Genomic DNA, 57671 nt, shown 5'->3' with positions numbered 1-57671 from the left:
CCGACGTGCGCCAGACCGTCACCGAGCAGGAGCAGCTCCTCGAATCCCTGCAGACCACCGGCGAGCCGCTGCTCCGCGTTCTCGCCGTACTGACTCCCATGCCGGAATCGGCCGTGACCACGCAGGACGGGCAGCGATGAGCTTCGACTCGATAGTCAACCGCGGCGACTACCTCTCGGCGCACTACCTGGCCGAGGTGCTGCCCAAGGACCTGAAGAAGGCCGGCGGCCTGCTCGCCCGCTGGACCGATGACGAGAAGGCCGACCGCGTCACCCCGCGCCGAGGCCTGCGCGAACTACGCAAGGCCTACTTCGCCGACCGCCCGTTCTTCGCCGGATTCGACGCACGACTGCGCGAGGACGAACTCATCGGCCCCGACGACAGGGCCGAGTGGCGCAAGGAACTGGGCGAGCTGCACGGGGACGTGCTGCGCGCGCTCGGGTTCGCCGCGCGGCCGCACGAGCTGACCGTGCGGCGGGCGGGCCGGGAGCACGCCGTCCCGGTGGCGTACGCCGACCAGCACCTGGTCGCCGTCGAGTGCGGGTGGGCCACCGAGGTGGACGCCGCGCTCGACGACGACCGGGCGGGCCTGCTGGGGGCACCGGTCCGGCTGGACGGCAGCGAGCAGCTCACCTCCGGTACCAAGCTGGCGTCCTGGCTGTTCGCCGCCGACACCCCGCCCCGGTACGTGCTGGTCCTCGCCGGTGGTGTCGCGGTCCTCGCCGACCGGGCCACCTGGGGCGAGGGCCGCTACCTGGCCGTCAGCCTCGACGTGGCACTGGGCCGGAACAACCCGGCCGAGCTGGAGGTCGTCGCCGCGCTCTTCGGCGCCGACTCGCTGCTGCCTCCGGAGGAGGGCGGCTCCGAACCGCTGGCCGAGCTGCTCACGAACTCGCGCAACCACGCGGTCGGCGTCTCCACCGAGCTCCGCAATGGGCTGAAGGAATCCGTCGAGCTGATCGCCAACGAGGTGCTCAACCGGATCCGCCAGGCCGAGATGCGCCTTGAGGACGGCACCGTGCGCGCGGTGCGGCCCGAGGACGTCATGGAGCCGGGCGCGCTGGCCAAGGAACTGGGCAAGCAGTCGCTGCGCTACCTCTACCGGATCCTGTTCCTGCTGTACGCCGAGGCCCGCCCGGAGCTGGGCATCCTGCCGACCGACGACGAGGACTACGGCCGGGGCTACAGCCTGTCCCGGCTGGGCGACCTCGTGGTCCGCGACCTGACCGGCGAGGAGGCGCGGAACTCCTTCCACCTGTACGAGTCGCTCGACCTGCTGTTCCGCCTGGTCAACGGCGACAACCCGAGGTCCGGGGGCTCCGGGGGGCCGGAGAGCGTCGACGGTTCGCCGGGCTCCGCGGGCTCCGCGAGCTCCGCGGGCTCCGCGAGCTCCGCGAGCTCCGGGGGATCCGCGTTCCCCACGGGGGAGGGGCTGCGGTTCGAGCCGCTCCGCGCCGACCTGTTCGACCCGAAGAAGACCAAGCTGATCGGCCGTGCCGCACTGACCGTTCCCGGGTACGACGAGGAGGACCCGACCGCGCCGAAGATCGACACCCGGCTCAGGAACGAGACGCTGCACCGGGTGCTCCAGGCGCTCATGCTCACCAAGGGGCGGCGTAAGGAGCGGGGCGGCTTCATCTCCTACGCCCAGCTCGGCATCAACCAGCTCGGCGCGGTGTACGAGGGCCTGATGTCCTACACCGGCTTCATCTCCACCGAGGAGCTGTACGAGGTCGCCAAGAACGGCGACCCCCACGGTGGTACCTGGACGATCCCGGCCTCGAAGGTCGACGACTACCCCGAGGACGTCTTCGTCCGCCGGGTGGACGAAGACGGTCATAAGACCGAGGAGTACAAGAGGTACTTCAAGGGCTCGTTCGTCTACCGGCTCGCCGGGCGCGACCGGGAGACCAGCGCCTCCTACTACACGCCCGAGTCGCTGACCCAGGTCACCGTCGAACTCGCCCTGAAACACCGCCTCGACCAGGACGGCACGGTCACCCCGGCCCGCGAGATCCTGAGTTGGAAGATTTGCGAGCCCGCCCTGGGGTCGGGCGCCTTCCTCAACGAGGCCATCAACCAGGTGTCGGCCGAGTACCTGCGCCGCCGCCAGCGCGAACTCGGCGTTTCGGTCGACCCGGAGCGGTACGAGGAGGAGCTGCAGCGGGTCAAGGCCTACGTCGCGCTGCACAACTCCTACGGTGTCGACCTCAACGAGACCGCCATCGAGCTGGCCGAGGTCTCCCTCTGGCTCAACGTCATGCACCCGGGACTGCAGGCCCCCTGGTTCGGCCTGCACCTGCGCCACGGTAACTCCCTCATCGGCGCGGGCCGGCGGGTCTACGACGCCGCGCGATTGACCAAGGGGGAGTGGCTCAAGTCGGCCCCCGAGGACCTGCCGTTCTCGGCGGGGAAGCTGCCGCCGGGGAAGGTCCACCACTTCCTGCTGCCCGCCGAGGGCTGGGGCGCGGTCGCCGGGGCCAAGGAGGCCCGCGAGCTGGCACCGGCCGAGGCCAAGAAGCTGGCCGACTGGCGTAAGAAGATGCGTGCCAAGGTCTCCGACAAGAAGAAGCAGGGGCAGAAGCTCACTCAGCTCCAGCGCCTCCAGGCCCTGTCAGGCCGCGCCGAATACCTCTGGGACCTGGTCGTCCAGCGCCTGACCATCTCCGAGCGCGAGATCAGCCGCAAGATCGACGTCTGGGGCGCCGACTGGATCGACCAGCCCGCCCAGGCCGTCAGCAGGGAGAAGGTCTACGGCGACCTCGTCGCCCCCGGCACGCCCTACTGGCGGCTCAAGAAGGTGATGGACGCCTGGTGCGCGCTGTGGTTCTGGCCGCTCGACCGCGCCGGCATGCTGGACGGCTCCGACGACGTCTACACCAGGCTCGCCCCGCCTATCGTCCTGCCGGAGCCGGTGCGCCCCGCAGCAACGGACGGCCCTTCCGGCACGGTCCACGAGACGCTTCCGGCGTTCGAGGAGACGATCGGCTTCCGCGTCCGCAAGCAGGAGGCACTTTTCGCCACCGGCGACGAGCAGCTTGACCTGGTCAGCGTGGCTCACGAGCTTAAGGATGCCAGGGCCACCCGCCCGACGCCCGCGCCCAAGCGCCCGTCCCTCACCCCCCTCCGCCAGGTGATCCTCTTGGCCGACCTCGACGACTGGCTCGACTTCGCCGAGGCCCTGCTGGGCCGCGTGGACATCGACCACGGCGACACCGACGGCCGCAAGAGCCTCGCCACGACCTTCACGACGCTGGACGACATGGAGCCTCACGAGGACGACATCGTCTTTTGGATGCGCATGGAATCCCCCGCAAAAATCGCCGAACGCTTCCCTTGGATTCAGATCGTTGATGACATTGTGGAGCAGCAGAGTTTCTTCCATTGGGAGCTACAGTTCGCACAGATCTTCAACGCTGGCGGCTTCGACCTCCAAGCGGGCAATCCACCGTGGGTGCGGCCCACCTGGAACGAACACGGAGTGCTCGCTGAATATGAACCATGGTTCGAGCTTGAGGAGAAGGTTGTTATTGCAGAGAAGACCCGGCGGCGCGGGGAACTCCTAACGAACTCGACGATCAGACGATATGTGCTCAGCGAGTTGACAAACACTAACGCACAGGTTGCCTTGTTTGGGTCACCGCAGACGTACCCGTTGCTGGTCGGAACACAACCCGACCTGTATCGAGCGTTCATGTGCCAGGTTTGGGTGCATAGTGCGCCGACGGGAACAGCGGGTTTCCTGCATTCTGATACTCACTTCACTGGAGACAAGGAAGGGCCGCTACGCGCGGAGGCGTACCGCAGATTGCGTATTCATGGTGACTTCGTCAACTCAGGGCAACGCTTCTTTCCTCGGCCTGTCGGAGATACCACCCACTTCGGAGTTCACATCTATGGCAGCACCAAGAAAATCGGTTTTGACCATCTCTCTTGGCTGGTTTCTACGGATGCGCTGCTACTCTCAGGAGAGCACAATGGCTCGGGTGAGATTCCTGGAATCCGCTACCGCAATGCTGAATTTGATGGAAGGCCCCACAGGGCCCGGGTTATCAGGGTCAATCAGGAGCTGCTTTCCATTTGGAGGCAGCTGTTGGACGATGGGGACAAGCCTGTCGAACAGGCGCGCCTTCTCTTTCCGGTGAGCACGGCGGAAGCCTCGGCAATCGCCGCTCTAGCGGACTATCCGTTGCGGCTTAGTTCGCTAGAGCCGCAGATCTCAACGGGTTATCACGAGAGTGGTGCAAAAAAGGACGATCTGATTGATTATAACCGCCCTGACAAAATAACTGGAAAGGAGTATCAGCCCGACCGGTGGCGCCAAGTAATTCTTAAGGGGCCGCAATTGGGTGCGGCCACTCCTGTTTTTAAGCGTCATGACGCCAACAGTAACGATCCCTACGGGATTGACCTTGTAAGTCTTTCCTCTAACTTCGTTCCGGATACTGCATACGTACGGGCTGAAGGCCGCACTCTTGCGTATCTGGCAGCGCAGGACCGTTGGGTTGATCACATTGCTCTGATGCGTCTTCGTGGTGATTCAAAGGCGGTCGCACGCGCTCGTAGACAGGTCGCTGATATGAGCGGGTCTTCGGAGGAAAATGCGGACCCAAGTAAGGTTGAACAACTTCTCGTAGCGAGAGCGCGGCGCCGGTATACGGCCTTCAACCGTCTAGCATGGCGCCGTAGAATTGCCCCAAACACCGAACGTGCTCTGTATGCGGCTCTTATTCCTCCTGGCCCATCACATATCGGTGCAGTGCACAGTTTGGCGATGCCAAATGGCAGACTCACTGCTTTAGTCGCCGGATTCTGGGCTTCGCTTCCCCTGGACTACTTCCTCCGAGTCACTGGCCGAAGTGACCTTGGCGTCAATGTAGCCCGGGCCATGCCTGCTCCAGTCCCCGATCACCCCCTGGCTTCCGCCTTGCTCTTGCGAACGCTGCGCTTGAATTGCCTCACCAGCGCTCACGCCGATCTCTGGGCTAAGTCATATGAACCTACCTGGACGGTTTGTGAAAGGTGGGCCTGTGAATGGCCTGGCATGCAGTCGCTTCACGAGGTCACCCCTGAGTGGGATGCCGAGACGCCGTTGCGAACCGAACGTGCCCGGCGCTCGGCCTTGGTAGAAATTGATGCTCTTGTCGCGGTTTGGCTCGGCATAGACGTTGAAGCTCTGATCGCTGCCTATCGAGGCCGTTTCCCCGTGCTCCAAAAGTATGAGGCAGTGACATGGTTCGATGCTGACGGACACAAACTCGCCGGTCACGCCCGTACGATCGGCCAGCGTCAGACCAAGGAGACTTGGGCGCAGTTCGAGGTCTATCAAGAGGCACCGGAAAGCACTCCCGTCCCCGACGGCTACACCGCCCCCTTCTACAAGGCCGATCGCGAAGCCGAGTACCGCCAGGCCCACGCCGTCTTCTCCGAGCGCCTCCGCCGGGCGCAGGCCGTACCTGACCCCGAGGTCACCTCGTGATGTCCCGATCCATCCCGGTTCTCGCCTCGGAAGCAGAGGCCGTATCGGAAGACGAGTTACCCAACGCGGATGGTGGCGGGGCTGATGGCCGGCGGACGCCGCTCACCTTCGATGGAGGGGCGCCGGGCACGGCACGCGGTCTGTCCGCTGTGGTCCGCGTGTCCGGTGGGTCCCTTGCCATGTCGTCGTCGTGGACGGGATCCCGTCAGTCCTGTGCGTATGGGACGGGACGCATCCATGCGGTTGGGGAGAGGGGACGGGGGTGTCCGGACGGACGTGGAGACGGATCTCCCGTCCCTCGGAACTCCCCCCGCTCGGCTCTTCGCCCCGAAACCGGTCGCCCGATCACCCCGCGCACCGCACACCGGTCGTGCGGTGCTCCCGGTGAGCGCGAAAGTAAGATCACACCTCTCGGCGGAGTCGGATGTCCGGCCGTCGTGCTGTCCGATGTGGCTCAACGCGCTTGCCTGATCACTGCAGGTAAGGAAAACTGGGCAGTGCCACACCCCCGGTGGGTGTCGGAAGTGAGGCCGGGACTACCGATGGAATCGGGTGCCCGGCCTTCGCGCTTTCCTCCCTCAGTCGAGGTAGACCAGGCGGACGCGTTCGGCCAGGAGGCCGAAGCAGGGCGTCTGCCCGTCCAGCCACCAGGTCGTGGCCCCCGCGACGGCATCGGCGGCCCAGAGAAGTGGCTCTTCCGTCGGTCGCAGCCACGTGGCCTTGAGGTTCACCGAAAGCGTGCGGGCCTTGCGGATGCCCGTGACGAGCAAGAGATCGAGATGGTCCAGCTTGGGCGAGCGGCTCTCGACGGTCGCCGCGGTCACACCTGCTTGATCAAGTTCGTACAGCAGTCTTTCGAGGCAGAGGCGTCGTGCTCTTTCGTAGGGGAGTTCCCTGTCGAAAATGTGGACGGTGACGATGCTCTCCACCGGCATGCGGGCGATCGAACCGGCGATGACGAGTTGTCGTGCGACCGACTCCTCTCGCCAGTGCAGGCGAGGGCTTTTACCGAGGCGGAGAGACTCCAGGGTCAGGCGGATGTCGTCGTGGTCGGCGGAGTCCACCATGGTCGCCGCCATCGCGTAAACGCTGTAGTCGTCGGGGCGGCGGCGGAGGCTCTTATCGATACAGGCCGTGAGCACCACGTAAACACATCGTCACTAAAAGTTGGAGTGACGGGAGTTTCGCTTGCCCGAGCGGGTGGGCGGGCGAGGCCCGGCAGGGCCGGACAACTTCATGGGGAGACGGCGTGAAGCCGACGTTGGCCGCGGACGAGCTGCGGCGGAGCCTGACGCAGTACCTCACGACCACCTTCGCGCTCGCGGAGAAGCCGGTCCGCGACGCGCTGGAGCGGTTCCTCAACCATCCCGAGCAGGGCATCTTCCGCGGTCCCTACCTGCGGATTCGCACCCCGTTCCGCGCGGCCGAAGCGGGGTGGAAGGACCACCTGGAGTGGGTGCCGTCCGGAGACTGGACGCCCTACCGGCACCAGGCGCAGGCGTTCCGGCGGCTCAGCACGCTGAACAAGGCCGCCGAGCCGACGTTGATCACCACCGGGACAGGCTCGGGCAAGACCGAGTCGTTCCTGATCCCGGTGCTCGACCACTGCCGCAGGCAGAAGGCGAGCGGCAGGCGCGGCGTGAAGGCGGTGCTGCTCTACCCGATGAACGCGCTCGCCACCGACCAGGCGCACCGGCTCAACGACCACCTCCAGCGGGCCGGCCTGCACGACGTGACCGGTGCGCTCTACATCGGCGACACCCCCGAGACCGGCTATCCGAAGGTGATGACACGGCGGGCGGAGATCCGCAGGAACCCGCCGGACATCCTGATCACCAACTACAAGATGCTCGACCTGCTGCTGCAGCGGGCCGACGACCTGCCGCTCTGGCAGGATGCCGAGCTGGCGTACGTGGTGGTCGACGAGTTCCACACCTACGACGGCGCGCAGGGCACCGACGTCGCGATGCTGCTGCGGCGGCTCGCCTCGGCCACCGGCCACTCCCGGCCCGGCAGGCCGCTCGGTGACATCTGCCCGGTCGCCACCTCCGCCACCCTCGGCGAGGGCGGTGACGGCACGGTCATCAGGCAGGTCGCCGAGCAGGTCTTCGGCACCGCCTTCCCCGAGGACGCCGTTGTCGGGGAGGACCGGCTCACCGCCGAGGAGTTCGTCGGCGACATCGACGTCACGCTGCCGCTGCCCGACGTGCAGGAGCTGGCGGCCCTCCCCGACCCGCTCAGGAACCCGGCCGCCATGGAGCTGATCAGTGCGGCCGTCACCGGGAGGAGCGGTCTCAGCACACAGGAGCTGGGCGGGGTGCTGCGCCGGCACATCCTCACCCAGGCGGTGCTCGACCTGCTCAGCGACGGTCCGGCGACACCGGCCGAGATGCTCGACCTGCTGCCGCGCCGGGGCGCGTACAACTGGGGCGCGGCCATCCGCCAGTCGCCCGCCCAGGCCGCCACCGCGCTGGCGCGGTTCGTGGCGCTGCTGTCGTACGCCCGTGACCCGGAAAGCCCGGACGGCCCGGAGGAGCGGAAGCGGCCGTTCCTGCACATCGAGACCCACGTCTGGGTGCGTGCCGTCTCCCGGCTGCTCCGGCTGGTCGACCACACCCCGGCCTTCGCCTGGATCGGCGAGCCGGCTGTGCTGGACGCCGACTCGACGTTCGACATGATGGGCAGGACCCTGCTGCCCTCGATCTACTGCCGCCACTGCGGGCGGTCGGGCTGGGCCGCCTACTCGCCGGAGCGGGACCCGGCGGAGCTGGTCACCAGCCCGGAGAAGATCTACCGTGCCGCCGTCGGGCCGGAGAGGAAGCGCGTCCGTCCCCTCATCATGGCCACCCGGGGCGAGGCCGAGGGCCAGGTTCGGGACCTGGCGATCCTGGACGGCGAGCGGGTCCGTCCCGTCGACCCCGCGAAGGACCGGTACGGCGAGGGCGACGTCGTCTTCGTCCTCACCGACCTGAAGACCACGTCCGAGGCGGACAACGCCGCCGAGCAGGACCGCTGCCTGGCCTGCGCGACGGACCAGGGCATCCGCTTCCTCGGCGCCGGCCTGGCCTCGCTGGCCGCGGTGACCGTCACCCAGCTCTTCGCGGGCAACCAGCTGGAGGCCGGGCAGCGCAAGACGCTGCTCTTCAACGACTCGGTGCAGGACGCCGCCCACCGGGCGGGCTTCGTGGCCAACCGGTCGTACGCCTTCTCGCTGCGGCGCCTGCTGACCTCCCGGCTCGACCCCGGTACGCCGATCCTGCTCAACGACCTGGTCGCGGACCTGGCCGCGGCGGCCAGCGCGGAGGACGTCCTGTCCTCGGTGGTCCCGCCCGACCTGCACGACCGGCCGGAGATCGACGCGATCCTGGCGCGGGAGACCGACGGGTCCCCGCAGGCGTGGGATCTCATCGGCGAGCGGCTGGCGTTCGCCACCGTCATGGAACTCGGCCTGCGCTCCCGGCAGGGCCGCACGCTGGAGCTGACCCGTACGGCGGCGGCCGAGGTGGTGCTGGGCGATCCGCTGAAGATCGCGGGTCTGGCGCGTGACGTGCACACCGGCACGCCCGGGATGATCGAGCTCGCCTCCGAGGACCGCTACCTCGTCTATGTCCGGGGCCTGCTGGAACGGCTGCGCCAGCGCGGCGCGATCAAGCACCTGTGGCTGGACAGGTGGATCGCCAACGCCGGAAGCAGCAGGTTCGGCGCGATCTGGGGAAGGCGTCCGGAGGGGATGCCCGCGTTCCCCAGGGGGCTGTCCGCGCCGATGTTCCTGCTCGACCGCAAGAAGCGGAAGACGGACTTCGACCGGATCGACGCCGACCAGGGCTGGTACCAGGACTGGACGACCCGCTGTCTCGGCCTCGAACGGGGCACGGCCGGCCTCTACCTCTCCCGGCTGCTGCCGGTGCTGGCCGGTGAGGACGTGGTCTCCGTGCGGCCGGCCGACGACGGCGCGACCAGGGTGTACGGGCTGCAGCCGGGACACGTCCAGGTCCGCCTGCTGGAGGACGACCAGGTCGACAACGCCGGGGTCGGCTGCGACCGGTGCGCCTGGGAGCAGACCGTCCACCCCGAACTCCTCGGCGACTGGTACGGCCAGCCCTGCCCGCGCTACCGCTGCGGCGGCCACCTGACCGGCCGGGGCGGTCAGGACTACCGGCGCGACTACTACCGGCGGCTCTACCTCGACAGGGGCGGTGAGGGCGCCTTCCGGGTGGTCACCGCCGAGCACACCGGCGCGCTGACCCGAAGCCAGCGCGAGCAGGTCGAGCGGCGTTTCCGCGACGGCACCCGCTACAGCGACCCGAATGTGCTCGCCTGCACGCCCACCCTGGAGCTGGGCATCGACATCGGTGAGCTGTCGGCGGTGATCCTCGCCTCACTGCCGCCCGGTCCGGCGAACTACGTGCAGAGGGCCGGCCGCGCGGGCCGCCGCAGCGGCAACGCGTTCCTGGTCACCATGGTCGGCAGGTCCCCGCGCGACCTCTACTTCCTCGACGAGCCGCGCGACATGATCGCCGGTGGGATCGTGCCGCCCGGCAGCTACCTGTCGGCCGTGGAGATCCTGCACCGCCAGTACACCGCCCACCTGGTCGACCTGTGCGCCAGGGGAGGGCTCGGCGGTGTGCCGCCGCTGCCCAGGCTGGCTTCGGCGCTGTTCGGCGACACCGGCTGGCTGGCCGGGTTCACCACGGCGGCCCTCGCGGTGGGCGACACGGCGGTGCGGGGGTTCCTCGACCTGTTCGGCACGGCACTGACGCCCGAGGCGGTCGCCGACCTGCACGTGTTCGCGACCGAGGACCTGAGGTCGGTCGTCGGGGAGGCCGAGGAGTCGTGGTGGCGGCGCCTCGCCGACCTGCGGGAGCGAATCGGGGTCATCGACACCGCGATCGAGGCGCTGGTGGAGTCCGACCCCGTCCAGCGCGCCCAGAAACGGTCGCTGACCGCCGAGCGGCGGGCGGTGGCCAAGCGCATCGGCGAGCTCGGCAGGGAGAACGCGCAGGGGGCGCTCGTCGAGCTCGGGTTGCTGCCGAACTACTCCCTGATCGACTCGACCACCACCCTGGAGGCGACGATCACCTGGGAGGAGGAGGCCGGCAGTGACCGGCGCTACCACGGTGAGGTGCGGGAGTACCGGCGCCCGGCCCGGCTGGCGCTCACCGAACTGGCCCCCGGCAACTCCTTCTACATGCGCGGCTACCAGCACGAGGTGACCGGCCTGGACATCGGCACCCCGTCGCGCCCGACCCGGGAGCGGTGGCGGGTCTGTCCCGAGTGCGGTTACGTGCGGACCACGCTCGCCGCCGAGGACACGACCGCCTGTCCGCGCTGCGACGGCCGCGACATCGGCGAGCTGGCCTACCTGTACGACGTGCTGCGCCCGACACGGGTGACCTCGCACGACCGGCGCGACGACGCCCAGATCCGTGACGATCACGACGACCGGCAGAGCCGCCACTACGAGACGGCCGTCGCGGTGGACATCGACCCCGCCGACATCGCGCCGGGATCGTGGCGGCACAGGAAGGCGGTGTTCGGCCTCGACTTCACCCGCAAGGCGGTCGTCCGCCGGTTCAACCTGGGCACCACCCGATACGACCGGCCCGCCGTCGACCGGTTCGCCGGGGAGGACGTCCGGCTCAACCCGTTCCACACCTGCCCGGCCTGCGGCGGCACGACCGTGGACGGGCCGCCGGTGGCGTCCCGGCAGGACGCGCTGGTCGCGAGCTCGTACGCCGACCAGGGCCGCAGGCACCACCGGCCCTGGTGCGCCCACCGGCGGGACGCCCAGGACGCCGAGCACCTCCGGCTGATCCTCGCGCACGAGCTGCGCACCGAGGCGCTGCGCATCCTGCTCCCCGTCGCCACGCTGCTGATCGAGGAGCGGACGGCCTCCTTCGAGGCCGCCCTGATGGCCGGGGTGGCCGCCAGGTACGGGGGGGACCCCGACCATCTCGAGGTCGTCACCGCCACCATGCCCGACCAGGAGACCGGCCGGCGCCGTCGCTTCCTGGTGCTGCACGACACGCTGCCCGGCGGCACCGGATACCTGCACCGCCTCTCCTCGCCGGACGGCTTCCGCGAGGTGCTCGAAGCGGCGCTGCGGATCGTGGAGGAGTGCCCCTGCAAGGAGGACCAGCGCAGGGCGGCCTGCCACCGCTGCCTGCTCTCGCACGTGCCGGGGTCCAGGTACGACAAGGTCAGCCGCTCCGAGGCGCTCGTCATGCTGCGCGAGCTGCTCGACAGCTGGGACCCCGCGCTGGTCGCCACCACCGACGCGATCTCGCTGTGGGACCAGGTGGAGAGCGAGCTGGAGGCCCGTTTCCTCGGCGGCCTGCAGTCCTGGGCCCGCCGTGCCGACACCCCCGGCACGCTGGGCATGGCCGGTGTGCTGAACGAGAAGAAGACCGCGGACCTGCGCATCGAGGGGCCGGACGGCTCGATCGTGCACTGGCAGATGATCCTGCAGAACACCATCAAGGGCACCCGCCCCGACGTGCTGTTCAAGCGGCTGGACGACGCGCCGCTGGACGTCGCGGTCTACCTCGACGGCTACGCCTACCACGCCTCGCCGGAGAGGAACCGGCTGGCGGCCGACGCCGCGAAGAGGGCCAGGCTGCGCGCGGGCGGACGGCTCGTCTTCCAGCTCACCTGGGACGACATCGCCGACTGGGAGAGTCGCGAACACGCCCCCTTCGTCAAGGGAGAACCGCCGCGAGCCCCCTACCTGGGCAACGCGCAGGCCAAGGCGCGTCAGATCTACCAGCAGGTCAGCTCCGGCCGGGATCCCGACGAGCTGGCCCGCACGGTGTGGGCGAACCCGGTCGACACGCTGCTGGCCTTCCTCGGCGACCCGCGCCCCGAGCTGTGGCTGCACCGCGCCGAAGCCGCCGCCGCCGGGCTGACGGTGGCGGCGGCGAGCCGGAGCCGCTCCGGCCCCGGCGGTGTGCCGGAACGGGTGACGGCCGCGCTCCGCGGGGATCCCCTTCCGGCTCCGACCAGCGAGAAGATCATGACCATGCGTGCCGTGGACGCGGCCGGCTGCCCCCTCGCCGTGGTGCTCGACGGACGCGACGGCAAGAACTACACGTGGACCGCCCTCGCGCTGATCGACGACAGGAAAGAGACGATCACGGCGGACCGGGAGGGGCACGAGAGGCGCTGGGCGGCCTGGCTGTACTGGGGCAACCTGCTGCAGTTCCTCGACGCGGGATCGGGGGAGGGCGGGCAGCTCGCCCTCACCGATCTGGACGCCTTCGACCCCTCGCTGCTCGCGGCCGCCGGAGGCGGCGGAACCGCCTCCGTGCTGAGCCTGCTGCCCTTCGAAGACGATGACGAAAAGGGCGAGACGACCGTTCCGGCGCACACCGTACCGTCGCCGCGGGAGACCTCCCAGACCGAGACCGTTCCCTTCCCGAGGGTCCCGGCCGCGTCGCAAGCCGAGCAGGCCGAGCAGGCCGAGCAGGCCGAGCAGGCCGACAGGACCGTGCCGGAAGGCGGCGCCGGAGGACAGGACCCGCGCTGGGAGAAGATCTACGACGTGCTCGACCCCGGGGAGTCGGGGCTGGCCGCGTTCGCCCGCGAGCTGGCCAGGCTGGAGATCCCCGCGCCCGCCTCCGACGAGGTGGGGTTCGAGCTGGGCGATCAGGCCTGGCAGGCGGAGCTGGCCTGGCCCTCGGTGAGGGTGGCGGTCGTGCTGGCCGGAGACGACGAGGAGGCGAACCGGCGGAACGCCGCCTACGCGGCGGCCGGATGGGACGTGCGTGATGTGCGCGGCTGGGACCCCGAGGAACTGGCCGAGCGCGTTCTCGGCGGAGGCGCCGGGTGAGCGCGAGCACGGTGAGGCGAGTGGAGCGGGCGGACAGGGAGAGGACGAGGTGAACATGCAGGGTGAGGCGACGCTGCGGCTGCTCGACAAGGCCGACAAGGAGATCCTCAAGCTCCCGAGGGACGTCAAGGGCGCGATCTACGACTTCCAGCACAAGTTCCGCAAGAGCCCGGCGAACCCCGGCCTGCAGTTCAAGCAGCTCAAGGGGCACCCCCGGCTGTACTCGGCGCGGGTCAACCAGGAGTACCGCGCGCTGCTGCTCCACGCGGGCGAGGCGGACTACATCCTGGTGGCGGTCAAGCACCGCAAGGACGTCTACGACAACCTCGACCGGTTCGCCTACCAGATCAACCCGGTCACGGGCGGCATCGAGTTCGTCGACCTCGTCTCCATCGAGGAGCGGGTCCGGCACGAGCCTCCTGCCACCGAGGAGCCGACGCCGTTGTTCGCCTCCTACGGTGCGGAACAACTGCTCGGTCTCGGGGTGGCGGAGCCGCTCCTCGGACTGATCGCGAAGATCACGACAGAGGACGAGTTGCTCGGCCTGGCCGAGTACGCACCGCAGCTCACCACGGAAGTGCTGTTCGGGCTGCACGCCGGCAAGAGCGTCGACGAGATCCTCGACCAGGTCACCGCCCCGGTCACCGCGCCGGAACCGGTCGACGCCGAGGACTACCAGGCGGCCCTGGCCAGGCCCGCCACGCAGGTCACCACGGACGACACCGCCCTGCAGGAGGTGCTGGAGGAGAGCTTCGGCCGCTGGCGTGTCTTCCTGCACCCCACCCAGCGCAAGGTGGTGGAGCGCGACTACAGCGGACCCGCCCGGATCAGCGGCGGACCGGGAACCGGGAAGACCATCGTCGCGCTGCACCGGGTGAGATACCTGGTGGACCGGCTCGGCCCCGGCGACGACAGGGCGGTCCTGCTCACCACGTTCAACAAGAACCTGGCGGCCGATCTTGAGCGGCGGCTGATCGAGCTCGCGGGGACCGAGGTGGCCCGGCGGGTGGAGATCGTCAACATCGACAGGCTCGCTACGAGGATCGTCGCGGAGGCCGAGCCCGGTGGGCGTCACCGCTGGATCGACGATACCAGGGCGCTGCAGGAGTGGGAGGAACTGCTGCTGGAGCAGGGGGAGACACGCTGGGACGGCGAGTTCCTGCACGCCGAGTGGTCCCACGTCATCCTCGGCCAGGCGATCAACTCGCGGGCCGCCTACTTCCGCGCCCGCCGCGCCGGACGGGGCCGCCCCATCAGCAGGGAGGACCGCGCGGCGATCTGGCAGCTCGTCGAGCGGTACGTCAAGCGGCTCGACGAGAAGGAGCTGTGGACCTTCCGCCAGGTGGCCGAACGGGCCGCGCGGCTGGAGATCGAACGCGCCCGGGAGCGGGCCTCCTACGAGGCCGACCAGGTCAGCTCGGTCAAGCTGCAGCGGGAGTCGGGCATCTGGCACCGCCCCCGCTACCGGCACGTCGTCGTCGACGAGGCGCAGGACCTGAGCAGCGCCCACTGGAAGATGCTCCGTGCGATGGTCCCCGAGGGGCAGAACGACATCTTCCTCGCCGGCGACACCCACCAGCGGATCTACGGCAACTACGTCTCGCTCGGCAGCCTCGGCGTCAACATACGGGGGCGCTCGTCCAAGCTCACCCTCAGCTACCGGACCACGCACGAGATCCTCGGTGCGGCGCTCGGACTGCTCGGCACCGAGGACTGGGACGACCTCGACGACGGTCACGACGACCTGCTCGGTTACCGGTCGGTTCTGCACGGGGCCCGTCCCGTACTGCGCCCGGCACCCACCTGGGAGGCCGAACTCGACGCCGTCGTCGAGCAGGTCAAGGAGTGGGACGACGTCGCGCCCGCGGCGATCGCGATCTGCGTCCCCGAGCGCCGCATGGTGGCGGAAGTCGAGAGCCGGCTGGGCAAGGCGGGAATCGCCGCCGCCGCCATCGGCCAGGACGGGCCGAGGCTGTACGACGCGATCCACGTCGGCACGATGCACCGTTTCAAGGGCCTGGAGTACCAGCGGATGATGCTCGTCGGCGTGGCCGAGGGGCTGGTTCCCTCACGGCACGTCTCCCAATACCGGGAGACCGACCCGCTGCGCCATCGGCGGGAGCTGCAACGTGCCCGCTCGCTGCTGTTCGTCGCCGCTACCCGGGCCAGGGACACGCTGGTGATCTCCTGGCACGGTCAGAAGAGCAGATTCCTGCCGTGAGGACCGTCGCCGACCGCTACCGGCTCTCCGCCCCCATCGCCCGAGGCGGGATGGGGGTCGTCTGGCAGGGATCGGACCTGCGGCTCAACCGCCCCGTCGCGGTCAAGCTGATCCACCAGGACGACCTGGTCACGAAGAACGACGCCACCCGCCGCTTCTACCGTGAGGCACGGATCACCGCCCGCCTGCGGCACCCCGGCGTGCCCGTCGTCTACGACTTCGGCAGCGACGCGGGCGAGCTCTTCATCGTCCTGGAATACCTTGAGGGTCACACGATCGCGGACCTGATCGCCGAACGGTCACCGCTTCCGGCGTCCTGGGTCGCGCTCGTAGGGGCACAGGTGTGCGCGATCCTGGCCGCCGCGCACGAAGCCGGCCTGATCCATCGGGACATCAAGCCGGGCAACCTGGTGATGTGCCCGGACGGCACGGTGAAAGTGATCGACTTCGGGGTGGCGACCACGCTCGGAGCCAAGGAGTTCTCGCAGATCACCCAGACCGGCGAGGTCCCCGGGACGGCGCGCTACATGGCGCCGGAACTGGCGGACGGTGCGGAGGCGAGCCGCTCCAGTGACCTGTACACGGTGGGCTGCCTGCTCTACGAACTGCTCACCGGCTCGCGCCCGTTCGCCTCGAAGGACCTCCTGACGGAGGTCGACCGGAGCCGGCGCGAGCCTCCCCCAGGCGTAGGACGGCCGGACGTCTCCCGTGCACTGGAAGGGGTGACGCTCCGGTTGCTCGCGAAGTCTCCCAGCCATCGCCCCAAGAGCGCTCTGGAGGTCTTCGAGAACCTGATACCACTGGTCAGGGACCTGCCGCCGCTCCCCGGGCTGATCGGCGGGGAACTCCGTACCGACCCGGTGCACATGTACGCGACGGCCATCCGGAATATCGGCGCGTAATGTGAGGGGTCTCTCGGAAAGGGCGTGCGGGGCGAGACGGCGGGGTGGGTATTCCCGGCAGGGGTGAATACCAGGCACTCCTCCGCCCCCTGCCCCTTTCCCTCTGTCGAATGGTGTCTTCGCCGAGCACGTCGAAATCGATAAATTCGATCATCCAATATCGTGAGACCGGATGCCGGGCCAGGTGTGTTCAATACCGCACGACAGAAGGCGGAGCCTTCGCCGGGGTAAGGCGGCTCTCCTCTTCGAGCGCCTTCGGGGGCATGGTGACGATGTCCGGCGTCGGTCACGCCCAGGGCGCCAAACGGCCGGTGGCCGTCAGGAGCAGCAGGTGCGTACCGCGTACACGACCGCGCTTCAGGATATGAAAGAGACTCTCGTATGTAAGGGGTGACGCCGAATCACTCGCGACTCCTTGCTGAAAAGTGCAATACTCGTCGAGTTCAAAAACCCTACGGGTGGTTCCCCGTGACAACGCTCCCTGAGGACGTATGAAGGCTGACACCCATACCCCCGCTGAAATCTTCGGCCGCGACATTCGTTACCTGGTTCCCCTTTTCCAGCGACCCTACGTATGGACCAAGGCCGATCAGTGGGAACCGCTCTGGGAGGATGTGCGGGCCGTTGCCGAACAGGTCCTGGAAGGCAAATCGGGTGCGTACGGCGCCCAGGAGATCCCTCCGCACTTCCTCGGTGCCGTCGTCCTGGAACAGCAGTGGTCACCGAGCATGTTCATCCCCGTCAGGAACGTCATCGACGGCCAGCAGCGCCTGACGACTCTGCAGATCCTGCTGGACGCCGCGCAACTGGTGGCCGAACGACATGGCCTTCCACGGGACGCCCAGGCGCTTCAGACGCTCGTCCTCAACCGCAGGGAACTGACCGAGAGCCCGGACGAGGTCTTCAAGGTTTGGCCCACCGATCGCGACCAGGACGCGTTCCGTGTCGTCATGGACAACGAGCAGGACATTCCCGAGGAACTCGCCGCCAGCACGATTGTTCAGGCCCACCGGTTCTTCGTCGAGACGCTGACCGAATGGGCCGAGCCCGGCGGTGACGCGGAGAAGTGCCAGAACCGGATCACCGCGCTCACCCAGGTGCTGCGGAGCTACCTCAAGCTGGTGGTGATCGACCTCGAGCCGGGTGACAACGCACAGGTCATCTTCGAGACGCTCAACCACCGCGGGACACCACTGCTCGCGGCAGACCTGATCAAGAACCTGGCGTTCCAGCTGGCCACGAACCAGGGGGGAGACCTCCAGAGTCTGTATCAGGAGTATTGGAAGCCCTTCGACTCCAACCACTGGCGGCGGAACGTCCGGCAGGGACGGCTCTACCGCCCCTACGTCGACACCTTCTTCCAGCACTGGCTCACCATGCAGCGGCTCCGCGAAGTGCCGGCGGATCGTGTCTTCAGCGAGTTCCGCGACCATGTGCGCCTCTCCGCGCTTCAGGCCTGGGAGGTCATGCGCGACCTGGCCGCCGACGCGAAGGTCTACGAGGAACTGGAGAACCTTCCCTGGAACTCGGTGGAGGGGACGTTCTACTACCGGGTCATCCGCATCATGGAGGCCACCGTCGTCGGCCCCTTCCTGCTGTGGATCCTGCGATGGCCCGAAGAGCGGATGCCGGCGGCGCAGCGCCTCAAGGCGCTGACATCGATGGAGAGCTGGCTGGCCCGCCGGATGCTGTGCAAGCTGGCGACCAAGAGTTACAGTCGCATCCTCATAGATCTGCTGCGGGAGCTGGACCGCAACGGGCCCGAGGCGGCCGGTGACGTCACGGAGGCGTTCTTCGCCGGCGCCACCGCCAACGCCGGCTACTGGCCGTCGGACGACGAGGTCGTCGAGGCCATGGAGCGGCTGCGGGTCTACAAGGACCTGACCCAGACCCGGTTGCGGATGGTGCTGGAGGCGCTTGAGGACAACCGCCGACGCAGGTGGTCGGAACATGAGCACTGTCCCAGGGGACGTCTGACGATCGAACACGTGATGCCGCAGAGCTGGGGGGAGCACTGGGGAGGAGACGCGATCGACCACGCCGCGCGACAGCGCAGGGACCACCTCGTCCAGACCCTGGGCAACCTGACCCTGGTCAACGATCGCCTCAACCCCAAGCTCTCGAACCGGCCGTGGACCAACACCGAGGTACAGGAACGGGGCCTGAGCGACCCGGAGCCGAACATCGGCAAACGAGACCTGCTCCTCAGACACGCCACGCTCAAGCTCAACGCGGAGCTCGTCACCGACCACCAGGAGGCGTGGACCGAGGAGACCATAACGGCGCGCTCGGCCAAGCTCGCGGAACGCCTGATCCGAATCTGGCCGCGCCCGGCCGGGCCACCGGAAACTCTCCCCGCATAAGGGTGAGCGTCGGATGAGAGCCGACGGGCCAGGATCTTCACCGACGAAGGGACCGTCGGTCCACCCGGCGCGCTGAGGCTTCTCGCGGGTCGCCGGCCTGGCCGGGACCCGCGAGGTCGGCCGGCGGCCGTCGAGGCGGCGCGGTCCCTGCTGAACCGGGAGGCCGCTTCCTCATCCGGTTGGTACGGGAGGAATCCCCTGGGTCGCGACGCCCTGGTTCAGGATCACGTTCTCCACGCCGGGCTGGATGTTGTCCTGGTCGAGCCCGATGCGGCCGTCGTTGTTCCGGTGATCCAGGGTCACGCTCGCGGGCTGTGCGGTGAGCTCGTAGCTGACCCAGTCGGTGCCCTCCCCGCCGAGGTAGAAGACCTGGCTCGCGGTCGGGGCCGTGCCCCCGTAGTAGGCGTCGGCGCCGGGGCCGCCTTCGACGTAGCTCGACATGGGGATGTCGATCGCGATGGAGTCACTGCCGTCGCCGAGCAGCGCGACGATCGCTCCGACCCCGTTCGAGGTGCAGCTCACCGTGGTGGCGTTCACCTCGTCGCAGCCGTCTCCCGGGGTGAGGGGCACCTCGTCCTTCACCATGATCTTGTTACCGCTCCTGTAGAAGCGGACGCGGTTGGCTTCTCCCGCTCCGGCGATGTGACTGATGGTGTTCCCGTTGACCCGGACCACGGCTCCGGTGGCGGCGTGGCCGATGGAGGGGACGGCGATCACCGAGGCGGTCACGAGGCCGGCCAGCAGGGAGAGGTGAAGTGCTCCGCGCGTCGTCCTGGTCTTCCGCGTCGTATGAGGCCCCTTACCGGGGTCGATGTCGGTGGGCATGGCGAATCCTTTTCGTCTCGGACGGACGCCGCTTTCGGCGCCGCGTTCGAAGATAGGGAGAAGAGGAACGGGATTCCCGGTACAAAGCGATAGGGGAAATGTGTTCTTTTTCCTGGTCGACGTAGCGGTTGTCGCGGTCGTCCTCGGCTTCGCGGCGGCGACCGGTTCCGCACCGGCTACGTCCGGCGGGATCACGTTTCGTACAGGGAGGAGCGGTCACACCTGTCCTTTCACCGCCCGGAGTCGTGCCGCCACGCGCCGGGGACGCCGGGGAAAAGCCGTCGCGGTCACCGCGCAGGGCTGTTACGAAGGACGGCGTACGGGGAGTGCGGGCGGAAGGTGGCGGGCGACATGAGCGGTAGAGGCGACGGGGGCGACAGGGGCGGGGTCAGGGAGGTCGTGGGCGGTGATGTGCCGATCGTGGCGGAGGACCACGGCGGGTACGGTCAGGACGTGCTCCTCCTGCACGGCGGTGGGCGGACGCGCGCCGACTGGGACGCCTCCGCGAGCCTCCTCCGCGACGCCGGATTCCGGTCGGTGGCCATGGACCTGCGCGGGCACGGCGAGTCGGGCACGGCGCCGTGGTCGTGGCGGGACGTGCTGGTGGACGTGGCCGCCGTGGTGGAGGCGTTCGGTCTTCACCGGCCGGTGATCGTAGGGCACTCCCTGGGAGGCATGGTCGCCGCGTTGTGGGCCGGGGGACATCCGGAGTGCCCGCTCGCGGTCAACCTCGACGGTCACGGCAATCCCACGCGACCCGGGCAGTTCCTCGGCCTGGACGAGGCGGGGGCGGCGCGCGCGTGCCGGGAGATGACGGCCTTCCTGGGGGAGATGGGGCGGGGGCTCCCGGAGTCTTTCCTCCAGGTCATGCGGGAGATAGACGCCCTCGACCGGTTCGGCGCCTATCGCGCCGCGCGGTGCCCGCTGCTCGTCGTCAGCGGTGACGCGCGGGCCTTCGCGGGGGTGTTCCCCGACCGTCTCGTGCCCGCCTGGAACGCGTACTGCGCGTGGGTGGAGCACGAGCTGCGGGCGGCCGTACGGGAGGCGCCCCCGGTGCGGTCGGTGTCCCTGCCCACCGGGCACGACCCGCACCGGGAGGACCCGGAAGGCCTGGTACGTCTCCTGGTCGAACACCTCGCCCGGTGCGAGGGGGTGTCGTCTCCGGGCGCATGACGTGCGTCGAGTCATGTCTCCGGCGGGGGCCGGTCGCCGATCATTTCACCGGGAGGTGGTCTTCCGCGGGAGCCGGCCTCCTCGCCGGGCGCAGATCCTCCCGCCGGGGCCGCCGGGCGGCTCGCCCGATCCGCCACCGGGGTCTGCTCCGTCGTCGTTCGCCTCCGGCTACCGGAGGCGGATCAGCCAGGTCACGATCGCTGTCAGCGTCGGGGAGAGGATTCCCGACGGCCGTGTGCCCATCCAGGACAACCCGTCCGGCCTCGCCCCCGGCCACAGGCCGCGCCTGTTCGCTCTGTGGCTCGGTGCCCTTCTGCGGTGACGCCCACGGGCAGGCGAGGTGGCGGACCCGGGCCTGCCGGGCGTGACCGGGAGCTGTTCGCGCGCGACCGGGACATGCGCGCGTACGACGTGGGCCGGCTCGTCCGCGACCGGGACCCGCCCGCCCATGATCCGGGTCTGCTCGCGGACCCTCGACAGGGCGACGCGCAGGCCGTCGATCTCCTTCCCGGCGGTGGTGAGCTCGGCGCGCAGGATCCGGACCTGCTCGGTGGTCTCCTGGTGCAGCTGGCGCAACTCCATGACGTACTGCTCGCGCAACGTGGTCAGCCGGTAGTCGAGCCGGCAGGTGCGGATCCTCGCGGCGGTGGTCTCCTCCCGCGCGGCGGTCAGCTCCCGCTGCAGCGCCTGGCAGGTGTCCTGCAGCCGCTTGTTGTTCACGGCCAGGGCCTCGGCGCGCCGCCATTCCCGCTGCTGAAGGCTCAGGGCGTGCGTGGCCAGCGCTGTCTGGTCGGCGGCCTTTCGCTGGGCGGCCGCCAGGAGGCTCTCGTGTCCGGTGTTCGCGCGTCCGGTGTTGTCGTGACCCCCGGTGTTCTCGTGCCCGGTGTTCTCGTGCCGGGTCCTCTCGTGTCCGATGACCTGGCGCCGTTCTTCGTCCTCGGCGTCGTGGACCGGCCACTCGGCACTCCGGCTCGCCTCGACGGACCGGACCCCGTCGCGGACGGCGGCCGTGCCCACCGTCTCCCCGGGATCCGGGCTCCGGACGGCAGGGCGTGTCCCGGTGGTCCCGCCGTCGCGGGTCTCACCGTCGTACCGGGTCTGATCCAGCGGCTCGCAGTACTCCCGGAGCGGTCCGGCGCCGACGCCGACGATATGGCTCTCACAGTGGGAGTGGCCACACGCACGGCTCGACAGCTTCGTCGACCCGGTGGTGCCGATCGTCTCTGTCACACCGTCAAACTACCTATTTTCACTTATAGTGAAATTGATGACACATAGAGTGATATCAAAAGTTGAAAAGTATTTTGATCCTTCGTCGCCGTAGCCGCCCCTTGTGCCGGGGCTCGGCAGCGGGCGCCGGCCTCTCCCGGGGCGAGAGGCCGTGGGGGTCAGCCTTCCTCGGGGCGGTCGATCGTGAGCATCAACGGGGTGGCGACCCCGTGCAGGGACGCCGCCTCGGCGAGGAAGGCGGCCAGCCATCCAAGGGCGTCCGTCGACCATTCGGCGAGGTCGCCGTGGAAGGTGGCCCTGTGCCGGGCGGGGCCGTGCCACAGCTCGTCGATGACGGGGGACGCCGGAACCGGATGGTCGTCGGTCAGGGAGAACGAGTCGCACCGCAGGACGTCCTGCTCGAAGCCCCGCATCCAGCCGAGCATCCCGGGTGCCGCCGAGCGGACGGACGGGTCCCGCCCGCCGTCCAGCGTCATTCGTACCGCCGTCCTGCGGCGCGGGTCGCCGTCGGCGAACCAGCCCGCGTCCTGGAGCAGGGGGATCACGCCGCCCAGGCGCGAGGACGTACCCGGCGGCGTCTCCGCGGACGGATCGGGGCCCCGTACCGGAAGCAGGACCTGAACCGCTCGCAGCGACAAGGTGCCGAGACGCGTCGTGACGTCGCCCGCGCACGACAGGAAGGCCTGGACCGGCAGCGGCCGGTCGCCGGGAACCGGCGCGGTCAGCGAGACCTGGAACCATGCGATGTGCGACGGCTCAGACCCCACGCCGGGGCCCTGCCCGGCGTCGTTCATCCCCCAGAGGCCGCCGGACGCGTCCGACGTGGCCTCGGTGAGCCATCCCATCGCGGACGACCTGGACAGGAAGAGGCTGTAGGCGTCCGAGGAGGCGACGAGAGGATCGCGCCACGGGTGCGGCACCAGTTCGCCGTGCAGGGCCACGAACATGGTGTCGTCGGGTTCGATGCTCACGTCGCCCTCTTCCGTTATCGCCGGCAGTAGATGTTGCGGCTCGGTGTGTAGAGCTTGCCCGGGTCGTCGGCGAGACCGACCAGGTCCACGTCGACGACGCTACGCCATCCCGTCAGGCCGCCGTTGACGCACGCGGCGCGTCCGGTCGCGCGGTTGCCGGCGCCACCGCCGGATCGCACGGTCTGGCTGCCCGGCGCGCCGGCGTTCCTCCAGACGCCGTCGGTGTAGTACTGCTGGAGCTGCACGGTGACGACCGCCAGGGTGGCGCTGCAGTCGCCGTTCACCCACCAGCCGTGCCCGGAGGCCTCGAAGGCGGACGAGGAGACGTGGACGTAGTCCCCGTAGGTCTGGAAGACGCAGTACGCGGACGCCGACCGGGCGTCCCGCGAGGAGGAGGGGCCCCTGTTCTCCAGGCGCGCCTCGCCCCGGGCGGCGGACCGTTCGGAACCCGGAGCCGGGGCGGGGGTGGGTGCGGCGGCGGGAGGGGGGGCGGGGGAGGACCGCACCGGGGCCGCGATCGCCGAGGGCGGCGAGCCCCCGAGGAACACCGCGCCTGCGATACCGGCCGTGATGGAGATCGTACGAAGTGATCGACGCATGATCGTACCTCCGAGCTTGGTCGAGCGTGGGCAGAGGTCGTTCTGCGAACCTTGTCCGGCGGTCGGGAAAGGGCGCGGTTCCGATCCCTCGTGAATGGCGCCGGACATTGATAAACGTGTCATTCCCGCCGTGTCGTGTCAATGGAAATACTGTTATCGGCAATATTCGGCCGACCGGTTGACGTGGGGTTATTCGCTGGAATGAGCCATATGTGGATTATCGGTTATTTCAGCCGATGTCCCGTTGACAGGGTGGGGGTATCCCGGTGTTAATTCAATTTAAAAAGGGGTAACAGAGGATTTTTGATTTCTTGTCGCGATATTCGACATCACGCGAATCGCGCCCATGTCGGGTGCGTCAGGCGGTCGCCGGACGGTCGCCGGGTGATGCCCGGCACGGTGTCACTACCGGTCAGGGCGAGCGGCATCGTCCGCGCCGGTGACGCACCGGGCCGCTGCCGTTCGCCGTCACCGCGAGCGGTGACCCGGCGGTCCCTCTCCCGGATCACGGAACCGGACGACGAAAAGGCCCCTCTCCGATCACGGACCTAGGCGACGAAAACGCAGAACGGATGGCCTGCCGGGTCGGCGTACACGCGGAGCGGCTCGTCGGGATCGTCGACGCGGTCCAGCAGCAGCCGGCCGCCGAGGCGCAGGACGCGTTCGTGCTGGACCCGTAACTCCTCGACCGAGTCCACGGTCAGGTCCAGGTGCAGTTGCTGCGGCACCCGCCCCTCCGGCCATGTCACCTCCGGCAGCCGGTCGACCCGCTGGAAGGCCATCCGGGAGGCGCCTTCCGGAGTTCTCAGCACGAGCCAGTCGCGGCCACGCTCGTCCGCCCGTCCCTCCGCGGGGGGCTCGTCGCCGGGCCGGTAGACCAGGCCCAGCAGAGATCGGTAGAACTCCGCCAGGGCTCTGGTGTCGGTGCAGTCGAGCACCACCTGACACAGCCTGGGCACGCTCTCCCCACCGGCCACCTCGACCACCGCTCCCCGTGATCACCCCTGCGTTCCGGCATGCTTCTGCACGCCACGCCGACGATCAAACGCGGGATCCCGGTGGCCGAACCGGTCTCCGTGTCGGCCGGAGCGCCCCAGGGGCGCCGGTCCTCCCCGGGGCGTTCCGGTCGCGCGTTCTACCCTCTGGACCGGAGCTGGTCGAGGGTGTGGCCGGTGGCCTGCTTGAACAGGTACTCGGCCCGTTCGTAGGAGAGCCTGCGGCGGCCGGTCTCGGGGCAGAGGTCAGCGGGGGCGGGAGGACGGCCGGGGCCCGGCCTGCGGTCGGACAGGAACAGCGGCCCTCGGCGGCGGCCCGCGACGAGTTCGGGGAGGAGCCCCGCGGTGCCCGAACGCCAGCGGATCCAGCCGGAGGCCGTCCTGCCGCGCATCCCGGGCAGGTCGAGGTCCTCGACGTCGAGTGCGAGCGCCGCACCGGGGCCGGCCGCGCTCTCGTGGATCAGTGACCACAGGGCGCGCTCACGCAGGGCGACGTCCCGCCGCTCCCACAGCGCCTCGGCGTACGACCGGTCGACGGGACGGGTGCGTCCCCGGGGCTCGTACCGGCGGACGAGGGCGGCGGCGAGGTCGTTCGCGGCGTTCTCGGGCCGCGGGTCCCGAGCGGTGATCCAGGTGGAGAAGGAACGGACCGCGCCGCGGTGCCGGTTCCAGGTCGCGGCGGCGGCACCGCCCCACGCGGAGGCGAACACCCCGGCGACCCGCTCGGCGCCCACCTCCGTCAGCGGGGTGCCGTCCCCGAGGTCGCGGCGCAGCCGGTTCATCGTCTGCGTGTAGGAACGGACGGTCGACGCGTCCAGGTCGTCACGGGCCAGGAACGCCGCCGCGGCCTCGGCCAGGGTGACGGCCCCTCCCGGCCCGCGCGCCCTTCGGGCGGACGCCTCGCCCGCGGCCTCGGCGGCGCAGGTCGCGGCGCGTTCCAGCAGGATCGCGCGTTCGGGCACGTTGCCGGTGAGGGCGGCGGCGCGTTCGAACTCCCGCCGGGCCTCCTCGTGACGGCCGAGCCTGGCCAGCAGGTCGCCGCGCACGCTGGGCAGGCGGTGGTAGGCCCGGAGCGCCGGTTCGCCGGACAGTGTGTCGACGAGCTCCAGCCCTCGTTCGGGGCCGTACGCCATGGCCAGCGCGACCGCGCGGTTGAGCTGGACGACCGGCGTGGGCAGCACTCGGGCGAGAGCCTCGTAGAGGGCGGCGATCCGCGTCCAGTCGGTCTCCTCCGCCGTACGGGCCTGGGCGTGACACACGGCGATCGCGGCCTGCAGCACGTACGGGCCGAGGGGGCCGCCGCACCGGCGGGCGCGCAACAGGGCCGCGACGCCGCGGTGGATGAGAAGCCGGTCCCAGCGCCCGCGGTTCTGCTCGTGCAGCGCCACGGGCCGGCCCGACGGGTCCGTCCGGGCCGCCGCCCGTGACGCCTGGAGCTCCATCAACGCGACCAGGCCGTGCACCTCGGCCTCTCCGGACGCCAGCCCGGCCAGCAGGCGGCCCAGGCGCAGCGCCTCCTGGCAGAGGTCCTGACGCATCCAGTCGTCGCCCGCCCCGGCCGCGTACCCCTCGTTGAAGATCAGGTAGACGACCTCCAGGACCGACGACAGGCGGCTCGCGCGGTCGGCTCCCTCGGGGATCTCGAAGGGGACCCCGAGGGAGGCGAGGGTCCGCTTGGCCCGGACGACGCGCTGCGCCACGGCCTGCTCGGAGACCAGGAACGCGCGGGCGATCTCCTCGGTGCTCAGGCCGCCGAGGAGCCGCAACGTCAACGCCACCCGCGCCTCGGACGGCAGCGCCGGGTGGCAGGAGACGAACATCAGCCGCAGGACGTCGTCACCCACCTCGTCGTCGAGGGCCGCGTCGGCCTCGGCCTCGGCCTCGCCGGAGCTGTCCGGGCGGACGGTGAGCTCGTGGGCGAGCCGCTCGTGCCTGCGGTCGAGCCGTTCGCCGCGCCGCAGGTGGTCGACGGCGCGGCGCTTGGCGACGGCCATCAGCCAGGCACCCGGGTTGTCCGGTACGCCGCCCTGCGGCCACCGTTCGAGGGCGGCGAGGAGCGCGTCCTGCGCGAACTCCTCGGCCAGCCCCACGTCGCCCACCATCCGGACGAGCCCGGCGACGATTCTCGCCGACTCCATCTTCCAGACCGCGTCGACCGCGCGGTGGGCGTCCAGGGATGTCACCGCTCGATGAGAGCACCGGTCCGGGCGGGTGCGCAAGGACCCGTCCGATCGGATGTGCAAGAGCCCGTCCGGCGCCGGTTCCGCGTGCGCCCGCCCGGCCGGCCGCGCGGGCGCCCCGGCCGGAGCCCTCGTACGGCCGGAGCGCCCCCGTGCGGCCGGCTGTGAAGGGCCTGATCGCGTAGCCCGCCCGGCCCGGCCCGGGGCGTCCGATCAGTTGCCGGGGCCGAAGACCTGCTGGATGTCGCCCTCGCCGTCCCCGAGGATCTTCCAGAAGCGGCGGGAGAGCTCGATCGCCTCCTCCTTCGACCGTGCCTCGATGAGCGCGAAGCTGACGATCGCCTCCTTGGCCTCGGTGAACGGTCCGTCGGTGACGGTGACCTTCCCTCCCGAGGCGCTCATGTGCGTACCGGCCGGGTCCAGGCCGCCGGTCGCCAGCAGCACCCCCGCCCTGGTCATCTCCTCGATGAAGGCGCCCATCTCGGCCATCATCGCCTCGTCCGGGGGAGCCATCGGGCCCTTGGTGGTCATCAGGAATCGCATCGTCGTATCTCCCTCTGGTGCTTGCGGTACCGATCCTCGCCGGTCCTCGGCCACGCGTCGAACAGGGCCCGCTCGTATCGACACGAACCTCCTGACCAGGGCGGCGGCCCGATGTGACAGGGAATGCCGATACGACAGGGAATGCGGGGCGAAAGGCGTGACCGCAGGTCAGAGGGCGCGTAGGTGCGACGGTGTCGAGTCCGGCCCGGCTCGTTCGACGCGTCAGCGAGGCCGGGTGAGACCGGTGAACACGAGCACGGCGCCGGTCGAGAGGCCGGCGGACACACGTCACGGCCCCGGCCGAGAGGCCCGCGGACGAAGGAGAGCGACGGGACCCCGTCGCGGCAGAGAGGAACGACCATGACCGTCGCCCGGCCCACCGCCTCCCACGGCTCCACCTCACACGACCCCGCGGCCCGCTCCGCCGGCTCGGTGACGCGGGCCCTGCTCGCCGGGGGCGTCGCCGCCGCGCCTCTCTTCGCGGTCGTGTCGCTGGCGCAGGCCTTCACCCGGGAGGGCTTCGACCTGACGCGTCACCCCCTGAGCATGCTCGCCACCGGCGATCTCGGCTGGCTCCAGATCGCCACCTTCGTGATCAGCGGCGCCCTGACGATCACCGGAGCGCTCGGGCTGCGCCGCGCGATGCGGGGCACCCCCGGCGGCACGTGGGCACCCCGGCTGATCCTGGTCAACGGCGTCGCGACGATCGCCGCCGGGGTGTTCGTCATGGACCCGGGCGACGGTTTCCCCGCGGGCACCCCGCTCGGCCAGACCGGCACGCTGAGCCGGCACGCCCTCATGCACATGGTCGCGGGATCCATCGCCTTCACCGCGCTCATCGTCGCCTGCTTCGTGCTGGGCCGCCACTTCTCCCGCGCCGGACGTCCGGGATTCGCCGCGGCCTCGCGGCTCAGCGGCCTGATCTTCGCTGTCGGGGACGGCTGGGCCATGTCGGGCGGGCGGGCCGGATCGCTGACCCTGGCCGTCGGCGCGATCACCGCCATGACCTGGGTCGCCGTGACGGCGGCGGACAAGCGCGCCGCACTCCGACAGTGACCCTGTTCCGGAGACCCGTCCACGTCAGCCGAGGTTCAGGCTGACGTAGACGGGTTTGTGGTCGGACGAGCCGGCCCCCTGGGCCACGTGACACCGCTTCACGCTTCCCCTGGGGGCGAAGAGGTAGTCGAGCTTGCGCTTCACGACGCCGCCGGCCTCGCGAGCGTGCCTCTCCGTCCAGCGGCCGTCGCGGCCGCCCTTCTGGTCGCACTCGGCGTAGGCCGCGTAGACGGGTGCCAGGATGCGTCTCTTCGCGGCGGTGCCCTGCCGGCTGTCCGGCGGGGGCAGGTTGAGGTCCCCGCCGAAGACGGCGCGGTGACCGGGCTTGGCCACCGCCGCCAGCAGCTCCCCGACCTGCTTCCTGCGGAAGGGCGCGCCCGGTCGGCTGTCGTCGTAGGACAGGCCGGAGCTGAGGTGGGTGCCGCAGACGTTGACCCTCCTGACGGGGATCGCGGCGCAGAGCGCCATACGCCTGGCGTACCACGGGGGAGAGGTCAGCGCGTGGGCCCGGAAGGTGGCGGTGTCGCCCGCGACCGCGACCGCGACGGCGATGCCGCCCCGCGAACGCCCCTGCCGGTCGGGCGCGCAGGTCTTCGGTGAGCCGTCCTTCAGCGTGAGGACCGAGGACCGCACGGTCCAGGCGCGCCCGGTCGCCCGCTCCAGCACGCTCTCCAGGACGGCCGTCCCGCCCGAGCAGAACTCCTGCAGGAGGATCACATCCGGCCTGATCACCTGGCCGGTCGCGTACCGGCCGATCTCCACGGCCACCTCCCGCATGTCCCCGCGGTAGAAGCGGCAGGCGGGGTTGGTGCCAGCGCAGACGTTCCAGCTCATCACCGAGAGGGGCGGGGAGGACGTTCGTGCCTGGGCCTGTCCTGCGCAGAGAGGGACGATCGCGACCATCAGGGCGGACGCCGCCATCAGCTTCCTTGTGGTCATGGCCGGTATTGAAGCATGTCCGGATCACGGTCTCGGGGCGTTCTCACCGGCCTGCCGGAGCCGTACGGCCGCCGCCTCCCGGTCAGCCGTCCAGGGCGACGGTGACACCGTCGGAGAAGATGGAGTCGTGTAGCTCGATCGCCTTGATGCTGAAGTTCTCGGGGACGTCGAAGAGAAGAATCCCGTTGACCGTGTTGCCGGGATTGATGGTGTTGAGGAAGGCGTTGGAGTTCTTCAGCGCGAGGGCGGCGGCGCCGGAGTCGGTGTCGTACTGCCTGCCCCGGGCGTCGATGAGCTTCTGCGAGGAGCCGCTGAACAGTTGCGACTCGTCGCCGATGTTCTTCACGGTGACGTGCACCAGGACGTACTGGCCCTGGGCGTCGGAGCCGAGGTATTCGTCGCCGACCCGCTCGACGCCCTTCTGGACCCTGGTGACCTTGAAGGAGAACTTGCCGTCCTTGACGGTGTCGCCGAGCACGGCCCGCCTGGGCTGGCTCTTCCTCTTCGTCGGGGTGGCGGCCTCGGCCACCGTGGGGCCGGCCGGGTCCGCGAGGTTCCCGCCGGTCCTGCCGCCTCCGGCGAGGAGTCCGCCCAGCACCACCAGGCCGGCGAGGACGGCGGCGCCGACGAGGGTCGCCCGCAGGCAACCCCCTCCCTTCTGCCGCACGATCACGGTCTGCGCGGGGGGCCGGGAGTGGTCGTAGTGCGGGTGGTGGTTCCCGTGCATGACGAGGCTCGCTTTCGGGGCAGCGGTGGGTTGTACGACACCAGTGAAGCATGGTGTGAACTAAGCGCACAACTTATAATCACGTGATTTCGTGATGGACTGTGTATGACATCGCTCGGAGGATCCCGTTCACGGCTGGTCAGGCCGCGTCCCGGGTACGACCGATCACCGCAGGGCGCTCGCTGCCCCGTGTGTCCGGCGGCGCCCTCATCGTCCGGCGTTTCCCCGAAGCCGGCCGTGGTGCGGATTCCTCGGCCGTCGCCCTCCCCGATGGCGGTGGCGGGTCCGTATTATCTGTGCCGTGTTCCCAGCCGGTGGTCCCGTCCCTCACCATCACCACAATGCCGACGGGCGCCTTCCCGGCCGGTCTTCCCGGTGGCGCCTTCCACTCAGCCTGATCTGGGCCTTTGCGCCTCTGTACACCGCCGGATTCGCGACACCCTTCGTCATCGGGCATGCCGCGGTGCAGCTGAAAGACAGGATCGCTGGAGTCGCGACCGGTGTTTACGGTGTTCTTCTGCTCGCATTTGTTATCATTTCCGGCATTTACAGCGATAACGACCCCGCGACCAAGGAAGCGCCGGTCGATGTGATCGTGGGAATCTGGATCGTCGTGGGCTGGCTGGGAGGCACGGCACACGCGTTCGTCCTTCGATCATCCGTCTTCCGGACCGGGGCAACGGCTCATCCCCCCTCGGGGGCCTGGCGGTACGACCCCATGCCACCGACCCACCACCGGGCCCCGGCGCCCCCCGTCGTGCCTTATCGGACGCCCGCGCCCTCGCCCTATCAGGACTCCGTTCCCACGCCCTACCAGGCTCGCCCGACCCCGACGCAGTCCTTTCCCCCGTCTCCTCGGTACGCGGAGGACACCGCGTCCGGCGCGCCCCCCTTCGAAGGGATCGGGCCGTACCGGCTGGACCGGAAGATCGGGGAAGGGGGGCAGGGGGCGGTCTACCTCGGTTACGGGCCGGAAGGGCGACCGGTGGCGGTCAAGGTGCTGCACAGCCGGATCATCGGCGGCGCGGCCGAACGCGAGAGCTTCGTCAGGGAGGCCGCCATGGCCCGGCGGGTGCGCCCCTTCGCCACGGCCAGGCTGATCGACGTCGGCGTCATCGGCGACATGGCCTACATCATCAGCGAGTACGTGCCCGGCCCGTCACTGGAACGGCTGGTCAGGGACGAAGGGCCGAGGGGCGGCGACAGCCTGACCCGGCTGGCCATCGGGACGGCGGCGGCGCTGGCGGGCATTCACTCCGCGGGCATCGTGCACCGGGATTTCAAGCCGGCCAACGTCCTGCTGGGTCCGGACGGCCCGCGAGTGATCGACTTCGGGATCGCCAGAGCGCTGGACCAGGTCACGATGACCTCGGGCGTCCTGAAGGGCACCATGGCCTACATGTCCCCCGAGCAGATCTCCGGCGAGCAGGTCGGCCCGGCCTCCGACGTCTTCAGCTGGGCCGCCACCATGCTCTTCGGCGCCACGGGCGGACACGCCTTCGGGGCCGGTTCCACCCCTCTCGTCTACCGGAAGATCGTCACCCATCATCCGGATCTGTCCGTGCTGCCGGTAGCGCTCCAGGCTCCGCTGGCCGCCTGTCTCGCCAAGGATCCGAGAGAGCGGCCGACGGCCGCCGAGGTGATGACGCGGGTCACCAGCTGATTCGGGACAGCGCCCCGGCGTACAGGTGAATCGGTCTCGTCGCCCGATCGACCACGCCGGGCAGCGAGGGCAGGCCCCTCACGAACGGCATGAGGCGGTGAAAGACCTCGTCGGCGCGTTGCGGACGCCGATCGGGTTCCCTCTCCAGCAGCGCCGTCACCAGCGTGCCGAGCTCCCTGGGCACCGTCGTGCCCAGCGGCGCCGAGGGGCGGCCGAAACGCTCACCCGTCCCGGTGGGGCCCGTCGGCTGGAAGGCGCGCCGGCCGGTGAGCATCTCGTACAGGACGCAGCCCACCGAGTACAGGTCGGTCAGCGCGCCGGTCCTGCCCTCGTGGAACTGTTCGGGAGCCATGTACGGCTCGGTACCCGGCGCGCCCATCGTTCCGGTGATCACTGAGAAGTCGGGTGAACCCTGAACCGTCGCGACCCCGAAATCCAGCACGACGAGGGTCGCGTCACGGCAGAGCATGAGATTGCCCGGCTTCAGATCCCGGTGCACGAGCGAGCGAGCGTGCGCCGCCGACAGCACCGCACAGAGCTGTGCCCCGATCAGGGCGGCCCAGGGAACGGGGAGGCGCTCGTGCATGTCGAGCACGTGCGTGAGGGGCCATCCGTCGACGAACTCCATCACGAGGAAGAACCCGTAGTCGTCCTGCCCGAAGTCGTGGACGCAGGGCACTCCGGGATGACGGAGCAGGGCCATGATCCGGGCCTCGCGCCTGAACCGCCGCACGGCCTCCTCGGTGAGCCTGTCGCCCCGGACACGCTTGACGGCCACCTTGCGGTTCAGATGCAGGTCGACGCCCTGCCAGATCTCTCCCATGCCACCCCGGCCGATCGGCTGCTGAAGCTCGTAGCGCCGCGCGACCAGCATGGGACTCCGTTTCTCAGAGGTCGGGTGCTGCCCGCCTGACCGGGGGATCGAACAAGGCCGTTGGGAGACAACCGAGATTCGGATCTTATCGGTGGTACCGAAACGGTAAGGGACCGGGAGAGACCTCGTCCGGCCCTGCGTGCCTGATCACTCCGACACGACCGAGGTCCAGGAGGGGCTTGCGTGTCTCTTTATGTGAGGTGCGATCGAGGTGACTTATCGAGTACAGCGAAAACGGATAAGCTGAGTACACAGATCTTCTTGTGGGAAACCCGATCCCGTGTGTACATTTTTCTCGGGTTCGAAAAATTCTCCTGCCGCCTGCGGCAATGGGGAAATCGTGTGTCCCATTTGTGAGATGTAGATATCTTTGGAGGATTTGTCTGATTCAAAAGATCATTCTTGTCGTGCCCGGGGTTGCGACTGTGATTGTTGTGAATCTTTCTCTCCCCGTCCGGGCGAATTGAATTATCGAAAGAGCTTTTGGATGCCTGTTTGCGGACAGGCCGAAAGAGTTTAAGTGTTGCGGGACATCTGTCTCGTCCTGTCCGTGGGCCCTTGCGATGACGGGGTCGGGCCGGAGGAGTTCTCCCCCGGCACGGTCGGGTTTCTGGTGACTGCCGGCCCCTGGAGCCACTGCCGCACCAGACTCAGGCGGTTCACGGCGAGCTGCTCGACCGCGCCTCGCTCTGCTTCGCTCCCGCCGGTGATGATCCCGACACCGGGAGGATCGGCGACCGGCGTTCCGTCATCACCCCCACTCCGGGAAGGCGATTCGGTCTCGTCGCCTGTTGCCGGTGTCGAATAGTGGCCAATATTTAACAGAGGTTATCGGTATGGAAATTCAGAAAGGCGGCATTCAGGACGAAGGGGCGCCGTCCGGTCGTTACCGTACAGCTTTTCATGCCGACCTGGCGCCGGCTGACGCTTTTGGCATAACGGCCAACGAGGTGCGCTCATGGCTGATCTCAAAGGCTGCGCACAAGCCCATCGACATCGCCGCCTACGACGCCGGGCAGGCGCGATTGGGCGACGGGATAATGCTCCTTCACAATGTCCGGTCGAGCGGGGACGGCGCGCAAACCCGGCACTGGCAGCTTCGTGAGAAGAACGACGGCGGATACTGGCTCAGCTCACTGGTCGTTCACGCGCCGTCGAAGCCGAAAGATCCGGGGCAGCGTACCTGGTTCTGGCTGGATGTTGAGTATGTACGGACCGCTGACGACGAAGACGAGGACTGGAGACCTCCGCGAGCCGGACTGCCAGGCATCGCTCGGAAGCTACTGGCAGCCGTGGATGCTCGTGACCACTGGGCCCAGCTGACTCCGACTCCTACTCTTATCAGGCCGGAAGGGGTCGACGAGCTTCTTGAGATCCTCACCGACGAGGAGCGCCGGCTACCCGCCGTTGTGGCATCGTCGCGAGGCCGCATCGATTTTGACTCCTGGCGCAAGAAGGTCGAGGTGGTGACAAAGCTTCTTCCCGGGGTTGCGAGCCTGCACATCCTCGACCCGTTGGCCGAAATCCAGTTCAACGCAGCCGTGGGCAGCTCCTTCGAGGTTCGCGGTGGTGCGATAAGAACGTATCTTCCCGGCCTGGATCTGGCGATCGACGAGGATGCCGCTCGTCATCGCGTGCTGTCTGAACCGCGTATCCGGGACAACAGTCGCCGGGCTGCGCAGCTTCTGGCCGGTCACCCTCGGAGACTGGCGGCCGACGGCCGTCTTCCCGGACCGCTGGGCAAGCTGGCTCGCACAGCCGGTCTTGTGGCTCCCAGCTCGTCCAGGACGTTTCCCCGGCCGGAGGAGGACGTCGACACGTCTCTCGAGGCTCTCCGCGGGGAGGTCACGAGTCTTCGCCGGGAGAACGACGAACTCCGGGAACTGTTCGAGATGGTGGGAGACGAAGAGAAGAAGCTCCGGGAAGAGGTCGCGGACGCGCAAAGCGAAATGCTGGATGTCACGATAGATCTTGCATCGGCGAACGAAAAGATCGCCGAATTGTCGGACTGGGTCCGTGTTCTATGGAAACGGCTGGAGAGGAGCGGTCGTGCGGTAGAGGCCTACCTGCCGGCCGAGGAGCCGATCAAACTTCCCGCCCAGTTGTCCGAAGTTCTGGACCGGCTTGACGAACTTAGCAGGGTCGAGTTCACCGGAAACATGGACAAGGTTTCGAAACTAGAGGAGAAGACGCAGTCCTTGACATGGGCGCAGACAACCTGGCAGGTTGTTGTTGCATTTCAGGAGTACGCTGAAGCGATAGCCGATGGGAAATTCAGCGGAGACTTCCGGAGGTGGTGTTCCGAGCCGCCTTCGGGCGCCGCCGCGATTTCTGCGAAAAAGGTCAAGCTGGGCGAGTCGGAGACGGTGCAGAACAACGTTAAGATGCGCCGCCAGCGAGAGTTCCCCGTTCCGGCCGAAGTTGACTCTTCGGGCCGCGTGTACATGTGGTCACATATCTGCATCGGTGGAGGTGCGGGAATGAGCTCCCCTCGCCTGCATTTTTATGACGACGCGCGTGGCACCGGAAAAATATATGTCGGCTACCTTGGCGCTCATCTGGATGTCAAATCGACCAACTGACCATGTCGTGAGCCCTTTTCCGACGTGGTCCTCGCCGGCTCGGGGACGTTCTACCGTCGTCACGCCCGCTCACACAGGTCCGGTCAGCCCGATTACCGAAGGTGGTCTGGCCGCCGCGGAGGCCAGGAACGTCCGGGAAGGCGCATCGGTTGCCGGGGCGGCTGGGCGAGGGCGAAGGTGACGGTCCCGGCGAGGCGCCGGTGAAGGTCGTGGCGGCGTAGACGTGGCAGTGGCCGTGCGAGAACCGGGACCTTCGGTCCCTCCTCCGCACCGCCGACGCGGTCGGGCGGATCCAGGCCGAAGAGGTGGCGGCGATGGTTTTGAGAAACCTCGCCGTGAAGGTAGTGGTCGAGCCGCCCGCAAGGCCCGAGCCACGGTGCCCGTCGCGCGGACATGACAGTGCCAACGACGCGTTCGTTCCCGGTGACCGTGTGAACGCGTTCCCAGGTCCCAGCTTCCGTAGCGGTAGAAAAAACAGGGCGGAAAGAAGGGATATGTCGGTGCTAGCCTTCCCAAGGTCGGCCGCGGGACTTCGGTGCGACTTCCGGAACCCGTCTTTGAAGCGATGATTCGCAGCTCGTTCCCCCATTCCCCGGCCGACCTCGTACGCGAACCCCGGAGGCGGCGATCGAAGCGCGCATCGAGACCGGTGCGGACCTCGTCGCCGCCGAGGACGTCCTGCTGTTCGTGAACGCGGCGATCACCTCCACCGGCCAGCGCGAGTTCCACTCCGGCGCCGACGAGCAGGGCCTCTCGCTGGGCTTCCTGCACGACTACCTGATCGGCAACTACCGGGACCTGTACGCGGCCGTCCTCGCCCTGGACGTCAACGACCACAACGCCGTACTGATCGTCAGGAACCTGCTGGTCACGGCGGGGGAGGCGGACACGGAGCAGCGCCGGGCCGAGGGGCGCCTGATCGCCCGGCGGCTGGCCCTGCTCCCGCCGCAGCGGGTGTACGGGCTGTTCCGCGCGCTGCGCCGCGCCAGGGTCAACAACCGGCGCACCAGGGCGATCATGCGCGACTGGCTGGCGGCCCGCCCCGATCCCGCGTTCGACGCGGTGAAGTACCGGGGCGCCGTCAAGGACGCCGTCCGCCACGCCCACCTGAGCCCGGCCGGGGAGCTGGGGCCGTTCCTGTTCGCCCCGCACCGTCAGGCCGCCTACGCCACGCCGATCCTGGAGACCTGGCGGCGCGCCCACTACGAGCAGGCGGCGCTGTACGAGCTGCCCTACACGGTCGCCGAGGGGTTCGCCGCGAAGCACCGCATCGCCCGCGCCACCTTCCTGGAGCGCATCGCGCCCAGGCTCACCCGGCTGGAGCGGCTGCGCCTGCAGGAGTCGGCGCGCGACCTGAGGGCCGGCGCGGTGCGGGCCGACCTCACCGCGATGCCGCTGACCCGGCTGGCGTCGTACACGCTCGCCCTTTCGGTGGACGACCGCGTGCGCCGCCGCGCCGAGCTGACGGGGGCGCTGCGCGCGGCGGCCCGGCGGGCCGCGGGGGACGAGGCCGGGAGCTGGGGCGCGGTGGCCGCCGTCCTGGACGACAGCTTCTCCTCCTGCGGCTCGGGGAGCAAGCGCCGCCGCCCGCTCGCGGTCGCGCTGGCCTGCCACTTCCTGCTGGAGGCGCTGGCCGCCGAGTACACGCCGCTGTGGCTGTCGGGCCGCACGGACGCGCTGCTCGTCCGTCCCTACGGGGCGACTCCGCTCGGCGAGCGCATCCTGGACGCCCTCGAACACCGGCCCGGACGCCTCGTCATCGTCTCCGACGGATGGGACAACTCGCCGCCGGGGCTCGCCGGGGAGGTGCTGCGGATCTGGCGCACCCGGCTCGACCCGAACCACACCTGCGGCGTCGTGCACCTCAACCCGGTGTACGACGCCGCCGGCTTCGACGTGCGGCGGCTGGCGCCCACCGTCCCGACCGCGGGGATCCGCGACGCCGAGAACCTGGTCGCCCTGGTGGAGCTGGCCCGGTTCGCCGAGGGGCGTACCGGGATCTCCGAGCTGCGCGCCCACCTGGCGCGCCGCGTCGAGACGTTCCTGCGGGAGGACGCGTGACGAAGCCCCCCGCTCACCTGGTGTGCCGTGCCGAGGGGTTCCCGGAGGAGGACGCGTGACGGAGCTCGCCCTCACCGGGCTCACCACCCATCCCGCGCAGGCCTGGGGCGGCGTACGGCTCGTCCCGCTGATCCGCGCCGAGCCGATCGAGGACCTGCGGCTCGACGTCCGCCTCTACGACACCGGGATCGGCGTCGTCGAGGTGGGCCCGCGGACCGAGTACGTCTCCTACATCCCGCACGGGTTCGTGGCGACCTGGACGGACGACGGAACCCCGGCCTCGGCGTACGGGACCCAGCTCCGGGGGCCGCGGGAGCGCGACCGCCCGCCCGTCCGGATGCCGCTGCGGTTCCATCGACGGATGGCCCGCCGGGCCGACAGGAACCGGCTGCGCTTCCTGCCCCTGCACCTGGCGCTCGAAGGGTATCTGGCGCTGCACTTCGGCGGGCCGGAGATCGCGTGGGAGGAGTGGTCGCGGCGCGCGATCAACCACGGGCTCTCGCCTCGCGCCGAGGAGGCGTACACGGGCGCGCAGGTCGGCGGCCTGGAGGACGCCCTTCGCGTCTTCGAGATCCACGCCGGCCAGTGCGGCGTTCTCGTCCACGTCGCGGACGCGCTCGCCGCCGCGTTCGTGGTGCCGCACCCCGACGACTACCGCGCCCTGCACACCACCCTCGTCCACGACCTGTACGGCGAGCTGATCCACCACTACGCGATGTTCGGCGGCCCGGTGGCCGACTTCCGCGCCCGCGTCGAGGACGCGACGGTGCGCTCGCTCGCCGACCTGCGCGCGGCGGCGCGCCGGGAGCGGGACGAGTGGGCGGCCTTCCACGACCGGGTGATGGCGGGCGCGTTGCTGGACGGGGACCACACCTGTGAGCGCGTCCACGAGATGGGCGGATACAGCCTGTCGCGCTTCCTGCCGTCCTTCGAACGCCGGCGTGAGAACCACATCGGCGAGCTCATCACCGACGGCGACGGCCGGCTCGCGTACCTCAAGACGTTCCGCCTGTCGGAGAACCAGGTGCGGCGCGGTCATCTGCTGACCGGCCTCGCCGCCTCCGGCTGGAACCTGGCGGACACCGCCGTCGCGCTCGGCGTGACCGAACCCCAGCTCGGCCTGCGCATCGAGGCCGCGGGCTTCGGCCACCTCCTCCGCCGGGACGTCCTCGACCACTACCGCGCCCGGGCCCGCCACGATGACCACCACCGCGCCCGCTCCCGTCGCGATCGCCGGTGACCACGGCGCCACCGGGGACGGGAACGCGCCGCGGGCCCCGTGGGTCGTCGTTCGCCGGGGAGTCCTTCAGGTCAGCAGGGTGCGGGCCAGGCCGGCGGCGGCGCCGGCGGCGATGTACCAGGCGTTGTTGAGCCTGGTCGTCCACAACAGCGCCAGGGTGGCCAGGGCGATCGCGGCGGTGAGGGGATCGACGATCGCGGTCCGGCCGAGCTGGAGGGAGACACCGGCCATCAGGGCCAGGGCGGCGACGTTGAGGCCGTCGAGCAGGGCGGAGGTCCAGGGGCTGGAGCGGAGCCTGTCGGTGAGCCTGGTGAGCAGGCCGACGAAGACGAAGGACGGCAGGAAGATGGCGACCGTGGCCAGGAACGCCCCGACCGGACCGGCGACGAGGTAGCCGACGAAGGTGGCGGTGGTGAAGACCGGGCCCGGGGTGACCTGGCCGATGGAGACGGCGTCGACGAGCTGCGGACCGGTGATCCAGCCGAGCCGCTCGACGAAGTCGCCGCGCAGGAAGGCCAGCAGGACGTACCCGCTGCCGTACAGCACGGACCCGATCTTCAGCATGGTGAGGAAGAGCTGCGCCAGCTGACCCCCGGTGGGATCGGGGAAGAGCGGCGGGCCCATGCCGAGCAACGGCAGCGCGAGCATCCCGTGCACGGTGTCCCGGCGGCGGGGGATCACGCGTGCCGCCGCCGTGAGCAGCGCGCCGGCGGCCATCACGAGCAGTTCGTCTACCCCGAGCAGGTAGGCGGCCAGGGCGGCGACGGCCAGCAGCGCGAACCACACGTTCTTGATCACCGTGCGGAGAAGGGCGAAGAGGGCGTGGGCGATGATCGCGATCACCGCGGGGACGATGCCGTACAGGATGCCCGTGACGGCGGGTGTCGTCCCGTAGGTGACATAGGCCCAGGCCAGAGCTGTGACGATCAACGCGGCCGGGAGGATGAAGCAGAGGCCGGCGGCCAGCAGACCGCGCCATCGGGCACGGTCGAAACCCAGGTGGATGGCCAGTTCGGTGGAGTTGGGGCCGGGGATGAGGTTGGTGGCGCCCATCAGGTCGACGAACCGCTCGTCGCTGACCCAGCCGCGGCGGCGTACCAGCTCGTCGCGCATCATCGCGGTGTGCGCGGCCGGGCCGCCGAAGGCGATGGTGCCGAGCTTGAGGAACAGCAGCGCCACCTCCCGCGCCCTGCGCCGGGACGCCTCACCGCCTCCGGGGTCGCCGGCCGGATCGCCGGCGGCCTGTTCGTCTGCCACTGTCGCTCTCCTCCCCGGTCGCGCGGATCGCTCGGTGTGAAGGCTCCCATCGGGAGTCAGGTGACAGCCCGCAAGCAGACCGGACACACCGGCGAGCTGAATACATCAAATACATTCGATGTATTGTCGCGAGACTGCGACCACTCCCGGCGCGTCCGCTGGAGCCTCCCCGATCCCGCCGCCGGGCAGGCCGGGTACCCCGGCTTCGTGCGCACCGTGGCGGAGATCGACACCCGGGTCCGCCACCTGTTACCCGTCCTCGTCCCGTGAAAGGCCCGGGCGGATCCCGCTCACCGACCCCGTGGGCGATCTCGTCGAACTCCTCGAACCCGGAGTCGTCGCGGCCCGGTAGGCGGCGCCGAGTCGCCGGACACGCCTCAGGGGCGGGGCCGGTCCAGATCGAACGTCACGCCGGCCAGGCGGATCGTGCGCACCCTCGGGTCCTTGAGCAGCTCCCGCAGTTCGCGGACCGGGCCGGCCTGGTCCACGTAGCCGTAGGCGAGCCCGGCCTCGGCCGCCTTGCGCAGCCGGTCCAGGGACAGGTCGAAGGAGCGCAGGTTCGCGTCGTCGTGGTCACGCAGCAGGCCGACCCAGCCGCGGAAGTGCGACAGGCCGCCGTCGCACGTCTCACCGGTCATGTCACCGCCCTTGCCGAGGTCCAGCGCGTCCGCCCAGTAGTCCGAGCCCCAGGTGATCGGGAGGGAGCCGGGTCTGCGCTCGTACACGACCTGTTCGGCGCAGGAGCGGTGCCGCTCCACGAACGCCTTCAGGTCGGCCTCGCCGAGCGGTCGCTCGAACTCCACCACCGCCAGCGCGCTGAGGTCGGCGGGCAGCCGGGCGAGCACCGCGCGCACCTCGTCCTTGGCCGCCAGCGTGGTGCCGACGTTGTACAGGGACTGGGAGAGCCTGGTGTTGGCGGTACGCCCCAGAGGCAGACGTCGCACGCGGCCGAAGAAGTCCTGACTTATCGTGTACGACCCGCTTCCGGCCGGCCAGGCTCCGACAGGCCCCACGGGTTGTGCGACCACCTGGAACGACATCGACACCGGCGTGGTCCGGCAGCAGGAGTCGATCGTCGCCGTGTAGGCCGGGTTGTAGATCTTGAAGGCGGTGCCGAGCACGGCCTGCATGCGGCGTTCCCGGTCGCCCCGGGTCTGCAGCAGGAACGAGCCCTCGGTCGCGGCCACCGCGAGCAGCGCCAGGACGGCCAGGACGACGGCGACCGTCCTGAACAGCCCTCTCCGGACCGCACGCCGGGTGCGCTTCGGGTCGAAGGTCGGCAGATCTGGCATCTCGGGCATGTTCATGGGGTCTCCCCGTAGAGGTCGGCGAAGGCGGCTCTGGCCCGCCACACCGCGGTTTTGATCGAGTTGTGCGACCTGCCGGTCATCGCGGCCACCTCCACCATCGAGAAGCCCTCGAGGTAGACCAGCGTGAGCAGCCGGCACTGCCGCTCGGGCAGCCGCTCCAGCGCGTCGCGCACGTCCAGCGACTCCACGTGCAGCGGCGGCACGCCCAGCTCGTCGGGGTTCGGGAGGGCCAGCTCGCGGTGGCTCCGGCGTACGTGGTCCAGCAGGGCGTTACGCGCGATCGTGAGCAGCCACGCCGCCGCGTTCTCCCCCCGCCAGCCGAGCAACGCCCTGGTCGCCTTGATGAACGTCTCCTGCGCCAGGTCCTCGGCGAGATGCGGATCACGGGTCCTGCGCAGGAGGAACCCGCACACGAGCGGCCAGTGCTCGCGGTACAGCTCCTCGATGATGTCGCCCCCCGGGTGGCTTCGATGGTCACGTCACATCCAGACGCCACCGCGGGGGAAATGGTCACACGGCGGATTCCGGTTCCCGGACGCCGTTCTCGCCGATGGCCCTGCCGTCGGCAGGGCGACGCGACTCGCTCCGGCGAACGCCCCGATCTCGTTCGGGCGTGGCGGTGGCGAGCCGGGGGGCCTGAACCCCCGCGGCGGCCGAACGCCGGCTGGCGGGTCGTCCTGACGTCGGGCGCGTTCAGCGGGTCCCCGAAGTTGCCGTTGAGCCAGTTGGGCTCCTTCCAGCTCTTGCGATGAAGCCGGGATCGAGGTGGCGGACCGCGCCGTCCGGGACCTCGGTCGCGGCGTAGAGGACGTGGTAGAGAGGCCGACCGCCGAGGATGACCACTTCCGGTAGCGGAACGGTATTCTCCAAGGCCACCACCTTTTCCACGCCGATCACACGGATCCTCTCTGCGCAGGGTCGCGATGGTTTGACACCGAGTCCCCCTTGGGTAGACGGATGTCAAACAGATGTGGAGCGCGACGGACTCTTTCGAGTTCTTCCTGTGGCCGCGTGTTCCGGCATTCTGATGGTCGGCGGACCCCGGAGACGCCAAGAACCTTATGGTGCGAGCGGCGCGCGAGGGATTTTCCTTCTTGTGAGCCTCATATTTATGAGAAGAGGATAAAAATTCCGCGGACCCCATATGTGCCGCCCGGGCGGCCGATCGCAGCGGGTTCATGGCTGCCGGTCGGTATGAGGGCAGCGGGGCGGGATCGCCGGTGGGCCCGGTCGCTGTCCTCGTGAAGGATGATCAGTCCGTATCCTGCGCCCTGTGCGGACGCGGAGCACCGAAGGTGATCCCACCTTCGATATCCCTGGCCTGCACCGCGTTACCGTGCACGGTGCCGCTGATCTCGTTGTGAACATCGCCGGCTTCGGGCTCGGCCTCTCCGGAGGGCGAGGAAACAGCTTCCGGGGGCGAGGAAACAGCGCCATAAACCGCCAGCCCCAGCCCCAGCAGCCCGACAAGGGCTCCGATGACGCTGGCGAGCTTGTCGGCACGATCCAGGCCGACCGCGATGAAATACCATCCCAGCGCGGCCAGCGCCACCAGCGCCACGGCCACACCTGACCAGGTCAGTGTGCGTCTCGACATGTGTTCAGTGTCGGCCATGTTCCAAGGCGGCGAAAGCCTGCCACCGCGGAACCCGTCACGCCCCGCGCCCCAGTACGTCGGCCGCGACACGGGATGCCTCGCCGCTCGCTGACGGTCGGCCCGTGGACCGTGGAGGACGGATCCTGCTCACCCCGGTTCGGGAATGACTCCGCACAGGTAGGTGGACTCCTCCACCAGTTCCGGTGTCAGCGTGATTTCGGTGAGACGCTCGGCCAGGAGGAACGCAGGTCCCTCGCTGGGGTAGAGGTGCCTGTAGTCGGAACCGATCCGCCGCATGGTCTCCGCGACCTCGTCCGGCACCTCTTCCGAGTAACCGTCATCAGCGATGAAGCAGAACCGGATCTCTCCGTTCTCGGCCCAGTAGAAGTACTCGACGCCTTCGACGTCGCGGAAGTGGGAGACGAGGCGGGTTCCGGCTGACAACGACGTGATGACTCTTTCATCGGCGCCGAGCCCGCCGTTGGGCTCGACGATGAAGGCCCAGTCGCCGACGGCGATGGCGCCGAAGAACATGCCGTCCCAGGTGCCATAGGTGCCGGGTCCGGAGTAGGAAGCCTTGATCAGTTCATCGAGCGTCATGGGTGTGAAACCCTCCGGTCGGCCACCGAGTCGGGTCACCAGTTGATCGGGTGTCAGGCCGCGGACGTAGGTGAAGCAGTAGGCCTCCGCCAGGTCGGGGAAGCGCTCGTAGGAGAACCAGGCATAGTCGTCAGGGGGCACGGTCATTTCGTCATGCTCGCAGCACCGACCGACACAACGAACCTTTTCCACCCTCTAGGGACGGGCCTGCTGGTCACAGCGCAATCGCGGCTCCGACGTTCGCCTGATGACCTGAAGAAGCTTTTGGTAGACGGAATGCTTTTCATCTTGGGGCGCATTGAACCTTTTCATCCCTGGGCGGGCCCGCACCCACCGTCGGACGTCCGACGGTCGCCTTCTCGTCCGCCGCATAAGCGGCCGTGACGAGATCCCCAGCACCTTTGTGGGGTGTTCACGAGCAGAGCCGAGCGATGATGACATGGGGCCGGGAAGATCGCCTCCCGGCCCGATGATGGTGGTGTCGCGGATGCGGGCGCGTCGCGGCGATCACCGGGCGAGATCAGGAGAGTGGCGGGGCCTTCTTGATGGTTCCCCGGTAGGTCTCCACGTCGTAGCGGCGGTCGCCCTCGTCGAGCTTGGCGTGGGCCGCCTCGACGAGGTCGATCCCCAGCGTGTCGGCCAGCCGGGTCAGGTAGATCATGACGTCGGCGACCTCGGAGCGGACGCGCGCGGCGGAGTCGGGGTCGCCCATGACGGCCGCCGACTCCTCGGGCGTCAGCCACTGGAACTCCGCGACCAGCTCACCGGCCTCACCCGACAGTGCCATGGCCAGGTTCTTGGGGGTGTGGAAGCGCTGCCACTCCCGCGCCTCGGCGAACCGCCGGAGTCGGGCCGCCAGTTCCTCAAACTCCGTCATGGGGGCACACGTTACAAGGTGCGGCCCGGCGGCCGCCGCCCGTCACCCCGTGCGTCCGGCCCGGTGGCCGCGGGTCGTCAGCAGCAGGTCGTTCATGCCCGGCCGGGCCCGGCCGCCGGTCTCGACGAAGCGGCGGATGTGCCCGGCCACCCACTCGTCCGGGCTGTCGACGACCTCCTCCTTCATCGGCCCTCCTCGACGCCGGGATCCTTCGCGGCACCGAAGCCCTCCCCGGTGTCGGCGCCCTTCCCGACGTCAGGGGCCTTCTCGACGCCGAGGTGGACGCGGTGGTGGGAGGGGGAGTCGATCTCGTCGAGCAGCGCGATCGCGAAGTCGGCGTAGGAGATGCGGCTGCCCGCCTCGGCCGGGGCCCTGCGGTAGCGGCCGGTGCGGGGGCCGCCGTGGTCGAAGTCGCCGCTCGGGCTGACGACCAGCCAGTCGATCCCGGTGCCGGAGGCGCGCAGCACCTCGTTCCCGGCCGCGTGGCCCAGGGAGAAGGACCGGTACTCCTGCGGGTAGCCGGGGGTGTCCATGAGGAGTGTCCCGGAGGCGGTCTCCAGCACCGACGCCAGGCCGACGGACACCAGGCGGGGGACGCCGGCCCTGGCCAGCCCGTCGAGCAGGGCACGGGCGGCGGCGGCGAAGAAGACGTCGGGCGGCGTGCCGAAGTCGTAGGCGGCGGCGATCGCGGCGTCGTGACCGGGGGCGAGCCGCGCGACGGCGTCCGCGTCGGTGATGTCGCCGGCGACGACCCGTACGCCGTCCGCCGCCAGGTCGCCGTGCCGTGCCGGGTCGCGGACGACGGCGGTGACCCGGTGCCCGCGCCTGCGGGCCTCGTGGACGGCCGTCCGACCGGCCCTGCCGCCCGCGCCGAAGACGATGACGTCGCTCATTTCGCACCCCTCGTTCCCCGGGCCGGATCCGATCACCGGCCGCTGCCGGGAAGGTACCTGGACAGGTGGTTACCGACGGGATACCGGTTACCGTGGAGTGATGACGAAGCCGCTTGATCCGGACATGTTCGACCCGGCCTGCCCGTCCGATCTCGCGCCGATCCGTTTCGGCGACAAGTGGGCAGGGATGATCATTCGTTGTCTCGAGGACGGTCCGCGGCGGTTCTCGGAGCTTCGGGTCCCGCTGCACGGCATCACCGCGAAGGTGCTCGCCGGGTCGCTCCGGACGCTCACGCGCAACGGCCTGATCACCCGCACCGTCCATCCCGCGCAGCGGGTCGAGTACGCGCTGACGCCGCTCGGCCGCAGCATGATCGAGCCGATGAACGCCGTGTGCGAGTGGACGTGGGAGCACTGGGACGAGATCCTGGACGCGCGCGAGGCGTGACGCGTCCCGGCACCGGCCCCGCCGGCACCGGTCGTCCGCTCCTTCGCGGCCGTTCTGTCCTCCCTCCCGCGTAGCATCACGCGCGGAGCGTCAGTCCGGTGCTCCGCGGTCGGGAAAGGTGTGCCGATGGTGGGAGAGGCCGACGAGCCCGTGGCGGTGTCCCGTCGCATCGAGGCTCCGGCGGGTGAGATCTTCGGGATCCTGACGGACCCCGGGCGGCACCTCGACCTGGACGGTTCCGGGATGGTGCGGGGGCCCGCCTCCGACGCGGTGATCTCCGGACTCGGCGATGTCTTCGTCATGCGGATGTACTACGAGCGGCACGGCGACTACGAGATGGACAACCACGTCGTGGAGTACGAACCGGACCGGCGCGTCGGCTGGGAGCCGAAACCCGGGCGCGGTCATCCGGACGCGTCCGCACCCGAGGGGCGGTGGGGGCATCGGTGGGTCTTCGATCTCGTCCCCGACGGGCCCGGGGCGACGATCGTGACCGAGACCTTCGACGGTTCCCGCCTGCCGGAGGACAAGCGCGCCGAGATGAGCGACGGCCGTGCCTGGTGGATCGAGAACATGTCCAGGACGCTGGAGCGGCTCGACGCGCTGTGCACCGGGCGGTCGCCGCGGCCGGCGGGAGGATGACGGCGCGAACCGTGCCCAAGGGCTGGCGGGGATGACCCCGCGAACCGGGTCGAAGGGCTTCGGCGGAGGATGACGGCGCACCGGACCGAAGGGTTCCCGGCGGTCCCTTCCCGCCGTCCCCGAGGCCACCCGTCCGGCCTGGGGCGACCATGCCTTTGAAGGTCTCGTCCTCGTGACCAGGTAAGAAGCGGAAAAAGCTTCAATACATCGTTCAACGATACGGTTGAAGGTGCCACCAGATCGCCGAGCAGACGGGAGCCGTCATGGCCGCCGACCCTCAAACCCGGGACGACGCGTGGGCCTTCGCCGCCGACAGCGCCGCCGATCTCGGTTCCGCGATCGCGAGACTCCTCCGGTCGCTTCCGGACAGGCCGCGCCTGCTCGGCCTGGGGGAGCCCATGCACGGGGAGGAGGCGCTGCCGCGACTGCGCAACGAGATCTTCCGGCACCTCGTCGAGCACGAGGGCTACCGGTCGATCGCGCTGGAGAGCGACTGCCTGGCGGGCCTGATCGTCGACGCGTACGTCACGAAGGGGAAGGGGACGCTCGACGACGTCATGCGTCGCGGCCTCAGCCCCGGATTCGCCGGGTCGGCGGCGAACCGCGAGCTCGTGCGGTGGATGAGGGAGTACAACCGCGACCGTCCCGCGTCGGACCGGGTCTCCTTCCACGGGTTCGACGCCCCGATCGAGATGACCGGCCCGGAGAGCCCCGGGCGGGCGCTCGCCGCGCTGCACGGCTACCTCTCCGCCCACCTGGACGACGATCTCGTCCCGCACACCGTGGAGACCGTCGAGGGCCTGCTCGGCCCCGACGACCGGTGGACCGATCCCGCGATCCTCACCGACCCCTCCCGGTCCGTGGGATCGTCCGCCGACGCCGGGGAGCTGCGCCTCGTCGCGGACGACCTGCTGGCGTCGCTCACCGCGCAGTCACCGCGCCTGATCCGCGCGTCCTCGCGTGACGACTGGTGGCGGGCCTGCCTGTACGGGCGCAGTGCGACGGGCCTGCTCCGCTATCACGCCGCGATGGCCGACACGTCTCCGGCGCGCATGGTGCGGCTCATGGGCCTTCGCGACGCGATGATGGCCGACAACCTGCTGGCCGTCGCGGAGCAGCGGGCGGGCGCCGGGCCGACGCTGGTCCACGCCCACAACCGCCACCTCCAGCGGGACGAGAGCCTCTGGCGGCTGCCGCCGGGCTGGGGGCCGCTGGAGGGCCGGACGCTGAGGTGGTGGAGCGCCGGCGCGATCGTCGCCGAGCGGCTGGGCGGCGCGTACGCCTTCGTGGCGTCGGCCCTGGGAGCCGCGCCGCACCACGGGCTCGGCGTCCCGCACCCCGGCACCCTGGAGGGTATCCTGTCCGCCCTCCCGGGGAACCGCCACGTCGTCGACCCGGCGGGCCTGACCGCGGCCCTCGTGGCCGCGGGGACGCAACCGGTCCCGCGCACCGACACGTCGGCGGACCACGGCTACTTCCCGCTGGACCCGGGCCACCTGGGCGAGACCGACGGGGTGGTCTTCGTCAGGCACGTCGCCCCGGGGCGGGACGCGTGACCCGGTAGCCGTCCGGACACGGCGGAGGCGGCCGGGAGCGACGTCCCCGAGCCGGACGCGGACCTGATGGCCTGACCTGATCGTCCGATCCGTGCCGGTCCATGCCGATCCATGCCGATCCGTGCCGACCCGTGCCGATCCGTCCGGGCCGCCTCCGGGCGGGGACGGCCCTCCCGATCGAAGGAGCCGGGTCCGGGCCGCCGGCGGGAAAACCGGTTTCCCGCCGGTGCCGGTCTCATTACACTCGCCACTGATCACGCGTCGCCGCGCCCCGCGGCGCGCGCCTTCGACCCGGTGAGGGGAGCAGACCGTGCGCCACCGTACCTCTGTCGTCGTTCCCCCGTCACGCTACGACGTGATCCTGGTGTCTTCCTCGGTGCCCGACACCGGCCGCGCGGCCGGCGTCGAAGCTCCGTGACGAACGTCTGACCCCCACCCGCCCGGCACGGAACCACCCGGTGCCGAACCGCCCGGTGTGAGACCGCCGACGGCGAACCTCCCGGTGTCGGACCCGCCGGCGGGAGACCGTCCGGTGCCGGACCGGCCGCCGGGGCGCGTCCCCGTGCGGCCGCGCCGGGCCGGGGGCCGTTCACGACCCGATCCCGGGTCGTCCCGTCCGGAAATCGCGCTGTTCCGTTGGATCCTCCCGAAGGGCCATGAGCCGTGCGCACCGACCTGCACCGCCACATCACCGACTCGCTGGACGGCGTCCGCAACCTGGGCATCCTCGCCCACGTCGACGCGGGCAAGACCACGATCACCGAACGGATCCTGTACGTCACCGGCGCCACCTACAAGCGTGGCGAGGTGCACGACGGGACGACCGTCACCGACTTCGACCCCCAGGAGCGCGACCGTGGGATCACCATCTTCGCCGCCGCGGTGAGCTGCGTCTGGGACGACCACCGCATCCACCTGATCGACACCCCCGGCCACGTCGACTTCTCCGACGAGGTGGAGCGCTCGCTGCGGGTGCTCGACGGCGCCGTCGCCGTGTTCGACGCCGTCGCCGGGGTCGAACCGCAGAGCGAGTCGGTGTGGAGGCAGGCCGACCGGCACGGGGTGCCGCGCATCGCCTTCGTCAACAAGCTGGACCGCGCCGGAGCCGACCTCGACGCGGCGGTCGCGTCGATCCGCGAGCGGCTGGGCGTGGTCCCGCTGGTGGTCCAGCTCCCGATCGGGCGCGAGGACGCCTTCACCGGGGTGGTGGACCTGCTGCGCATGCGGTCACTGGTCTGGGCCGCCGGCGGCACGTTCGAGGAGGGGCCGGTGCCCGAACCCCTGAGGGAGGAGGCGCTCCGGCGCCGCCGGTCCCTGGAGGAGGCGGTGGCCGAGCTGCACCCGCTCGCGCTGGAGGAGTTCTGCGCGGACGCGGCGATCTCCGAGCCGACCCTGGCCGCCGCGCTGCGCGATCTGACCCGTACGGGTGAGGGCGTGGTGGTGCTGTGCGGGTCGGCCTACCGCGACCGCGGGATCGAGCCGCTGCTGGACGCCGTCGTCGCCTACCTGCCCTCTCCGCTGGACGTACCGCCGGTACGCGGCGTCGCGGACGGCGCGACGGACGGCGCGACGGACGGCACAGCGAGGGGCGCGGCGAGGGGCGCGGCGGGCGGGATGACGGCCGGTGCGAAGGAGGGAACGGCGGGCGGCGTGGTGGAGGAGCGGGCCGCCGATCCGCGGGCGCCGCTGGCCGCGCTGGTGTTCAAGGTGAACGCGACCGCCACCGGGCGGCTGGCCTACCTGCGGGTGTACTCGGGGACGATCCGGAAGGGGGAGACGGTGCTGGACGCGGGCGCGGGGCGTACCGAGCGGATCGGCCGGATCCTGCGGGTGCAGGCCGACCGGAACACCGAGGTGGACCGGGCGGTGGCCGGGGACATCGTCGCGGTGGTCGGGTTGAAGGCGGCCCGCACCGGGGCGACCCTGTGCGCGCCCTCGGCGCCGCTGGTCCTCGAACCGCCGTCCGTGGCCGATCCGGTGGTCTCCGTCGCGGTCGAGGCGCGCAGGAGCGTCGACGCCGGCCGGCTGGCGTCGGCGCTGGCGCGGCTGGTCGAGGAGGACCCCTCGCTGGTGGTCCGGGCCGATCCCGAGACCGGTCAGACGCTGTTGTCGGGGATGGGCGAGCTGCATCTGGAGGTGGCGGTGGAGAGGATCCGTCGTACCCACGACCTGGACGTCGGTGTCGGCAGGCCGCAGGTGGCCTACCGCGAGACGGTCGGGCGCGGGGTGTCCGGGGTGCTGTACCGGCACGTCAAGCAGGACGGGGGTGCCGGGCAGTTCGCCCATGTCGTCCTGGACGTGGAGCCGCTGGAGGTCGTCACCGGCGCCGACGGCGGCACCGACGGTGCCGGTGCGGCGGGCTTCGCGTTCCGCTCGGCCGTCGTCGGCGGGCGGGTGCCGCGCGAGTACGTCCGGGCGGTGGAGGCCGGATGCCGGGACGCCCTGGCCGAGGGCCCGCTCGGCGGGCATCCGGTGACCGGCCTGCGGGTCACGCTGACCGACGGGGCCACCCACCCCAAGGACTCCTCGGAGATGGCGTTCCGCACGGCCGGTCGGCTCGCCCTGCGCGAGGCGCTGCGCTCCTGCGCGATGGTGCTGCTGGAACCGGTGGCCGAGGTCACGGTCACCGTGCCCGGCGACGCCGCGGGCGGGGTGATGGGTGACCTGTCGGCGCGGCGCGGCCGGGTCTCGGGGTCGACCGCGCGAGCGGGAACGGTGGTGGTCACCGCGACCGTGCCGCTGGCCGAGCTGTTCGGGTACGCGACCCGGCTGCGCGGCCGGACCCAGGGCCGGGGGACCTTCACCACCCGGGCCGTCGGGTACGCCCCGGCCGTCCGCGGCGGTGACGCCGGGTAGGCCGGGGCCGTCCGAGCGAGCAGGCGGTGAACCGGCGGGCCCGGGTCGCCCGTGGGGAGCAGGCGGCGAACCGGGCGGCCGGGGGCGTCTACGGCAGCAGGCGGTAGAAGCGCCAGAGGCCGAACCCCTCGATCGGCAGCACCTCGATGTCGGCGAACCCGGCCTCCCGGGCGTAGTGGCGGAGCGTGTCCGGCCGCATCACGGTGCCGGTCGCGGCCGAGGGACGTTCCGCCATCCCGTCGGGCAGGCAGATGAACAGGCTGAACCCGTACATCACCTGGTCGGTCTGGTCGCCGGGCGCGGTGAAGGTCTCGCCGACTGCCTCGTCCATGACGACGACCTGCCCGCCCGGCCGGATCGCGCGGCGCGCCGCTTCCAGCGTGCTCACCGGACGGGGCATGTCGTGCAGGCACTCGAAGGCGAAGACCGCGTCGTAGCGGCCCGCCTCCAGCGAGGCGGCGTCGCGTACGGCGAAGGACACCCGGCCCGCGAGCCCGGCCGCGGCCGCGTTGGCGGTGGCCGCCTCCACCGAGGGGGCGTCCACGTCCAGGCCCTCGACCAGCGCGTCCGGGTAGGCGCGGGCCAGTGCGGCGGTGGACCAGCCCGCGCCGCAGCCGAGGTCGGCGATCCGGGCGTCCGGGCGGGCCAGCACCGCGTCCAGGTCGGGGACCGACGCCAGGGCGCCGGCCAGCTCCCGCTCGAACCAGGGGCGGTTCATGTCGGCCTGCGACTCGCGCACGTCGGCGCCGAACCGCGACCAGCCGACACCGCCGCCGGTCCGGTACGCCTCCAGCAGGGCGGGCAACTGGACGGCGGCTCCGGCCAGCATCCGCGCCACCGGCGCCAGGTAGGACAGGCTGGTGGTGTCGGTCAGCACCTCCGCGGCGGCGGGCGGCAGCGCGAAACGGCCGTCGTCCTCGACGGTCAGGACGGCCGAGCAGGCCTGCTGCTCCAGCCACTCCCGGGCGTAGCGCTCGGCGCAGCCGGTTCGGGCCGCGAGCTCGGCGGGCGTGGCCGGGCCGTGGTCGGCGAGCGCCCGGTACCAGCCCAGCCGGTCGCCGACGTGCACCGACAGGATCTCGATCGTCCCGAGCGCCGAGGCGAACAGCCGCTCGGCGAACTCCCCGGTGGTCTTCTCCATGCTCATCTCCTCAGGGTCGCGTCCGACTGTGACCGTGGGAGGAAGGAACGAGAAGGTACTGATGCACACAGCGGCGCGCGGTCTCGTTCCACGGGCCGGTGCCGTCGTTCTGCGGGCGGTCCGGCCATTGTCGCGGACCGGGGACCTCCGGGCGGACGGGACGCGCCGGGGAGAGGGGGCGGGGGCGCGGGAGGCGCGGGAGAAGGGGCGTGCCGGGACGCGGAGAAGAGGCGTGCCGGGACGCGGAGGAGGAGGACGGGCGGGGCACGCGGGGGAGGACGCGCCCGCGGGGACGCGGGTGGCGACGGCGGCGATCCGGTGGGGCGGCGGCACTATACACCAAACCAAGCGCTTGCTACGCTCCGCCCATGGTGTCCACCGTCGTCTGGGGAACCGGCAACATCGGCCGCGCGGCCATCCGTGCCGTCGAGGCCCACCCGGCACTGGAACTCACCGCCGTGCTCGTCCACGACCCCGGCAAGGTGGGCCGCGACGCGGGCGAGCTCGCCGGGCTCGGGCACGAACTCGGGGTCACCGCGACCGACGACGCCGGCGCGGTGCTGGCCGCCGCCCCCGGCGCCGTGGTGTACGCGGCCTCCGGCGACATCCGCCCGGACGAGGCCCTGGCCGACGTCGTCCGGGCGGTCCGGGCCGGAGCCGTGGTCGTCACCCCCGCCCTGTACGCGCTCTACGACCAGCGCAACGCCCCGGCCGGGACGAGGGAGGCGGTGCTGGCCGCCGTCGCCGAGGGCGGCGGCTCGCTGTTCGTCTCCGGCGTCGACCCCGGCTGGGGCAACGACGTGCTGCCGCTGCTGGTCAGCGGGCTCGGCACCGTCGTGGACGTGGTCCGCTGCCAGGAGATCTTCGACTACTCCGCCTACGACCAGCCCGACTCGGTGCGGTACCTCGTCGGCATGGGCCAGCCGATGGACTACGAGCCGCCGATGCTCGCGCCGACGGTCCCGACCATGGTGTGGGGCGGCCAGGTGCGGCTGATGGCCCGCGCCCTCGGCGTCGAGCTCGACGAGATCACCGAGACCCTCCAGCGGCGTCCGCTGGAGGCCACGGTGGGCACCGCGACGATGGGGGAGTTCGCGGCCGGCACCCAGGGTGCGGTGCGGTTCGAGGTGCGGGGCGTCGTCGGCGGCGTCCCCCGGATCGTCGTCGAGCACGTCACGCGCATCCACGCCTCCTGTGCCCCGGACTGGCCGGTCCCGCCCGGCGGCGGGGACGGCGCGCACCGGGTCATCATCGAGGGTGACCCGCGCATCGAGGTCACGGTCGAGGCCACGGACGCCGGCGGCAACCGGGCCGCGGGCGGGAACGCCACCGCGGTCGGCCGCCTGGTGGGCGCGGTCCACTGGCTCGTGGAGGCGGAACCCGGACTCTACGACGCGCTCGACGTCCCGCTGCGTCCCGCGACCGGCAGGCTCGGAAGGAGACGACCGTGAACATCGACATCCCCGAGGGCAGGGACGCGATCGAGTACGTGTGGGGGGAGATGATCCCGGGCATCGGGCCCGCCGCGTCGAGGTTCTCGATGGCGGTCTACGCCCACACGACCCTGGGGCTGCGCGAGTTCGAGGCCGCGCGGCTGCGGATCGCCCAGATCAACGGGTGCGTCTTCTGTCTCGACTGGCGGACCGAGCGGGACGGCGAGAAGGTCGAGGAGGGGTTCGCCGACGCGGTCGCCCGGTGGCGTACCACCGGCGCCTTCGACGACCGCACCCGCCTGGCGGCCGAGTACGCCGAACGGTACGCCCTGGACCACCACGGGCTCGGCGACGAGTTCTGGGCCAGGATGACCGCGCACTACAGCCAGGCGGAGATCGTGGAGCTGAGCATGAGCCTCGGCTCCTGGCTGGCGTTCGGCAGGCTCAACCACGTGCTGGGCCTGGACACCATGTGCGTCCTGACGGGCGGCCCGTCGCCCTCGGGCACCCGGGCGGACACACCCTGACCCCGCGTCCCGGCCCGCGGGCGGGGACGCCCTGACCCCGCGTCCAGGCGTACGGGCGGACGCGTCCCGATCCGGGAGGCCGACCGGCCGACCGGCCGTGAACCACCTTTGGCAAGCGATGATCCAAGGCGCGAACACTATGTAGAACATGTTCTCATTTTGTTTCCAGAAAGGAGCGTCACATGGCCGGTACAGCCCACGAAGGTGCTGGCTCGAAGGGCGTCTCGCGTCGCGGATTCATCACTGCAACCGGTTCCATCCTGGGCGCTGCGGCCCTCGGGGGCCAGGCGGGCGCGGCCCGGGCGCACGCCGCCTCGGCGGCTCCCGTCATCGCCGACGGGGCCCACGTCCCGGCCCTGGTGATCGGCACCGGGTACGGCGGCGCGGTCGCCGCCCTGCGTCTGGCCCAGGCGGGCGTCGACGTGCACATGATCGAGATGGGCATGGCCTGGGACACCCCCGGCCCCGACGGCAAGATCTTCTGCAACACGCGCGAGCCGGACAGGCGCTCCTACTGGCTGCGCACCAGGACCAAGGCACCCCTCAACTACTTCCTCGGCTTCCCGATCGACCGGGACATCCCTCGCTACACCGGCATCCTGGACGCCGAGGAGTTCGGCGGGATCACGGTCTACCAGGGCCGGGGCGTCGGCGGCGGGTCGCTGGTCAACGGCGGCATGGCGGTCGTCCCCCGCCGCGAGAACTTCGCCGCCGTCCTGCCGTCGGTGAACGCCGACGAGATGTACGGCGTCTACTACCCCCGCGCCAACGCCGGGCTCGGGGTCGGCACCGTCGACCCCGCCTGGTTCGACTCCACCGAGTGCTACCAGTACTCCCGGGTCGGCCGCAAGCACGCCCAGCGCTCCGGCTTCCCGTTCGTCTTCGTGCCCGACGTGTACGACTGGGACTACATGAAGCGGGAGGCGGCCGGGACCGCCACCAGGTCGGCACTGGCCGGGGAGATCCTCTACGGCAACAACCACGGCAAGAAGTCCCTGCAGAAGACCTACCTCGCCCGGGCGGCGGCCACCGGCAGGGTCGCGATCTCGCCGCTGCACCGGGTCACCTCGGTCGCCCCGGCGTCCGGGGGACGCTACCGGGTCGTCATCGAGCAGCTCGACACCGGCGGCGCCGTCACGGCCACCAAGGCCGTGACCGCCGGCCGGGTGTTCTTCGCCGCCGGCAGCGTCGGCACCAGCAAGCTGCTGGTGAAGCTGAGGGCCACCGGCGTGCTGCCCGCCCTGAACGGCGAGATCGGCAAGGGGTGGGGCGACAACGGCAACGTCATGTGCGGGCGGGCCAACCACCTGTGGGACCCGACCGGTGCGCTCCAGTCGTCCATCCCCTGCTCCGGCATCGACAACTGGGCCGCCGGCGGCGCGTTCGCCGAGGTCGCCCCGCTGCCCACCGGCATCGAGACCTTCGCCTCGTTCTACCTGTCGATCACCAGGAACCCGAACCGCGCGCAGTTCTCCTGGAACGCCGCGACCGGCAGGGTCGAGCTGAACTGGCAGGCCTCCTGGAAGCAGCCGTCCATCGACATGGCCAGGACGATCTTCGACAAGATCAATTCCAAGGAGGGGACGATCTACCGGACCGACCTCTTCGGCGTCTACAAGATCTGGGGCGACCACCTCACCTACCACCCGCTCGGCGGCGCGGTGCTGAACAGGGCCACCGACAACTACGGCCGCCTGACCGCCTACCCCGGCCTGTACGTCGTCGACGGCTCGCTGATCCCCGGCAACACCACCGTCAACCCGTTCGTCACCATCACGGCACTCGCCGAACGGAACATCGAGAAGATCATAGACGTCGACCTCTGACCCGCGCCCCTGCCCCCGGCTCCGGCCGGAGCCGGGGGCAGGGCGGGCGGCGAGCCCCGGGTCAGGGGACGGGTTAGCGGGCGAGCCAGGTGCCGGTGGCCCGGTGACCGTCCCCGGAGCGGGCCGCGAGGTCGTCGGCCAGTCCGGCGATGGCGTCGCGGCCCTCCAGGTGGGCGAGCCAGTCGCCGGGCAGCGCGGCCTCGCCGTGCAGGGCGCCCAGCAGGTTGCCGCAGACGGCGCCGGTGGAGTCGCTGTCCCCGGAGTGGTTGACCGCGAGCAGCAGGGCCGCCCCGACGTCACCCGGTCCCGGGTTCAGCAGGGCGCAGTAGACGGCGATCGCGAGCGCCTCCTCGGCGACCCAGGCGCCCCCGAGCGACTCGACCCTCTCCGGGGTCGGGTCGCCCTCCGCGGCGAGGCGGACGGCGGCGCGCAGCGCCCCGGTGGTCTCCTCGTGCGCGGGATACGTCGCCAGCAGGTCCGTCGTCTCCCGCACGGCCCGGGCCAGGGGCTCGCCCCGATCCGGTGTCGCGTCCTCCACCAGGAAGTGGACGAGGGCGGCGAGGGCGCCGGCGGACAGGTAGCCGGTGGGGTGACCGTGGGTGATCTGGGCGCAGTCGGCGGCCAGGTCGAAGGCGTGACGGGCACTCGGCGAGGCCAGGCCGAAGGGGGCCGAGCGCATGACGGTCCCGCAGCCCTTGGAGTCGGGGTTCACCGGTCCCCGTCCGCCGGACGGTACCGGGACGAACGGCGGGGCGCCGCGCCGCAGCTTGCGCAGGCCCGACAGGCAGGCGTTTCCCGGGGCGCGCTGTGAGTAGAGCCAGGCCTGCTCGCGGAGCCCGCCGGTGCGCACCGCCTCACCGGCCGTGCCCGCGTTCGCCGTGCCCGCGCCGTCCGCCGTGCCCGCGCTGTTCATCGTGCCCGCGTTCGCGGTGGCGGAGGGAGGCGGGGGAGAGTCGTGCTCCTGGGTGTCCAGCCAGCGCAGGTAGGCCCGCCGGACCGCGTCGACGTCCCCGCCACGCAGCAGGCCCTCCACGGTGAACAGCGTCATCTGCGTGTCGTCGGTGATCAGGCCGACCTTGCCGCGCCAGTCCGGGACCGGGCCGGTCAGGCCACCGCGGCCGTACCGCCCGCGGATCCTCCCGATCGATTCGAACTCGACGGGCGCTCCGAGCGCGTCGCCGAGCGCGCCGCCCAGCAGGCAGCCGCGCACCCGGTCGCGCCGGTCGAGCGGACCGGCCGTCACGAGCGCCCGGCTTCTACGGAAAAATCACACCATCGCATGCCGACCTTTGTACACCCCGTCGCGGGAGCGGCGTCGTCGTCCGCCCGGACGAGGTCGCCCCCCGGACGCGGCCCGGCCCGGGGGGTGACGCCCTCGAAGCGGGGCCGACGCCCTCAGGCCTGCCTGAACGTCCACAGCCGCCGGTCGGCGGACTCGTCGTCGGGCAGTATCACCAGCGGCCGGTCGGCCCCCGTCCCGGTCACGTAGCCCCCTCCCCGCGGGCCGGCGATGGTGACCCGCTCGGCCTCGGCCTCGCGCACGAGCCAGCCCTGCGCCGCGCCGCCCACCTCGCACGGGATCGTCGCGACCCTCGGGGGATAGATGCGTTCCAGCGCGAAGGCCATGCAGTTGCCGGTGTCCGCGTGCCGGATCACGACCGCCCCCTCCTCGTCGGCGGGAGTGACCTTCCACCTGGTGTCGCACGGGCCGAGGGTGACCTTCGCGTTGAAGACGCCCTCGGTGCGCAGGCACTGTCCCGCGGAGTTGGCGATCACGTAGGTCCCGGGCGGGACGGGATCGGTCGTGGCGGCCGCGGCGGGAAGCGCCATGGCCAGGGAGGCGGCCGCGAGCAGCGTGGCGGCGGCCGAGGCGGGACGAGCACGCATGGGGAACCCCTTTCCTTTGACTACCATGCGTGATCGAGTATCACCCAGGGTGGATGTCCTGGCCGGGACGAACGTCCCCTCGGGGCGTCGTGGCGCCGGTCGGCCCGGTCGGCCCGGTCGGGCCCGGTCCGCCCTCCCGGACCTCGCGACGAGCACGCGCGCGAACGGGGACGGGGACGGGGACGGGGACGGGGTCAAGGGACGGTAAGGCGCGATGGGGAGGTTTTCGCGTACGGTCCGCCGCCCCGGGGGAGTGGCGGACCGATAACCGGGCACGTCACCCGGCACGTGGAGCCGGTGGCGCGGACCCTGGGGGCGCGGCGCGCGGCACCTCGATCATCGTGCCGATCAGCGCCTCGACGCCCACCTC

Annotated in this window: 43 protein-coding genes (1 of these 43 running past the window's edge); 20 read left to right on the top strand and 23 right to left on the bottom strand. The window is 70.3% G+C overall.

Translation table 11 applies throughout. From position 1 onward, the window contains the following. Nucleotides 1-140, top strand: partial view of a helicase-related protein gene (locus AB0G16_RS16425; RefSeq protein WP_362805214.1) — the 3' end only. Its footprint begins 2662 nt before the window's first position; only the last 140 of its 2802 coding nucleotides appear in the window; the start codon falls outside the window, past its left edge; the stop codon is at nucleotides 138-140. After that, on the top strand, nucleotides 137-5479 hold the full coding sequence (locus AB0G16_RS16420) for a class I SAM-dependent DNA methyltransferase (RefSeq protein ID WP_362805212.1): 5343 nt from the start codon (nucleotides 137-139) through the stop codon (nucleotides 5477-5479). The genes AB0G16_RS16425 and AB0G16_RS16420 overlap by 4 nt, the downstream gene beginning before the upstream one ends. Nucleotides 5480-6057: 578 nt before the next feature. Here AB0G16_RS16420 and AB0G16_RS16415 read toward each other — a convergent pair. Next, nucleotides 6058-6624, bottom strand: a complete 567-nt coding sequence (locus AB0G16_RS16415) for a hypothetical protein (RefSeq protein WP_362805210.1) — start codon at nucleotides 6622-6624, stop codon at nucleotides 6058-6060. A gap of 104 nt (nucleotides 6625-6728) precedes the next feature. Here AB0G16_RS16415 and AB0G16_RS16410 point away from each other — a divergent pair, with 104 nt between their 5' ends. The 4 genes from AB0G16_RS16410 (at nucleotide 6729) to AB0G16_RS16395 (ending at nucleotide 18793) form a co-directional block, all read left to right on the top strand. After that, nucleotides 6729-13307, top strand: coding sequence for a DEAD/DEAH box helicase (locus tag AB0G16_RS16410; protein WP_362805208.1), 6579 nt, complete (start codon nucleotides 6729-6731; stop codon nucleotides 13305-13307). 49 nt (nucleotides 13308-13356) lie between these two features. Continuing rightward, complete coding sequence (locus tag AB0G16_RS16405) at nucleotides 13357-15528, top strand: UvrD-helicase domain-containing protein (RefSeq protein ID WP_362805206.1); 2172 nt, start codon at nucleotides 13357-13359, stop codon at nucleotides 15526-15528. After that, a complete protein-coding gene (locus AB0G16_RS16400; protein ID WP_362805204.1) occupies nucleotides 15525-16430 on the top strand; it encodes a serine/threonine-protein kinase in 906 nt (301 codons plus the stop codon). Before AB0G16_RS16405 ends, AB0G16_RS16400 begins: the two co-directional genes overlap by 4 nt. A 491-nt stretch (nucleotides 16431-16921) precedes the next feature. Next, entirely contained in the window at nucleotides 16922-18793 is a 1872-nt protein-coding gene (locus AB0G16_RS16395; protein WP_362805202.1) for a DUF262 domain-containing protein, read from the top strand. Between the two features lie 171 nt (nucleotides 18794-18964). Here the strand turns inward: AB0G16_RS16395 and AB0G16_RS16390 are convergent, their stop codons facing one another. Next, nucleotides 18965-19618, bottom strand: coding sequence for a hypothetical protein (locus AB0G16_RS16390; RefSeq protein ID WP_362805199.1), 654 nt, complete (start codon nucleotides 19616-19618; stop codon nucleotides 18965-18967). A 351-nt stretch (nucleotides 19619-19969) separates the two neighbouring features. Here AB0G16_RS16390 and AB0G16_RS16385 point away from each other — a divergent pair, with 351 nt between their 5' ends. Continuing rightward, nucleotides 19970-20791 (top strand): alpha/beta hydrolase, encoded by an 822-nt coding sequence (locus tag AB0G16_RS16385; RefSeq protein ID WP_362805197.1) that lies wholly within the window; start codon nucleotides 19970-19972, stop codon nucleotides 20789-20791. Nucleotides 20792-20959: 168 nt separating this feature from the next. Here AB0G16_RS16385 and AB0G16_RS16380 read toward each other — a convergent pair whose 3' ends face one another. From AB0G16_RS16380 to AB0G16_RS16355, 6 genes are all read right to left on the bottom strand, one after another. Continuing rightward, on the bottom strand, nucleotides 20960-22021 hold the full coding sequence (locus tag AB0G16_RS16380) for a hypothetical protein (protein WP_362805195.1): 1062 nt from the start codon (nucleotides 22019-22021) through the stop codon (nucleotides 20960-20962). Between the two features lie 158 nt (nucleotides 22022-22179). After that, nucleotides 22180-22992, bottom strand: coding sequence for a hypothetical protein (locus AB0G16_RS16375; protein WP_362805193.1), 813 nt, complete (start codon nucleotides 22990-22992; stop codon nucleotides 22180-22182). A gap of 14 nt (nucleotides 22993-23006) precedes the next feature. Further along, a complete protein-coding gene (locus AB0G16_RS16370) occupies nucleotides 23007-23591 on the bottom strand; it encodes a hypothetical protein (protein WP_362805191.1) in 585 nt (194 codons plus the stop codon). A gap of 548 nt (nucleotides 23592-24139) precedes the next feature. Then, nucleotides 24140-24550: a VOC family protein gene (locus tag AB0G16_RS16365; RefSeq protein WP_362805189.1), complete on the bottom strand. Its 411-nt coding sequence runs from the start codon at nucleotides 24548-24550 to the stop codon at nucleotides 24140-24142. A 176-nt stretch (nucleotides 24551-24726) separates the two neighbouring features. Continuing rightward, the gene (locus AB0G16_RS16360) at nucleotides 24727-26769 is read right to left on the bottom strand and encodes an RNA polymerase sigma factor (RefSeq protein ID WP_362805187.1); all 2043 of its coding nucleotides are present in this window, start codon (nucleotides 26767-26769) and stop codon (nucleotides 24727-24729) included. A gap of 210 nt (nucleotides 26770-26979) precedes the next feature. Next, on the bottom strand, nucleotides 26980-27309 hold the full coding sequence (locus AB0G16_RS16355) for a YciI family protein (RefSeq protein ID WP_362805185.1): 330 nt from the start codon (nucleotides 27307-27309) through the stop codon (nucleotides 26980-26982). Nucleotides 27310-27669: 360 nt separating this feature from the next. Here AB0G16_RS16355 and AB0G16_RS16350 point away from each other — a divergent pair, with 360 nt between their 5' ends. Then, nucleotides 27670-28365, top strand: a complete 696-nt coding sequence (locus AB0G16_RS16350) for a DUF998 domain-containing protein (protein WP_362805183.1) — start codon at nucleotides 27670-27672, stop codon at nucleotides 28363-28365. Between the two features lie 24 nt (nucleotides 28366-28389). Here AB0G16_RS16350 and AB0G16_RS16345 read toward each other — a convergent pair whose 3' ends face one another. Next, on the bottom strand, nucleotides 28390-29304 hold the full coding sequence (locus AB0G16_RS16345) for an endonuclease/exonuclease/phosphatase family protein (RefSeq protein ID WP_362805181.1): 915 nt from the start codon (nucleotides 29302-29304) through the stop codon (nucleotides 28390-28392). Between the two features lie 82 nt (nucleotides 29305-29386). After that, a complete protein-coding gene (locus AB0G16_RS16340) occupies nucleotides 29387-30031 on the bottom strand; it encodes a DUF4352 domain-containing protein (RefSeq protein WP_362805179.1) in 645 nt (214 codons plus the stop codon). Between the two features lie 718 nt (nucleotides 30032-30749). Here AB0G16_RS16340 and AB0G16_RS16335 point away from each other — a divergent pair. Next, nucleotides 30750-31694, top strand: coding sequence for a serine/threonine-protein kinase (locus AB0G16_RS16335; protein ID WP_362805177.1), 945 nt, complete (start codon nucleotides 30750-30752; stop codon nucleotides 31692-31694). Here the strand turns inward: AB0G16_RS16335 and AB0G16_RS16330 are convergent. Then, on the bottom strand, nucleotides 31684-32568 hold the full coding sequence (locus AB0G16_RS16330) for a serine/threonine-protein kinase (RefSeq protein ID WP_362805175.1): 885 nt from the start codon (nucleotides 32566-32568) through the stop codon (nucleotides 31684-31686). The two genes, AB0G16_RS16335 and AB0G16_RS16330, sit on opposite strands and share 11 nt — an antisense overlap. Nucleotides 32569-33404: 836 nt before the next feature. On the opposite strand from AB0G16_RS16330, the gene AB0G16_RS16325 reads away from it, so the two are divergent. The 3 genes from AB0G16_RS16325 (at nucleotide 33405) to AB0G16_RS16315 (ending at nucleotide 38451) form a co-directional block, all read left to right on the top strand. Further along, nucleotides 33405-35150 carry a hypothetical protein gene (locus AB0G16_RS16325; protein WP_362805173.1) on the top strand — a complete coding sequence of 582 codons (1746 nt, stop codon included), beginning with the start codon at nucleotides 33405-33407 and terminating at the stop codon, nucleotides 35148-35150. Between the two features lie 687 nt (nucleotides 35151-35837). Further along, complete coding sequence (locus AB0G16_RS16320) at nucleotides 35838-37211, top strand: hypothetical protein (RefSeq protein ID WP_362805171.1); 1374 nt, start codon at nucleotides 35838-35840, stop codon at nucleotides 37209-37211. A 55-nt stretch (nucleotides 37212-37266) separates the two neighbouring features. Next, entirely contained in the window at nucleotides 37267-38451 is a 1185-nt protein-coding gene (locus AB0G16_RS16315) for a hypothetical protein (protein WP_362805169.1), read from the top strand. A 66-nt stretch (nucleotides 38452-38517) separates the two neighbouring features. Here AB0G16_RS16315 and chrA read toward each other — a convergent pair whose 3' ends face one another. After that, entirely contained in the window at nucleotides 38518-39708 is a 1191-nt protein-coding gene (gene chrA / locus AB0G16_RS16310) for a chromate efflux transporter (protein WP_362805167.1), read from the bottom strand. 123 nt (nucleotides 39709-39831) lie between these two features. On the opposite strand from chrA, the gene AB0G16_RS16305 reads away from it, so the two are divergent. Beyond that, nucleotides 39832-39978, top strand: coding sequence for a hypothetical protein (locus AB0G16_RS16305; RefSeq protein WP_362805165.1), 147 nt, complete (start codon nucleotides 39832-39834; stop codon nucleotides 39976-39978). A 107-nt stretch (nucleotides 39979-40085) separates the two neighbouring features. On the opposite strand, the gene AB0G16_RS16300 is transcribed toward AB0G16_RS16305, so the two are convergent. The 8 genes from AB0G16_RS16300 to AB0G16_RS16265 form a co-directional block, all read right to left on the bottom strand. Further along, nucleotides 40086-41000 (bottom strand): hypothetical protein, encoded by a 915-nt coding sequence (locus AB0G16_RS16300; protein ID WP_362805163.1) that lies wholly within the window; start codon nucleotides 40998-41000, stop codon nucleotides 40086-40088. An 11-nt stretch (nucleotides 41001-41011) separates the two neighbouring features. Further along, nucleotides 41012-41455: an RNA polymerase sigma factor gene (locus AB0G16_RS16295; protein WP_362805321.1), complete on the bottom strand. Its 444-nt coding sequence runs from the start codon at nucleotides 41453-41455 to the stop codon at nucleotides 41012-41014. A 256-nt stretch (nucleotides 41456-41711) separates the two neighbouring features. After that, entirely contained in the window at nucleotides 41712-41915 is a 204-nt protein-coding gene (locus AB0G16_RS16290) for a hypothetical protein (protein WP_362805161.1), read from the bottom strand. A gap of 355 nt (nucleotides 41916-42270) precedes the next feature. Then, the gene (locus tag AB0G16_RS16285) at nucleotides 42271-42633 is read right to left on the bottom strand and encodes a hypothetical protein (protein WP_362805159.1); all 363 of its coding nucleotides are present in this window, start codon (nucleotides 42631-42633) and stop codon (nucleotides 42271-42273) included. Nucleotides 42634-42762: 129 nt separating this feature from the next. Continuing rightward, nucleotides 42763-43362, bottom strand: coding sequence for a DUF6461 domain-containing protein (locus AB0G16_RS16280; protein WP_362805157.1), 600 nt, complete (start codon nucleotides 43360-43362; stop codon nucleotides 42763-42765). 373 nt (nucleotides 43363-43735) lie between these two features. Next, the gene (locus AB0G16_RS16275) at nucleotides 43736-44092 is read right to left on the bottom strand and encodes a nucleotide pyrophosphohydrolase (protein ID WP_362805155.1); all 357 of its coding nucleotides are present in this window, start codon (nucleotides 44090-44092) and stop codon (nucleotides 43736-43738) included. 42 nt (nucleotides 44093-44134) lie between these two features. Then, nucleotides 44135-44278 (bottom strand): hypothetical protein, encoded by a 144-nt coding sequence (locus tag AB0G16_RS16270; protein WP_362805153.1) that lies wholly within the window; start codon nucleotides 44276-44278, stop codon nucleotides 44135-44137. Further along, the gene (locus AB0G16_RS16265) at nucleotides 44275-44985 is read right to left on the bottom strand and encodes an NAD(P)H-binding protein (protein WP_362805151.1); all 711 of its coding nucleotides are present in this window, start codon (nucleotides 44983-44985) and stop codon (nucleotides 44275-44277) included. The genes AB0G16_RS16270 and AB0G16_RS16265 overlap by 4 nt, the downstream gene beginning before the upstream one ends. 100 nt (nucleotides 44986-45085) lie before the next feature. On the opposite strand from AB0G16_RS16265, the gene AB0G16_RS16260 reads away from it, so the two are divergent. The 4 genes from AB0G16_RS16260 (at nucleotide 45086) to AB0G16_RS16245 (ending at nucleotide 50487) form a co-directional block, all read left to right on the top strand. Continuing rightward, nucleotides 45086-45433, top strand: a complete 348-nt coding sequence (locus AB0G16_RS16260; RefSeq protein ID WP_362805148.1) for a helix-turn-helix domain-containing protein — start codon at nucleotides 45086-45088, stop codon at nucleotides 45431-45433. Nucleotides 45434-45559: 126 nt separating this feature from the next. After that, a complete protein-coding gene (locus tag AB0G16_RS16255) occupies nucleotides 45560-46075 on the top strand; it encodes a hypothetical protein (protein ID WP_362805145.1) in 516 nt (171 codons plus the stop codon). Between the two features lie 263 nt (nucleotides 46076-46338). Continuing rightward, complete coding sequence (locus AB0G16_RS16250; RefSeq protein ID WP_362805142.1) at nucleotides 46339-47631, top strand: erythromycin esterase family protein; 1293 nt, start codon at nucleotides 46339-46341, stop codon at nucleotides 47629-47631. A 663-nt stretch (nucleotides 47632-48294) separates the two neighbouring features. Further along, nucleotides 48295-50487 carry an elongation factor G gene (locus tag AB0G16_RS16245; RefSeq protein WP_362805139.1) on the top strand — a complete coding sequence of 731 codons (2193 nt, stop codon included), beginning with the start codon at nucleotides 48295-48297 and terminating at the stop codon, nucleotides 50485-50487. Nucleotides 50488-50575: 88 nt separating this feature from the next. Here the strand turns inward: AB0G16_RS16245 and AB0G16_RS16240 are convergent, their stop codons facing one another. Continuing rightward, on the bottom strand, nucleotides 50576-51628 hold the full coding sequence (locus tag AB0G16_RS16240; protein ID WP_362805136.1) for a class I SAM-dependent methyltransferase: 1053 nt from the start codon (nucleotides 51626-51628) through the stop codon (nucleotides 50576-50578). A gap of 368 nt (nucleotides 51629-51996) precedes the next feature. Here AB0G16_RS16240 and AB0G16_RS16235 point away from each other — a divergent pair, with 368 nt between their 5' ends. The 3 genes from AB0G16_RS16235 to AB0G16_RS16225 all read left to right on the top strand — a co-directional run bounded on the left by AB0G16_RS16235 (nucleotide 51997) and on the right by AB0G16_RS16225 (nucleotide 55414). Further along, on the top strand, nucleotides 51997-53079 hold the full coding sequence (locus AB0G16_RS16235; protein ID WP_362805133.1) for a dihydrodipicolinate reductase: 1083 nt from the start codon (nucleotides 51997-51999) through the stop codon (nucleotides 53077-53079). Beyond that, a complete protein-coding gene (locus AB0G16_RS16230) occupies nucleotides 53076-53588 on the top strand; it encodes a carboxymuconolactone decarboxylase family protein (protein ID WP_362805130.1) in 513 nt (170 codons plus the stop codon). The genes AB0G16_RS16235 and AB0G16_RS16230 overlap by 4 nt, the downstream gene beginning before the upstream one ends. 182 nt (nucleotides 53589-53770) lie before the next feature. Next, nucleotides 53771-55414, top strand: a complete 1644-nt coding sequence (locus AB0G16_RS16225; RefSeq protein WP_362805126.1) for a GMC oxidoreductase — start codon at nucleotides 53771-53773, stop codon at nucleotides 55412-55414. Between the two features lie 73 nt (nucleotides 55415-55487). Here AB0G16_RS16225 and AB0G16_RS16220 read toward each other — a convergent pair whose 3' ends face one another. Both AB0G16_RS16220 and AB0G16_RS16215 read right to left on the bottom strand, forming a co-directional pair. Then, nucleotides 55488-56657 (bottom strand): ADP-ribosylglycohydrolase family protein, encoded by a 1170-nt coding sequence (locus AB0G16_RS16220; RefSeq protein ID WP_362805123.1) that lies wholly within the window; start codon nucleotides 56655-56657, stop codon nucleotides 55488-55490. A gap of 152 nt (nucleotides 56658-56809) precedes the next feature. Beyond that, entirely contained in the window at nucleotides 56810-57301 is a 492-nt protein-coding gene (locus AB0G16_RS16215; protein WP_362805120.1) for a hypothetical protein, read from the bottom strand. Between the last annotated feature and the right edge of the window lie 370 nt (nucleotides 57302-57671).

The organism is Streptosporangium sp. NPDC023615 (assembly GCF_040640155.1).
Classification (GTDB): Bacteria; Actinomycetota; Actinomycetes; order Streptosporangiales; family Streptosporangiaceae; genus Streptosporangium.
Note: the sequence above shows the minus strand (reverse complement) of the source record. Positions and strands in the feature narration are given on the sequence as shown.

Excerpts from the sequence above, each read along its gene's own strand:
- AB0G16_RS16420 (WP_362805212.1), top strand. The coding sequence starts at position 137 with ATGAGCTTCGACTCGATAGTCAACCGCGGCGACTACCTCTCGGCGCAC.
- AB0G16_RS16395 (WP_362805202.1), top strand. The coding sequence starts at position 16,922 with ATGAAGGCTGACACCCATACCCCCGCTGAAATCTTCGGCCGCGACATT.
- AB0G16_RS16390 (WP_362805199.1), bottom strand. The coding sequence starts at position 19,618 with ATGCCCACCGACATCGACCCCGGTAAGGGGCCTCATACGACGCGGAAG.
- AB0G16_RS16385 (WP_362805197.1), top strand. The coding sequence starts at position 19,970 with ATGAGCGGTAGAGGCGACGGGGGCGACAGGGGCGGGGTCAGGGAGGTC.
- AB0G16_RS16370 (WP_362805191.1), bottom strand. The coding sequence starts at position 23,591 with ATGCGTCGATCACTTCGTACGATCTCCATCACGGCCGGTATCGCAGGC.
- AB0G16_RS16355 (WP_362805185.1), bottom strand. The coding sequence starts at position 27,309 with ATGCGATTCCTGATGACCACCAAGGGCCCGATGGCTCCCCCGGACGAG.
- AB0G16_RS16350 (WP_362805183.1), top strand. The coding sequence starts at position 27,670 with ATGACCGTCGCCCGGCCCACCGCCTCCCACGGCTCCACCTCACACGAC.
- AB0G16_RS16345 (WP_362805181.1), bottom strand. The coding sequence starts at position 29,304 with ATGACCACAAGGAAGCTGATGGCGGCGTCCGCCCTGATGGTCGCGATC.
- AB0G16_RS16340 (WP_362805179.1), bottom strand. The coding sequence starts at position 30,031 with ATGCACGGGAACCACCACCCGCACTACGACCACTCCCGGCCCCCCGCG.
- AB0G16_RS16335 (WP_362805177.1), top strand. The coding sequence starts at position 30,750 with ATGCCACCGACCCACCACCGGGCCCCGGCGCCCCCCGTCGTGCCTTAT.
- AB0G16_RS16330 (WP_362805175.1), bottom strand. The coding sequence starts at position 32,568 with ATGCTGGTCGCGCGGCGCTACGAGCTTCAGCAGCCGATCGGCCGGGGT.
- AB0G16_RS16325 (WP_362805173.1), top strand. The coding sequence starts at position 33,405 with ATGGAAATTCAGAAAGGCGGCATTCAGGACGAAGGGGCGCCGTCCGGT.
- AB0G16_RS16300 (WP_362805163.1), bottom strand. The coding sequence starts at position 41,000 with ATGCCAGATCTGCCGACCTTCGACCCGAAGCGCACCCGGCGTGCGGTC.
- AB0G16_RS16285 (WP_362805159.1), bottom strand. The coding sequence starts at position 42,633 with ATGGCCGACACTGAACACATGTCGAGACGCACACTGACCTGGTCAGGT.
- AB0G16_RS16280 (WP_362805157.1), bottom strand. The coding sequence starts at position 43,362 with ATGACCGTGCCCCCTGACGACTATGCCTGGTTCTCCTACGAGCGCTTC.
- AB0G16_RS16275 (WP_362805155.1), bottom strand. The coding sequence starts at position 44,092 with ATGACGGAGTTTGAGGAACTGGCGGCCCGACTCCGGCGGTTCGCCGAG.
- AB0G16_RS16270 (WP_362805153.1), bottom strand. The coding sequence starts at position 44,278 with ATGAAGGAGGAGGTCGTCGACAGCCCGGACGAGTGGGTGGCCGGGCAC.
- AB0G16_RS16265 (WP_362805151.1), bottom strand. The coding sequence starts at position 44,985 with ATGAGCGACGTCATCGTCTTCGGCGCGGGCGGCAGGGCCGGTCGGACG.
- AB0G16_RS16260 (WP_362805148.1), top strand. The coding sequence starts at position 45,086 with ATGACGAAGCCGCTTGATCCGGACATGTTCGACCCGGCCTGCCCGTCC.
- AB0G16_RS16255 (WP_362805145.1), top strand. The coding sequence starts at position 45,560 with ATGGTGGGAGAGGCCGACGAGCCCGTGGCGGTGTCCCGTCGCATCGAG.
- AB0G16_RS16250 (WP_362805142.1), top strand. The coding sequence starts at position 46,339 with ATGGCCGCCGACCCTCAAACCCGGGACGACGCGTGGGCCTTCGCCGCC.
- AB0G16_RS16240 (WP_362805136.1), bottom strand. The coding sequence starts at position 51,628 with ATGGAGAAGACCACCGGGGAGTTCGCCGAGCGGCTGTTCGCCTCGGCG.
- AB0G16_RS16235 (WP_362805133.1), top strand. The coding sequence starts at position 51,997 with ATGGTGTCCACCGTCGTCTGGGGAACCGGCAACATCGGCCGCGCGGCC.
- AB0G16_RS16225 (WP_362805126.1), top strand. The coding sequence starts at position 53,771 with ATGGCCGGTACAGCCCACGAAGGTGCTGGCTCGAAGGGCGTCTCGCGT.
- AB0G16_RS16215 (WP_362805120.1), bottom strand. The coding sequence starts at position 57,301 with ATGCGTGCTCGTCCCGCCTCGGCCGCCGCCACGCTGCTCGCGGCCGCC.